Consider the following 44,905-nt stretch of genomic DNA (forward strand, 5'->3'; position numbering starts at 1 on the left):
TCCGGACAAGCCCGGCGGCATGTTCGCTTGGTCCTACCGCCCGGCCGGCCAGGCTGGCCAGCCAATCCTGCGCGTGCCCGGCCGCGGCCGCCAGTGCCGCGGCATACCCGTCGTCGCCGCCGTGTGCCATACCTGCATGCTACGCCGGGGCCGGTCCGGCCACGAGGCCGGTTTCCGGGGTGGATCAGCCGAAGTTTTCCTGCCACACGTCATAGCCAAGCTTGACGATCAGTGCCGCGACAACCACCAGGAAGACCACCCGGACAAACTTGCTTCCCTGCTGCACGGCGGTGCGGGCGCCAAGGTAGCCGCCGGCCATGTTTGCTCCCCCCAGCAGCAGGCCGATTCCCCACAGGATGGACCCGTGGGGAAGGAAGAACAGCAGCGCGCCGGCATTGGTGGCCATGTTCACGATCTTGGCTTTGGCGCTGGCCTCCAGGAAGGCGTAGCCCATGGCCGACACCAGCGCGATGACCAGGAAGGATCCGGTTCCGGGGCCGATCAGGCCGTCATAGAAGCCGATCACCGCGCCGATGAGGCACGCGACGACGTAATGCCTGTGCCCTGCGTGCCGCAGTTCCGTGAGCTCCCCGACGCTGGGCCTGAGGGCGGTGAAAAGCGCGACGGCGACCAGCGCCACCACGATGATGGGCTTGAAGACTCCTGCCGGCAGCGTGGCCGCCAGGCTTGCCCCGCCAAAACTGCCGGCCAGGGCGATGACCGCCATGGGAACGGCCGTCCTGAGATCGGGGCCCACCCTTCGGTAGTACGTTGCGGCGCTGGTGGCGGTGCCAAAGATGGAGCCCATCTTGTTTGTGGCCAGCGCCTGGACGGGCGAGATGCCGGGCACCAGGAGCAGCGCGGGGAGCTGAATGAGTCCCCCGCCGCCCACCACTGCGTCAACCCAGCCGGCTGCGAATCCAGCCACCACAATCAGGATGATGGTGGCGGGCTGGATCGATTCGAAGCCGGAAATCACTGGTTGCGGACGGCGTTGACCACGTAGTCGACGGCCTTGTCCACTGCAACGTTCTCGGCTTCGCCGCTGCGGCGGTCCTTGATCTCCACCACGCCGTCCACCAGGCCACGGCCCACAGCCAGGATGGTGGGAACGCCCACCAGCTCGGCGTCGCCGAACTTCACGCCGGGCGAAACCTTGGGGCGGTCGTCATAGATCACGGACAGGCCGGCTTCTTCCAGTTCCGTGGAGAGCTTCTCCGCGGCCTGGAAGATCTCGTCCCCGCGGCCCACGGCAACCACGTGCACGTCGGCGGGCGCCACGGAACGGGGCCAAACAAGACCACGGTCATCATGGTTTGCCTCCGCCAGGGCGGCCACCGCACGGGTAACGCCGACGCCGTAGGAGCCCATGGTGACCACCACCTGCTTGCCGTTCTGGTCCAGCACCTTGAGGTCCAGGGCTTCGGCATACTTGCGGCCGAGCTGGAAGATGTGGCCCATCTCGATGCCGCGGGCCGTCTCCAGCGGGCCGGAGCCGTCCGGGGAGGGATCACCCGCACGGACTTCGGTACACTCGATCACGCCGTCCCAGGTGAAGTCGCGGCCCGCCACCAGCCCGAAGACATGCTTGCCGGCCTCGTTGGCTCCGGTGATCCAGGCGGTTCCGCTGACCACGCGCGGATCCACCAGATACAGCAGCTTGGTGGCGCTTTCGGCTCCGAGGAGCGGTTCGTCCAAGGAGAGGCCGGGGCCAAGGTAGCCCTTGACGATCAGCGGCTGCTTCTTGAGGTCTTCCTCGCCGGCCTGTTCAAGCCCGATTTCGCCCGCAATCGGCAGGAAAGCGCCGATGTTTGCTTCGACGCGCTTGAGGTCCACGGCACGGTCGCCGGGAACGCCGATGACCACCAGCTGCCGCTCACCCGTGGGCAGCGTCACGGCGAGCACCACGTTCTTGAGCGTGTCAGCGGCAGCCCAGGGTCCGCCGTCGGCCTCTGCGCGCGGCGCAATCTGGTTGGCAGCGGCAACCAAAGTCTCGATGGTGGGGGTGTCCGGGGTGTCCAGGACCTCCGCCGCCGGGGCGTTGCTGAAGTCGATGTCTTCGGGGACCACAGAGGTGACGGCCTCGACGTTGGCTGCATACCCGCCGGCGGAGCGGACGAAGGTGTCCTCGCCGATCTCGGTGGGGAACAGGAATTCCTCACTCCTGGACCCGCCCATGGCACCTGCAGTGGCTGCCACCGGCACCACCTCCAGCCCCAGGCGCGCGAAGATCTTCAGGTAGGCGGCGCGGTGCGCGGCGTAGCTGGCGTCCAGGCCGGCGTCGTCCACATCAAAGGAGTAGGAGTCCTTCATGATGAATTCGCGGCCGCGGAGGAGCCCCGCGCGGGGGCGGGCCTCGTCGCGGTACTTGTTCTGGATCTGGTACAGGCTCAGCGGCAGGTCCTTGTAGGACGAGTACAGGTCCTTGACCAGGAGCGTGAACATTTCCTCATGCGTGGGGGCCAGCAGGTAGTCCGCGCCCTTGCGGTCCTGGAGCCGGAACAGGCCCTCGCCGTACTCGGTCCAGCGGTTGGTGGCCTCGTACGGTTCCCGGGGCAGCAGGGCCGGAAAATGGACTTCCTGCGCGCCGATGGCTGCCATTTCCTCGCGGATGATCTCCTCGACCTTGCGCAGGACGCTCAATCCCAACGGCAGCCAGGTGTAGATGCCCGGGGCGGCCCGGCGGATATAGCCGGCGCGGACCAGGAGTTTGTGGCTCGCAACCTCGGCGTCGACGGGGTCTTCGCGCAGGGTGCGCAGGAAAAGCTGGGACAGTCGTAGGACCACGGGTGTATCCGTTTCTGGGGAAGTGCTGGGTCAGCAGGCCGGGCAATTTCGTCTGGGTACTAATCTACCGGCACACAACCTTGGGCATGGACCTGCCCTGGCGCGCCTCCCGGCCCCGGGCCATCGGGCGGCCGGTCACCGACCCCGGACACAGTAGGGCCACGCCCGGAATATACAAAGCCCCTGGCCCCCCAGTGAGGCTGGTCATCGCATCCGGGCGTGGCCCAACGCCGTTATCGCCTGAGTACTGGTGAGGACTGGTGAGACCGCCCACGCCACTTCCAGCGCAGCTAGATCGAACTTATGTGATCGCGCACACGTTTGACAAGTGTTTTGACGTTGTAAACCTGTTGACCCCCTCCATGACGGCGCCTAGCTTTTAATTCATCAGGTGATGAATTCCGGGACAACCTTCCCGGGCCGCCTGGCAAAGCATCCGGAGGCAGCCGTGTCCCACCCTTCAGCACCCCCAACCGCCCAGCCCGGCCCCCATGCCGGTGGCGGGACAGATGCCATCGTGGCCACCGGACTGGCTGTCAGGCTTGCACGGCAGCCCGTGCTTCAGGGACTGGACTTCACGGTCCCCGCCGGACAGATCACCGGCCTGCTGGGGCCGTCCGGAAGCGGCAAAACCACCCTGATGCGGACCATCGTGGGGGCGCAGCGGGCTTCCGCCGGGACCGTCCAGGTGTTGGGGCTGCCCGCCGGAAGCGCCGCCCTGCGCCGGCAGGTGGGCTATGTGACCCAGTCCCCCAGCGTCTACCCCGACCTGACGGTGGAGGCAAACGTCCGCTACTTCGGAGCGATGCACCGCAAAGGCAAAGCCGACGTGGCGGAGGCAATCGCCGCCGTCGGGCTTGAACCCCTGGCCCGCCGGAAAGCCGCCGACCTGTCCGGCGGGCAGGTCAACCGGGTGTCCCTGGCTTGTGCCCTGGTGGCACATCCCCGGCTGCTGGTCCTTGACGAGCCGACCGTGGGCCTGGATCCCGTCCTGCGCGCCGACCTGTGGGAACGGTTCCGTGCCATGGCCGCGGCGGGCACAACACTCCTGGTCTCCAGCCATGTGATGGAGGAGGCCAGCCGCTGCGACACACTGCTGCTGTTGCGGAACGGGCGGCTCCTGGCCCACCTCACGCCGGAAGGGCTCAGCAGGAAGGGACACAGCAGCAACCTGGAGCAGGCCTTCCTGGCCATCATCAGGGAGCAGGAAGAGTACGACGGCGGGAGGCCGCCCGGGCAGGACGCCTCGCGGAGCGGCGGCGGTGCGGGGATGGAAGAGAACAGGAGCGTACGCTGATGGACGTCCGGATGATGCTGGCGACGGCGCGCAGGGTGCTCAGCCAGTTGCGCCACGACCACCGCAGCATCGCCATGATCCTGGTGGTGCCTGCACTGCTGCTGACGGCGGTGTACTTCCTCTACGAGAACGAAACCCTCCCGCCCGGCGTGCCGCGCACCTTCGACCGGGTGGGCCTAATGATGCTGGCAATCTTTCCGTTCGTGGTGATGTTCCTGGTCACCTCCATCACCATGCTGAGGGAACGCACGTCCGGGACGCTGGAGCGGCTGCTGACGACTCCCGTGCACAAGGCCGACCTGCTCTTCGGATACGGCCTGGCATTTTCCCTGATGGCCGCACTGCAGTCGCTGGTGGCCACCGCGGTGGCCTACTGGGTCTTCGGCCTGGATATCGCCGGAGCACCGGGCTATGTGGTGCTGATCGCAGTGATCAATGCGGTTTTGGGCGTGGCGCTCGGCCTGTTTTGTTCGGCCTTTGCCCGGACCGAGTTCCAGGCGGTCCAGTTCATGCCGGTCGTGGTGGTGCCGCAGATCCTCCTGTGCGGCCTGTTCGTGGCGCGGGAACGGATGAACGATGTCCTGGAGGCAGTGTCCAATGTGCTGCCCCTGACCTTCTCGGTGGATGCCCTCCAGGAGATAGCGGCCCATGCGGAGGCGACCAGCAGGCTGTGGCAGGACGCCTTCGCCATGGCGGCCATCGCGCTGGGCGTCCTGGTGCTCTCTGCCCTCACGCTGCGGCGGCGGACGTGAGGCTGGAGGATTCCGCCGGCAGCCCGGACCGGCCCGGCAGGGTCCGTTCCGCAACGGCCGATGGCGGACCAACTTCCACCCGCAGGGGACGCCGCGGCGGCAGCACGGAGTCCCGGGACCACATCCTGGACGCCGCCCGCAGACTCTTCGCCGAACATGGCTTCGAGGGCACCAGCCTGCGGCAGGTTGCCCGCAGTGCAGGAGTGGATCCGGCCATGATCCACCATTTCTTCACGGGCAAGGACGAGCTTTTCGCGCTCAGCGTGGAGCTGCCTGCCGACCCGGAGACGGTCCTGGCGGGCATGGCGGGCACGGAGCCCGACCGGCGGGCGGAACTGGTTGTCAGGACGGTCCTCCGGCTCTGGGAGAGCCCGGCCCAGGCCGGCCTGCTGGCTTTCCTCCGTGGCACGATCGGGTCCAAGGCCAAAACGGCCCTGCTGCGGGACATGGTGGCAAAACGGGTGATCAGCAGGATCATGGCGGGCGTTCCCGGGACACCCGAGGAAGTCGCGCTGCGTGGAAGCCTCGTGGCCACCCAGGTGGTGGGACTGATGATGGTCCGCTACGTTGTCCGGCTGGAGCCGCTGGCCTCCGCTGCGCCCGAGGACGTTGTGCGGCTCGTGGCCCCGAACGTGCAGCGGTACCTCACCGGCCCCCTCGCCTGACCTAGCGGGTTACAGCACGCCAAGGGGCTGGCCTGGGCGATCAGGGTAAAGGCCGGGCCGGCTGCCTGGTCACGGTCCTGCTATTTGATCAGGGCGGCAGCGGCGTCCATCAGGGCGCCCGCCCGTTGCACGGCGTCGGCCTCGCTTGCGCCGCCGGATGCGACGGAGGTAAGGACAACGCCCTGCCGGACCGCCTGGGCCGTGACGGTGGACTGTGTGCGGCCGTCAGGCAATGTGCTGTCCGTGCGGTACGCAACAGCACCGGGAACTGAACTGACCCCCGGCACCGCTTTCACGGTAACGGCGATCTCCATCCCCGAGGCAGTCATGGTCATGGAGGGGCACTTCGCCAACTGCTGCGGCGAGTCTGTGACTTTGGCCAGGAAGCTCTGGTCCAGGCCTGCCACCAGTGACAAAGCAGTGGCCGCACCGGTTCCGGTATCGGTGCTCATACCGACTGCCATGGCCGCGCCGTCAACCGAGGGCACCGTACTGGCGGCAGCGAGCTCCTTGCACTCGGCCGGCTTGACGTCGATGGAGGCGAGCATGGCCTTGGTTTGCTCCAGGGTGGTGGCGATGTCCCCGCTGGGCAGGACGGACAGCCTCCGGTCGGCCGCATCCCTGACCTGGCCCACGATGGCAGCCAGTTCTTCCGCCGTGTATGCCTTGGGGCTGGGTGTTGGGGTGGGCGTGGCTGTTGGGGTGGGGGCCGCCGTGGTTGCCTGGGGTACCGGGGAAGAGTCCGCGGCCTGTGGGGCAGCCGGTCCCCCGCAGGCGGATACGGAGATGGCCAACAGGGCCGAGGCCCCAAAAGTTCCCAGCACGGACGTCTTCAATTTTTCCCCCAATATGCAGCTGTGCGCCGGCGGCCGCCGGCTAAAAGAGAACTGTAGCGAATGTCCCCACCTGGCGGAAGCCGACGCGTTCGTACGTGGACCTGGCCCTGGTATTGAAGCCGTTCACGTAGAGGCTGGTGACGGGGGCGATCTTCTGCGCCTGCTCCACCACGGCGGACATGTACCCGGCGCTCAGCCCCTGGCCCCGGAAGACCGGATTCATCCACACGCCCTGGACCTGGGTGACGTCCTCGGTCACTGCTCCGAGCTCGGCTTTGAACACCACCTCGCGGGCTTCGTTGAGGTGGACCAGGGAATGGCCCTGCCTGATGAGGCCCTCCACGCGGCGGCTGTAGAACTCCCTGCCGCCCAAATAGGGCGAATAGCCGACTTCTTCCTCGAACATGGCGGCGCAGGCGGGAAGGATGCGGTCGAAGTCGGCGAGGTTTCCCTGGGCAAGTCCGGGATTGGCCTGCACGTGGGGGGCACCTTCGATGACCATCAAGGGCTGGTCCCCGCGGACTTCGTGGGCGTGGTGGCCCAGCTCCGCCAGCTCGGTGTTGAGGGCCAACACTGCTTCGGCGGGACCGAAGGCGGACGCATACCTGCGCCCGGAGCTGTTGGCGGCCTGCGCCACCAGGGGCGCCAGTACGGGATCGAGCTGGACGGGGACCAGGTTGGCTCCGGCCCAGCACGCGCCCGCCAGCACGCCGTCGTCGAATATTCCAATGACGCCGGCACCGCCGCTGGTGGGTGCCGCCGTCCCTGTGGCCCGGAGGTGGGCCAGGATGAACACGTTGGCCACCGGGTCCTGCAGGGCCAGCGATGTCAGCGCGGGGGTGTCCTGCCCGTCGAGGGTACGGACGGACAACCCCGCGGGATCGGCAACGTCCTTACGAGACGCTAACCACGGGGCTACCCTTGACAGCATCTTCGCCATCGGCCTCCCCCATCTCTTCCGCGATACGCATGGCCTCTTCGATCAGTGTCTCAACAATTGCGCTCTCCGGAACAGTCTTGATGACCTCGCCCTTAACGAAAATCTGTCCCTTGCCGTTGCCGGAAGCAACGCCAAGGTCAGCCTCGCGCGCCTCGCCGGGCCCGTTAACAACGCAGCCCATGACGGCGACGCGCAGCGGAATCTCCATTCCCTCAAGACCGGCAGTGACTTGTTCTGCCAGAGTGTACACGTCCACCTGGGCCCGGCCGCAGGAGGGGCAGGACACGATTTCCAGCTTGCGGGGCCGCAGGTTCAGCGACTGGAGGATCTGGTTGCCCACCTTGATCTCTTCCACCGGCGGGGCGGAGAGGGACACGCGGATAGTGTCGCCGATGCCGCGCGAGAGGAGCGCGCCGAACGCCGTGGCCGACTTGATGGTCCCCTGGAAAGCAGGGCCGGCTTCCGTAACACCGAGGTGCAGGGGCCAGTCACCCTTTTCGGCAAGCATTTCGTAGGCCGCGACCATGATGACGGGGTCGTTGTGCTTGACCGAAATCTTGAAGTCGTGGAAGCCGTGTTCTTCGAAGAGCGACGCTTCCCAGACCGCAGACTCCACAAGGGCTTCGGGAGTGGCCTTGCCGTACTTCTTGAGGATGCCGGGTTCCAGGGAGCCGGCGTTGACGCCGATCCGGATCGAGGTCCCGTGGTCCTTGGCGGCCGCCGCGATTTCCTTGACCTGGTCGTCGAACTTGCGGATATTGCCGGGGTTTACCCGCACGGCCGCGCAACCTGCTTCGATGGCTGCGAAGACGTACTTGGGCTGGAAGTGGATGTCCGCGATGACGGGGATCTGGGACTTCCTGGCGATGATGGGCAGTGCCTCGGCATCATCGGCGGATGGGCAGGCAACGCGGACGATGTCGCAGCCGGACGCCGTCAGTTCGGCGATCTGCTGCAGCGTGGCGTTGATGTCCGTGGTGGGCGTGGTGGTCATGGACTGCACGCTGATGGGGTAGTCGGATCCTACGCCTACCGAGCCGACTTTGATCTGGCGCGTCTTGCGGCGGGGGGCAAGGACGGGCGGTGGTGCGGACGGCATTCCCAGGCTGACCGAGGTCACGTGGACTCCTTGAGTTGAAAGGGTGAAAAGGCGGCTACGCGGCAATCCCGGCCAGGATGCCGGTTACCGGAGACCATTCGGTGATGCGGGTTCCGGCGATCACGCCGGCCGCGGCAAAAGGGTCCTGCTTGAGGATCGAGTTGAGGGCGGCTTCGTCCGATGCCTTGAAGATCAGCAGGGCACCTGCTCCGTCACCATAAGGGCCGCTTGCCACGATGACGTCATCCTCTGCCAGGCCGCCGGTCCATTCGCGGTGGGCGGGACGGACCTCGTTGCGGGTTTCGGTGGAGTCTGCGGCATAAACGTACTCAACGGCAAAAACTGTCATACCGCTACCCTATCGCCATGGCAGGCCTGCCAGCGCACCGATCCGGGTCCGGCAAGGGGTCCTGCACGCGAAATGGAGCGGCACCCGGCGCAGCTCACTGCAGGAAGAGGACCTTGGCTGCTGCGGCGGTTCCGGCCGCCCACAGCATGGAGGTGAGGGTGCCGATGATGAACCGTTCGGCGGCCACCGGCGTCTCCTTCAGCTCGGCAAACCTGCCGAGGCCCTTGATGGCGACGATGTAGGCGATGGCCACCGGCTGGCCCGCGAGGATGGCAAGGCATACTCCCAGCCGTTCGAGCACGCCGATGATGGCTCCCCCGCGCAGGATCCGCTGGGTTGGCTGGGCCGGAGCGGCGGCAGTTCCGTCCGACGCCGGGTGGCCGGGCGGGGCGCTCAACTCGCCGTCAACGGCCTGGCCCCCTGCGCCGCCCGGGCCGGTGGCGCCGCCTGCAGTGGCCTGGGATTCACCGGCTGGGGTGCGGGGAACGACTGTCCCGCCGGCGGGTGCGCGGGAGGGATCATCCACGGTGACATCGGCGGAAGGGTCCTGCTCCGCCCGGCGGGAATCCTCCGCAGCCTTGGCGGCGTCCGCCTTGTCATCGATGGTCCTGGCCAGCTTGAACACCAGTGCCGTGACGGGCCAGCCGGCAAAGCCAGCCACCACAAGGGCCAAAGCCACCCAAAGTGCGCTCACCTGTCTCCTTTGTTCCGCGGTCCGGCGGGGGTTCCGGACCGGCCTCCGCCAGGGCCAAACCCGTTCCGGGGCCAGGCCTCCTCACGTGGCCGGACCTCTTCCGGGGCGGTCCCCTCCCAGAGCTCCGATTCCTTCAGGCCCGGATTCCTTCAGGCCTGGATTCCTTCAGGCCTGGATTTCTTCAAGCCTGGGCCAGTTGCGAGTCGGCCAGGTCCAGAAGCATGGAAGCAGCCGGCCTGGCTGCCCATTCTTCCTGCCACCCGGCCCGCAACACGGTACGGCTCACCGACTGCTCCGAAATTCCAAGTTCCTGCGCCACGCGCTTTTGGCTTCCATGCCGGCCGGGCCCAGCGCTGCCCGGGCCCAGGCGGCGGAGTGCATCCACCACCCGCCACTGCGCCTCGGTGCGTTCCTGGACGAGCCGGCCGAGCAGCCGCAACACGGCTTCGGCATTGGCACACTCCTGGACCCCTTTCCCGTCTTGGCTTCCGCCGCCGCTTCCCCCTGCCATGATGCCCGGCACCACCGACAATGGAACCTGGGAGCCGGCACCCTTGGCGAGTTCCACGGCTTTCCGTGCCGCAACGAAAGCCGTTCCGGATCCTTCCCGGGGGCTGCCGCCGCGGGGCAACGAAACGGTTCCGACGCCGATCCCGACGTACCAGCGTCCTCCGCGGAGGGCGTGCAGGGCGATCTCCACCACCGCGGACGGGTCCCGCACCACGCCCTGGACTTCATCCCCGACGGAGCGGTCGAAGACGGGCGGCTCCGCATCCGCCAGGTCCAGCCGCGCAACCTCGGCAAGCAGGGCCGGAACCCGGTCCTTGTCTCCGGTGCTCCCGCGTTGGTCGATGGTCATGACGAACATGGCTCAACCATATACGGCTGATCACACATGATCAATCAAATTTGGCTGATTATCGGTAATCAACCGTTTTTGTCTGACGTAACAGGGATGGCTATCCTAAGAGGTTGACTGGCTTGACGATGTCCGCGTAGATCAGCAGCGCGCTCATTCCCATCAGGAGGGCCGCAACCACATAGGTGACGGGAAGCAGCTTGGCGATGTCGAAGGCGCCGGGATCGGGGCGGCCACGAAGCCTGGCAACCCAGCGCCGTGCGCCCTCGTACAACGCCCCGGCGACATGGCCGCCGTCCAGCGGCAGCAACGGGATCAGGTTGAACACAGCGAGGGCGAAGTTCAGGCCGGCGAGCAGGCCAACCAGCGTTGCCACCCGTGACTGCAGCGGCACGGCTTCCATGGCCGCCACCTCGCCGGCCACCCGGCCAACGCCCACCACGCTGATGGGGCCGTTGGGATCGCGTGGCTCTTCACTGAAGGCGGCCTTGGCGACGCCCACAACCCGGGCCGGCAGGTTGAAGACAACGCCGGCCACCTGGCGGATGTTCTCCCCGGCCATGGGCAGGACGGACGACGCCGGCTGGGGCACCAGCGCCGTTTGCGCACCGATGCCGAGGAATCCGACGTCCTGGTACTGCAGGTTGCCCGCAGCGTCCGTGGCCTGCCGCCCGTCCGCACCCATGACCGGCCGGGCCGACAGGACAGGGGTGACCGTGGTGGACACCTGGCTGCCGTCCCGCTCCACGGTGATGGCTACGTCCTTGCCGGCGGAGGCCCGGATCCATTCCGTCAACTGGTCCCAGCTGGTGACCTGCCGGCCGTCGAAGGAGGTAATGGTGTCATTGGGCTTCAGGCCGGCCGCCGCGGCGGGCGTCAGCTGGCAGTCGGCGGAATTGGGATCCACGGTCTGTCCCGCGGCCACTTGGCACTTGGAGACATCGGAAATGGTGGTGGTGGCCGTGGCGACACCGAAGCCCATCAGCAGCACGGCGGTGAGCAGCACGCCAAGGATCATGTTCATGGCCGGACCGCCGAGCATGATAATGACTTTTTTCCAGACCGGGAGGCGGTAGAACACGCGGTTTTCGTCTCCTGGGCCCACTTCCTCATGCGCCATGGAGCGGGCCTCGGTGGCAAGGGTCTGGAACATCCCCGTACTGGAGGGCCGGACGGAACCGTCCTCCTTGTTGGGCGGGTACATGCCGATCATGGAGACGTAGCCGCCGAGCGGGATCGCCTTGACGCCGTATTCGGTTTCGCCTTTGCGGCGCGACCACAGGGTGGGCCCGAAACCGATCATGTACTTGGTCACCCGCACCCTGAAGAGCTTGGCGGGCACCAGGTGCCCCACCTCGTGGAGCGCGATGGACGCGGCAATGCCAAGGGCGACGAAGACAACGCCGAGGATGAAAAGTAGGACAGGGGTCATGGAGGTGCTGCTGCTTCCTAGAGACTGCTGACTGCTAAACGTTCGTGGGCGCGGGCGCGTGCCCAGCTTTCAGCATCCAGCACCGATTCCACCGTCAGCCCGGAAGAACCTGGGTGTTCGCTGAGCACGGCTTCAACGGTGTCAACGATATCGGTGAACCGGATCCGGCCGGCGTGGAAGGCCGTGACGGCTTCCTCGTTGGCGGCATTGAACACAGCCGGGAACGTGCTGCCCTGCCGTGCTGCCTCCTTGGCCAGGCCGACGGCGGGGAAGGCTTCGGTGTCCAGCGGCTCGAACGTCCACGTGGCCGCCTGCGTCCAGTCGCAGGGGCCGGCGGCTCCAGGCACGCGGTCCGGCCAGCCCAGCCCAAGGGCGATGGGGAGCCGCATGTCCGGCGGTGATGCCTGGGCGATGGTGGAGCCGTCGATGAACTGGACCATGGAATGGACGATGGACTGCGGGTGCACCACCACGTCGATCCGGTCCAGCGGGATGTCGAACAGGAGGTGGGCCTCGATGAGTTCCAGGCCCTTGTTCACCAGGGTGGCTGAGTTGGTGGTGACCATGACTCCCATGTCCCAGGTGGGGTGGGCAAGGGCCTGCTGGGGGGTGACGCCGTGAAGCTCGTCCCGGCTCCGGCCGCGGAAGGGGCCGCCGGACGCGGTGAGGATGAGCTTGTCCACCTCTCCGGCGGAACCGGAGCGCAGGCACTGGGCAATTGCGGAGTGCTCGGAGTCCACCGGAACGATCTGGCCTTCGGTGGCTGCGGCCTTGACCAGGCTGCCGCCCACGATGAGCGACTCCTTGTTGGCAAGGGCCAGGGTGGCTCCGGACTTGAGGGCGGCGAGGGTAGGTGCCAGGCCGATGGATCCGGTGATGCCGTTCAGCACCACGTCCGCGTCCACGGCGGCGATCCGGGCGGAGGCGTCCGGGCCGGCCATGATCTCAGGCCGGTAGGACGGGCGGCCTGCCGCTGCGGCGGCGTCGCGGATCAGCGCTTCCAGCCGCCCTGGGTCTCCCCCGGCAATTCCCACGGCTGCCGCGCCGGTGTGGACGGCCTGCTGCGCCAGGAGCTCCAGGTTGCCGCCCCCGGCACTGAGTGCCACCACCTCGAACAGGTGCGGGGCGCCGTCGACGACGTCAATCGCCTGGGTGCCGATGGAACCGGTGGATCCGAGGAGGACGACTCTGCGTGGCTGCATTGCTTAAGTATCCCGCACCCTCCACGCGCCGCCGCGCCCCTGACCTGCTGCTGCGCCTTGACCCCCGTGCCGCCGGGCGTAACGTGGACTGCGTGGACTGGCTCTCGTGGTTCGATGCACCGGAGTACGAATTCGCGCGGCAGGTGCTGCAACGGGGTGTGGCAGCACTGTATTTCGTTGCGTTCCTGTCCACGCTGAACCAGTTTCCCGCCCTGCTCGGCGAGCGCGGACTTCTCCCCGTGCCGGAATTCCTCGCCGCCTTCACCCGCCTGCGCCGGCCCACGCTGTTCCGCTGGCGGTACTCCGACCGGCTGCTGCGCGGTGTATGCTCCGCCGGCTTGGTGGTGTCGGCGCTGCTCGTGGCCGGCTTGCCGCAGGCGGGACCGCCCTGGGTGCCGTTGGCCGCGTTCCTGGCGCTCTGGCTGCTCTACATGTCGATCGTGAACGTGGGCCAAACGTTCTATGGCTTCGGCTGGGAAATGCTGCTCCTTGAGGCAGGCTTCACGGTGGCGTTCCTGGGGTCGAACCAGACGGAGCCGCCCCGGACCATCCTGATCCTGGTCGTGTGGCTGGTGTTCCGGCTGGAGTTCGGCGCGGGCATGATCAAGATCCGCGGCGGCCGGGAGTGGCGCGACCTGACGGCGCTGTACTACCACCATGAGACACAGCCCATGCCCGGACCGCTCAGCCGGCAGGCGCACCTCCTGCCCAAGCCACTGCACCGGATCGAGGTGGTGGGCAACCACATCGCCCAGCTGGTGGTGCCGTTCCTGCTCTTCGCGCCGCAGCCCGTGGCCAGCGTCGCGGCGGCGGTGGTGGTGGTTACCCAGCTCTGGCTGGTGGCGAGCGGAAATTTCGCTTGGCTGAACTGGATGGCAATCGTGCTGGCGTTCGCGGCGGTCAGCGATCCCGTGGCACATGCCGTCATCCCGGCCATGCCCGCCGATTGGGATGCCGCCACGGGATGGCAGCGGCAAACGCCGCTGTGGTGGCTGGCCGTCACCCTCGCGGCGTCTGTGGTGCTGCTGGTCCTGAGCTACTGGCCGCTGCGGAATTTGTTCTCCCGCCGCCAGCTCATGAACGCCAGCTTTAACCGGTGGCAGCTGGTCAACGCCTACGGCGCGTTCGGCACGGTGACGAAGCAGCGCATCGAAATCGTCGTGGAGGGCACGCTGGACGAGGACCCCGGCGACGGCGCGGACTGGCGTGAGTACGGTTTCAAGGGCAAACCCGGTGACGTGCGCCGGATTCCCCGGCAGTGGGCCCCGTACCACCTGCGGCTGGACTGGCTGATGTGGTTCCTGCCCCTGCGGAGTGTGCATGAGGAGTGGTTCTACGCGTTCCTGGCCAAGCTCCTGGCGGCGGACCGGCAGGTGCTGCGGCTGCTGCGCCGTGATCCGTTCGACGGCGCCGCCCCGCGCTGGGTGCGGGTGCGCAGCTTCCACTACCGCTTCGCCACCCGGAAGGAGTTCCGGGAGACCGGCAACCGGTGGGTGCGGACGCTGCTCTACGAACCCATTCCACCAACCTCGCTGCGGCGGTCGCCCGGCCGGCAGCGGTAACGGGCATCCGGTGGAAAGTTCCTGCCCGCGCTAGGCCTTTTCCGCTGCGCGGCGCATGATCTCCTGGGCGTGCTTGAGGATGGGCCCGTCAATCATCTTCCCCTGGTACCGGAAGACTCCCGATCCGGCCGACGCCGCGGCATCCAGGAGGGCCTGCGCGGCAGCCACCTCCTCATCCGAGGGTGCGTAGGCCTTACGGACGACGGCGGCCTGGCTGGGGTGGATGCATGCCTTGGAGCTGAACCCGGAGGCCACAGCATCGGCGGCTTCGGCGGCCAGTCCATCGAGGTCCGGGATGTTCGTGTAAACGGCGTCTACCGCTTCCTTGCCATGGGCGCGCGCGGCCAAAAGCACCGAGGAGCGGGCGTGCAGCGCCACTGCCCGGTAGCCGCCGTCGTCATTCCTGCTGGACGTGCCGCCCAGCGTGGCAAGCAGGTCCTCCGCCCCCCACATAAGGCCCACCACGTTGGGGGCAGCGGCGATAGCCGCGGCGTTGAGCACGCCGAGGGCTGTTTCACACAGGGCGATCACCTGGTACCCCTCCAGCGCCTTGAGCTGTTCAGCCGATTCCGCTTTGGCCAGCATCACGGTCCGGTAGGGCGTGTGGGCGAGGCAGTGCAGGTCCTTTTCAAAGTCGTCGGTGCCAACGGGATTGACCCGGACGATGGTGCAGCTGGGTTCAAGCTCCGGCTCCACGCCGGTGGTGCCAAGCTGGGCGAGGATGGCGCCGCGGGCACGCTGCTTGTCCGCCGGCGCCACCGCGTCTTCAAGGTCCAGGATGACGGCATCGGCGCGGGCGGCCGCCTTCTGGTAGCGCTCCGGCCGGTCGGCGGGGCAGAAGAGCAGCGCAGGTCCCATCACAAAAGTCATACCGGCATTCTCTCCTGTCCGGTGCCCTGCGCCTTCACATGGGCGTCCCGGGTCCACATCAGGCAGCTGCGCGTGGCCCGGGCCACCACCGTTCCGTCCTGATTGCGTCCGGTGTGCTGCATGGTGGCGATCCCCTGTCCTGGGCGTGAAGCCGACAACCGCTTGCCGGTGATGACCGTCTCGGTGTAGAGCGTGTCCCCATGGTAGAGGGGATGCGGGAACGAAACGTCCGTCAGGCCCAGCTGGGCGATGATGGTCCCCTGGGTCAGCTGCGTCACCGACTGCCCCACCATGGTGGCCAGGGTGAACATGGAGTTCATCAGCCGCTGGCCGAAGGGCTGGCCCGCGCTCCAGGCGGCGTCCAGGTGCAGTGCCTGGGTGTTCATGGTGAGCGTGGTGAACAAGACGTTGTCCGTTTCCGTCACCGTGCGGCCCGGGCGGTGGGCATATACCACGCCCTCCTCCAGTTCATCGAAGTACAGCCCGCGCTGTTCGACCACCCGCCGGCCGCCGCCCTGGCCGGTGCCCGTCCCGGCGCCGGCCCCGTTGGAATTTGTCCCGTTGGAATCCGTGCCGCTCATACGGTGAGTTCCTGGTCTTCCTCGAAGAGGTCCGCGCCGGTAGCGGCCACGACGTCCTCGGCGGAGACGTTGGGGGCCAGTTCGCGCAGCACCAGGCGCGGGGAACCACCGTCCTTGACGACGTCGATCACGGCCAGGTCCGTGATGATCCGGTCCACGCAGCCCTTCCCGGTCAGCGGCAGCGAGCACTCCTGGACGATCTTGGGGTTGCCGCTGCGGTCCACGTGCTCCATCATGACGATCACCCGCTTGGCCCCGAACACCAGGTCCATGGCTCCGCCCATTCCCTTGACCATCTTTCCGGGGATCATCCAGTTGGCCAGGTCCCCGTTGGCGGCAACCTCCATGGCGCCCAGGACGGCGAGGTCCACGTGGCCACCGCGGATCATGCCGAAGGAGGTTGCCGAGTCGAAGAACGCCGCTCCCCTGTTGACCGTCACGGTTTCCTTGCCGGCATTGATCAGGTCCGGGTCCACCGCGTCTTCGGCGGGGTAGGGCCCGACGCCGAGGATCCCGTTCTCGGAGTGCAGCACCACTTCCACCCCGTCCGGGATGTAGTTGGGAATCAGGGTGGGCATTCCGATGCCCAGGTTCACGTACTGTCCGTTGCGGAGCTCCCGGGCAACCCGGGCGGCCAGTTCGTTGCGGGTCCAGCCTTTGCTGTCGGCGGCGGACGCCTGGTCGCCTGGTCCGGCATGGCGCTGGGAACCCGCCCGGCGGTACTCCGGGCGGACGGCTTCGGGCCGCGGCGCTTCGGGGCTGTTGGGATCCATGCTCATGCTCCTGCCTGCTGGATGCTGCCCGGTGTTCTGCCGCCGGACGCTGCGCCCCCGGCAGTCTGCGCCGTCAGGGCGACGGTGCGTTTCTCGATCCGCTTCTCGCCGTCCTTTGCCAGGACCACGCGCTGGACGAAGATCCCCGGCGTATGGATGTGTTCGGGATCAAGTTCACCGGGCTCCACGAGTTCCTCGACCTCGGCGATGGTGATCCTTCCGGCCATGGCACACAGCGGGTTGAAGTTCATCGCCGTGGCGTGGAAGACCAGGTTGCCGTGGCGGTCGCCCTTCCAGGCATGCACCAGCCCGAAGTCCGGGGTGAGGGACTCTTCCAGGACGTAGTCAACTCCCCCGAACGAGCGGACCTCCTTCGGGGCGGAGGCGACCGCTATGCCTCCGTTCGCGTCGTACTTCTGCGGCAGGCCGCCGTCGGACACCTGGGTGCCGACCCCAGCCTTGGTGTAGAAGGCCGGGATGCCGGCGCCGCCGGCGCGCAGCTTCTCCGCCAGGGTGCCCTGTGGGGTCAGCACCACTTCGAGTTCACCGGCGAGGTACTGGCGGGCGAACTCCTTGTTTTCGCCCACGTAGGAGCTGATGGTGCGGCGGATGCGCCCGTCGCGGAGCAGGATGCCAAGCCCCCAGTCGTCTACGCCGCAGTTGTTGCTGACGGTTTCCAGGTTCGAGGTTCCGGCCCGGTGCAGGGCATCGATCAGGGCCACCGGGATCCCGCAGAGTCCGAAGCCGCCCACGGCCAGGGAGGCGCCGTCGGGGATGTCCGCGACGGCTTCATCGGCACTGGCAACAACCTTGTCAATCATCATCGATCCTTTCAGGCCGGCTTCGTTGCCTGCCGCAGGTGCGGGGGCTACAGTCCCAGTTCGCGGGCGATCAGCATCAACTGGACCTCCGTGGTGCCCTCCCCCACTTCAAGGATCTTGGAGTCGCGGTAGTGGCGTGCCACGGTGAACTCGTTGATGAAGCCATAGCCGCCGAATACCTGGGTGGCATCCCGCGCATTGTCCATGGCCGCCTCGCCTGCGACCATCTTAGCGATGGCTGCCTGGGTCTTGAACGGCTTCCCGGCGAGCATCCTGGCGGCAGCGTCGTAGTACGCCAGGCGGGCGGTGTGTGCCCGCGCCTCCATCCTGGCGATCTTGAACGAGATGGCCTGGTACTTGCCGATTTCGCTGCCGAATGCGCGGCGCTCACGGGCGTACCGGACCGACAGGTCAACGCAGCCCTGCGCCGCGCCGGTGGCCAGGGCGGCGATGGCGATGCGTCCTTCGTCCAGGATGGAGAGGAAGTTCGCGTAGCCGCGCCCCTCCGTGCCCAGCAGGTTTTCCTCCGGCACGCGGACGTCCTTGAGGGTCAGCGGGTGAGTGTCGGAGGCATTCCAGCCCACTTTGTTGTACGGCTTTTCGGCCTTGAAGCCGGGCGTGTCCGTCGGCACCAGGATGGTGGAGATCTCCTTCTTGACGCTGCCGTCCGCGCGTTCCGTTTCCCCCGTGACGGCCGTGACGGTGACCAGCCGGGTGATGTCCGTCCCGGAGTTGGTGATGAACTCCTTATTGCCGTTGATCACCCAGTTGCCGTCCTCGCGGCGGGCGTGGGTCTTGGTTCCGCCGGCATCCGAGCCCGCCTCCGGCTCGGTCAGCCCGAACCCGGCGAGCGCCTGGCCGGAGGCCAGCATGGGCAGCCATTCCTCTTTTTGCGCATCGGTGCCGAAGCGGTAGACGGGCATGGCACCCAGGGACACGCCCGCCTCGAGGGTGATCGCCACGGACTGGTCCACGCGGCCGAGCTGCTCCAGGGCGAGGGCCAGGGCAAAGTAATCCCCGCCCATGCCGCCATATTCCTCCGGGAACGGCAGCCCGAACAGGCCCATCTCCGCCATCTGCTTCACCACTTCATACGGGAAGCTGTGCTCTTCGTCGTGCTTTGCCGAGACCGGGGCCACCACGTTGTCCGCGAAGTCCCGCACGGTGTCGCTGAGGTCCTGGTATTCCTCGTTGAGTTCAAAACCGGTCATGGTCAGGCTCCTTCGCCTTGCTGTGCAGCTGAATCTGTCTCTATGGCTTGCGCTGTGTCCGTCGCCGGCGACGTGTCACTGGCGTCCGGCGTAGCGTCGGGGTGGATGGTGGCCAACACCTGGTCGGCCTTGACCAGGTCGCCGGTGCGAGCGCCCAGGTGGACCGTCCCTGCCAGCGGGGCCACCAGATGGTGTTCCATCTTCATGGCCTCCACGGACACCAGGACATCCCCGGCCTTGACCGCCTCCCCGTCGCTGACGGGGACGGCCACGACGGTCCCGGGCATCGGCGAGCGCACTTCGGGGTCGGCCGCGCCGTCCTTCCGCTGGATGGCAGCCAGCACCCGTTCCAGCCGCGCCTCGCGGGTCAGGACGTCCAGCCGGCAGGACCAGCCGGTATTGCCCAGGTAGAGCTGTTCGGGTCCGGCGGGAACGGGGTTGTCCCGGGCCGGGGCCCCAGGCGGTGTGTAGGCCGGTGCCAGCCGGTAGGCGTGGTGCTGGCCCTCCAGGTCAAGGTCGAAGCTTCGCCGGCTGGACCACAGCAGTGACGCCCGCATCCCGGGGCCGCCGTTGACGGCGACCACGGCGGTCCCTCCCCCGTTGGGGGTGCCGGTGACCTGGACGGTGGCCACGCCGCCGTCGGGCGTTCCCAGGCTGACGCGGCGCGGCGCCGGCTTCCCAAGGCGCCAGCCGCTGCGGTCCCGCCAGGGACCGCTCCCCGGGGCAGGGTTGTCCTGGTCCTCCAAGGAGAGCGTGTACAGGGCGGCGGCCACCAGCTCCGCGTCGCCCACGCGCCGGAACTCCAGTCCTGGCAGTTTCCGCTCAATCAGCCCGGTATCCAGGCGGCCGGCCTGGACGTCGGGATCGCTGAGCAGCAGCCTCAGGTATTCGACATTGGTGTCGATGCCCAGCGCCGTGTAGCCGGACAGGGCCACGTCCAGGGTGGCGAGCGCGGCTGCACGGTCTTCACCCCAGGCAATGACCTTCGAGATCATGGGGTCATAGCTGGCCGAAAGCTCCAGCCCTTCCACCAGGGAGGAATCCACCCGGACCCGGCCGGCGGCCTGGTCCGCTTCCGCGGGGGCCGGAGCGGTGGGCCGCCCCTTGGGCCCGGGCAGTTCGTCCAGCGCGAGCACCGTACCGGTGGACGGGAGGAAGTTCTTCTCCGGCACCTCCGCGTACACCCGGGCCTCCACGGCATGCCCGCTAAGCGTGACGTCGTCCTGCCGGAGCGTCAGTTCGGCACCCGCGGCGATGCGCACCTGCCATTCCACCAGGTCGGTGTCCGTCACCATCTCGGTGAGCGGGTGTTCCACCTGCAGCCGGGTGTTCATCTCCATGAAGAAGAACTCGTCCGGCGCATCGTCGGAGACCAGGAACTCCACGGTCCCAGCACCTGTGTAGGCCACGCTGCGGGCGGCGTTGCAGGCGGCTTCGCCGATCCGGGCACGCACGTCGGCCCCGTTGGGAAGGCTTTCCAGCAGGGGTGAGGGGGCTTCCTCAATGACTTTCTGGTGCCGGCGCTGAAGGGAGCATTCGCGCTCGCCGAGGTGGATGACGTTGCCGTGGCCGTCCGCCAGCACCTGGACTTCGATGTGCCGCGGTGTGGTCACCAGGCGTTCGAGGAAGAGGGTGTCATCACCGAAGGCGGCGGCCGCCACCCTGCGTGCTGTCACCAGGGCTGCGGGGAGGTCCTCCGCCGTGGTGACGGCCTGCATGCCCTTGCCCCCGCCGCCCGCCGACGGCTTGATCAGGAGGGGAAAGCCGACGGCGGCAGCCGCCTCTACGAGTTCGGCGTCGGTCATGCCGGGCTTGGCGATGCCCGGAACGACCGGCACGCCGTACCCGGCCACATGGTTCTTTGCCCGGATCTTGTCGCCCATGACGTTGAGCGCTTCCACGCCGGGGCCGATGAACGTGATGCCGGCCTTCTCCAGGGCGCGGGCGAAGTCCACGTTCTCGCTCAGGAACCCGTAGCCGGGGTGGACGGCCTCGGCGCCGGACTCCCGGCAGGCCTGAATGATGGCGTCGGTATTCAGATAGCTCTCGCTTGCCGCGGCGGGGCCGATCCGGACGGAAAGGTCGGCTTCCCGCACGTGGCGCGCTCCGGCGTCGGCATCGCTGTAAACCGCAACGGAACGGATGCCGAGGCGGCGCAGGGTGCGGATGACGCGGCAGGCGATCTCGCCACGGTTGGCCACCAGCACCGTGCTGAACAAGGGTCCGCTGGCGGCTCCGTCAGGGGCAGCAGCGCCGGCGGTGGCTGGATTTGTGGTGGTCTGCATGGTCATTGCTGGCTCACATCCGGAAGAGGCCGAAGGAGGTCTCCGGCAAAGGGGTGCGGGAGACGACGTCGAGCGCCAGGCCCAGGATGGTGCGGGTATCGGCGGGATCGATGACGCCGTCATCCCAGAGCCGGGCCGTGGAGTAGTAGGGGCTGCCCTGTTCCTCGTACTGCCGCCGGATGGGGGCCTTGAACTCCTCTTCGTCCTGTTCCGGCCATTCATCGCCGGCGGCCTCGTACTGGTCCCGCTTCACGGTGGCCAGGACGCTGGCGGCCTGGTTTCCACCCATGACGGAAATCCGCGCCGCGGGCCACATCCACAGGAACCGCGGGGAGTAGGCCCGGCCGCACATGGAGTAGTTGCCGGCGCCAAAGGAGCCGCCGATGACCACGGTCAGTTTGGGGACCCGGGCGGTGGCAACGGCGGTGACCATCTTGGCGCCGTTCTTGGCGATGCCACCCTGCTCGGCGTCCCTGCCCACCATGAACCCGGAGATGTTCTGCAGGAACACCAGGGGGATGCCGCGCTGGTCGCACAGCTCGATGAAATGGGCGCCCTTAAGGGACGATTCGCTGAACAGCACCCCGTTGTTGGCCACGATTCCCACCGGGTGCCCCTCGATCCGGGCGAACCCCGTGACCAGGGTGGTGCCGTAGTCCTTCTTGAATTCGTGGAACCTGCTGCCGTCGACCAGCCGATTGATGACCTCGTGGACGTCGTAGGGGGCGTTGACGTCCGTGGGCACGGCGCCATAGAGCCCGTCCGGGTCCACGGCCGGTTCGACGGCGGGTTCCACCTGCCAGGCAGGGGCGGCGGGGGGCGGCAGGGTGGCCACGATGTCGCGGATGATCTGCAGGGCATGTTCGTCGTTTTCGGCCAGGTGGTCCGTGACCCCGGAAACCCGGGAGTGCACGTCGCCGCCGCCCAGCTCCTCCGCCGTGACGATCTCGCCGATTGCGGCCTTCACCAGCGGCGGCCCGCCGAGGAAGATGGTGCCCTGGTTGCGGACGATGACGGTCTCGTCGCTCATGGCCGGGACGTAGGCTCCGCCGGCCGTGCAGGACCCCATGACGGCCGCGATCTGCGGGATCTTGGCGGCGGAGAGGCGGGCCTGGTTGTAGAAGATGCGGCCAAAGTGGTCCTTGTCCGGGAATACTTCATCCTGCTTGGGCAGGAAGGCGCCGCCGGAGTCCACCAGGTAGATGCACGGCAGCCTGTTCTCCAAGGCGATCTCCTGGGCGCGGAGGTGCTTCTTCACCGTCATCGGGTAATAGGTGCCGCCCTTGACGGTTGCGTCATTCGAGATCACCAGGACCTGCCTGCCGTGGACCAGGCCAATGCCGGCGATGACCCCGGCGCCGGGCGCTTCGTCGTCGTACATTCCGTTGGCCGCCAGCGGCGCAATCTCCAGGAAGGGGCTTCCGTCGTCCAGCAGCTGGTCGATCCGGTCGCGCGGCAGGAGTTTGCCGCGGGCCATATGGCGCTCGCGCGACTTCTGCGGGCCGCCCAGTGCAGCGTCCGCCAGCCTTTTCCTCAGGTCCCCGGCGAGTGAGAGCTGCGCTTCCCGGTTGGTTCGGAAGGACTCGCTTGCTGCATCAAGCCGGGTGGCAAGGGTCTCCATTGACGGTCCGTTCTTGTATCGACCGGGTGGCCTCGACGCCAACTCGGTTAGTGTTTAATAACTGAAATTCAGGTTAGCCGCGATTAACTGTGATGTCCAACACACCACCGGCTTGCTAGACTCTGCGTCGGTCCTAGGAGGAAAAGTGGCCAGCACGGAAACACAACCCAGCAACGCCCGGCAGCCGACCGCCGCGCAGCCCGCCCCGACCACCCAGCGCGGCAGGGCCAAGGAAAACCGGCGGCAGGCGTTGCTGGCAGCTGCCGCCTCACTGTTCGCCCTGAACGGTTTCAACCGTGTCTCGCTGGAGGACCTGGGGGCTGCTGCAGGAGTCAGCGGGCCGGCCGTGTACCGCCACTTTTCCGGAAAGCAGGCTGTCCTCGCCGACCTGCTGGTCACCGTGAGCCAGGAACTGCTGGACGGCGGGCGCCAGGTGGCGGAAAACACCGCCGATCCTTTGGCTGCGCTGCGCCGCCTGGTGGAGTTCCAGGTGGACTTCGCCCTCGGCAAGCCGGATGTGATCCGGGTGCAGGACCGCGACTTCAGCAACTTGTCGGAACGCGACCAGTTGGCGGTGCGCACCCTGCAACGCAGCTATGTGGAGGTATGGGTCGACGTCCTGGCCAAGGTGCATCCAGGAATTGATCCTGCGGAACTGCGCATGCGGGCGCACGCCACCTTTGGCCTCATCAATTCCACTCCGCATTCCGTCCGCACGCACGGCAGGCGGATGGCCGTCGGGGTGGCCCGGCCCCTGCTGGAACGCATGGCACTGGCCGCGCTGACGGTGCCCTCGGCCTGACCCGCCCGGCACGGGGCACCACACGAACGGCCTCGGCCCGCACAACCGGCCCCGGGCAGCGCCGCTTATGCGGGTTGGGGCCGGTGATGTGCAGGTCAGGACGCGTTAGACCATCGTGAGCACCATCCCGGGCTCGGCCAGGATGGCTCCGACGTCGGCCAGGAACCGCGAACCCTGCTCCCCGTCCACCAGGCGGTGGTCGAAGGACAGGCTCAGCGTGAGCACCTGGCGCAGCGCCACCTCGCCGCGGTATTCCCACGGCAGGGTCCGGACTGCACCCAGGCCCAGGATGGCGGCCTCGCCGGGATTGAGGATGGGGGTGCCGGCGTCGATGCCGAAGACGCCGATGTTGGTGATGGAGATGGTGCCGCCGGACAGATCTGCGGGGGCCGTCTTTCCGGCCCGCGCGGTTTCCGCGAGCGCCGTCAGGGCCTGGGCCAGCTCAGGGAGCGCCAGCGCGTCAGCGTCCTTGACATTGGGAACGGTGAGTCCCCTCGGCGTGGCCGCCGCAATCCCCAGGTTCACGTAGTTGAAGGTGATGATTTCCTGGTTCTCCTCGTCCCAGCGGGAATTCAGCGACGGGTTGCGGCGCAGGGCGATGAGGACTGCCTTGGCCGCGAGCGTCAACGGGGTGAGTTTGATGCCCGCGAACGCCCTGCTGTTCTTGAGTTTGGCCAGCAGCTCGAGGCTCGGTGTGACGTCCACGGTGAGGAACTCGGTGGCGTGCGGCGCGGTGAACGCGCTGTGCACCATCGCCGCGGCGGTGTGTTTGCGCACGCCCTTGATGGGGGTCCGCGTCTCCCGCGCACCGGGGCGGGTTGCAACGTCTTTCGGCGCCGGTCCGGCCGCGGGCGCCGGTTCTTCCGGGTGTCCGGCGAACCCCTGGACGTCATCGCGGGTGATGAGGCCGCCCGGACCGGTGCCGCGGACCTGGGTCAGGTCCAGGCCGAGGTCCTTGGCCAGCTTGCGGACCGGAGGCGTGGACCGCGGACGTTCCACGGGCGTGGTGTCGACAGGCTCAGCCACCGGGGAGCTGGTTACCGCGGGCTTGGTGCCGGCGGGCTCGACCGCCGGGGAACTGGTTCCGGCAGGTGCGGCCGCCGGCGCAAAATTCCTGGGCCGGCGGGCCGGCCGGCCGGCCGCTTCAACGACCGCGCCGTACCCCACCAGGTTCGGTTCCCTCTTCGGCGTTACCGCAGTGGACTCCCCTTCCCCGGCCGCCAAGCCGGCGGACGACTGCGACGGTGGCGGCCCGGCGTCGTCCGGAACTTCGAAGGAGACGATCGGCTTGCCCACCTCCACCACGGATCCGGGCTGTTCGTGGAGCTCCTTGATGACCCCGGCGAACGGTGACGGCAGTTCTACCACGGCTTTGGCGGTTTCAACTTCGGCGATGACCTGGTTCAGGCTGACGGTGTCGCCAACGTCCACTTTCCAGCTGAGGATTTCTGACTCGGTGAGTCCCTCGCCCAGGTCCGGGAGGCGGAATTCCTTGATCATGGTGGCACTCATCCTTCCAGCCCGCTCAGGGAATTGGGGCGGCCCAGGGCACGGTCCACGCCGTCAAGGATGCGGTCCAGGCCCGGCAGGTGGTGCATTTCCAGCTTTGAGTAGGGGTAGGGGATGTCGAAGCCGGTCACCCGGACGGGGGCGGCCTCGAGGTGGTAGAAGCACCGCTCGGTAATGCTTGCCGCGACTTCCGCGCCCAGGCCGCCGGACTGTCCGGCCTCGTGCGTCACCACCAGGCGCCCGGTCTTCCGGACGGAGGCCACCACGGGTTCGTAGTCCACGGGGGCCAGCGAGCGCAGGTCGATGACTTCGATGGAAATGCCCTCGTCCGCCGCCGCGGAGGCAGCATCCAGCGCGGTCTTGACCAGGGGCCCATAAGCCACAAGCGTGACGTCGCGGCCGGTGGTCAACACCCGGGCCTTGTCCATGGGCAGGGCAGCATGTAGGTCAACGGACTCGTCCACGTCACCCTTGTCGTGGTACCGGCGCTTGGGCTCGAAGTACAGGACGGGGTCGTCGCAGGCAATGGCCTGCTGGATCACGGTGTAGGCATCCTGGGGGTTCGCCACGGTCACCACGCGCAGCCCGGAGGTGTGGGTGAAATACGCTTCCGGGGATTCGGAGTGGTGTTCGGGCGAGCCAATGCCGCCACCGAACGGGACCCTGATGGTGATGGGCATCTTCACGGCGCCGCGGGTGCGGTAGTGCAGCTTTGCCACCTGGCTGACGATCTGGTCGAACGCCGGATAGATGAACCCATCGAACTGGATTTCCACCACGGGCCGGTATCCCCGGTAGGCCAGGCCAACGGCCGTGCCCACAATGGCGGACTCCGCCAGCGGCGTGTCCACCACCCGGTGCGTTCCAAAGTCCTTTTGCAGGCCATCCGTCACCCGGAAGACACCACCCAGGGCACCGATGTCCTCACCCAGGAGCACCACCTTGGAGTCGTTCTCCAGCGACTTGCGCAGCCCGGCGTTGATGGCGCGGGCAAAGGTCAACTGGGTCATCAGCGTGCACCTTCCTCGGAAACGGCTCCTGCGGGATCGCCGAAGGAGGCCAGGTAGCGGGCGTAGTGGTCCTGCTGGCGTTCCAGCCAGGAATGGGGGGTGCTGTAGACATGTTTGAAGATGTCCATGGGCTGCGGATCCGGCATGGTGGTGCATCCGCGGCGCATCTGCGCCGCAACGGTGTCGGCCTTGTCCTTGACCTGCTGCTGCAGCCCGTCGGTCAGGAGGCCCTTGCGCTCCAGGAGGGCGGCCAGCCTGGCGATGGGGTCCTTGGCGGCCCAGTCCTCGAGTTCGTTGGGATCGCGGTACCTCGTGGGGTCATCCGCCGTGGTGTGCGGGCCCATGCGGTAGCTGACGGCCTCGATGAACGTGGGTCCGCCGCCCCGACGGGCCCGGTCCAGCGCGAGCCGGGTGGCAGCCATGACTGCCAGGACGTCATTGCCGTCCACCCGCAGGCTGGGGATGCCGAAGCCGGCGGCCCGGTCTGCGAGGTGGATGTGGGACTGGAGCCGCACAGGCTCGGAAATCGCCCAGTGGTTGTTGGTGCAGAAGAACACCACCGGGGCCTGGTAGCTGGCGGCGAACACCATGGCCTCGTTCACGTCGCCCTCGCTGGTGGCGCCGTCGCCGAAGTAGGTGACAGCCACGGCGTCGGCTCCGTCATTCTGGATACCCATGGCATAGCCGGTGGCGTGCAGAGTCTGGGCGCCGATGATGATCTGCGGCGTGGCCATATTGATGCTGTAGGGGTCCCAGCCGCCGGAGGCGTTGCCTCGCCATACCCGCAGGAGGTCGGTCAGGTCCACGCCCCGGCAGTAGGCCACGCCGTTCTCGCGGTAGCTGGAGAACACAAAATCGTCCGCCCGCAGGGCCCGTCCGGAGCCGATCTGGGCTGCCTCCTGGCCCAGGAGCGGTGGCCACAGGGCGAGCTCCCCCTGGCGCTGGAGGGCAGTGGCTTCCACGTCGATCCTGCGGATGACGGTCATGTCCTCATAGAGGGAACACAACTGTTCGTCGGTAATGTCCTTCACCCAGAGGTCGAACTCCGGATGGCTGATGCGTTCACCCGAAGGGGTGAGCAACTGGAGAAGTTCCTGTCCCGGAGCGGAATCTCCCCCGCTGTGCGGGGTTTTTGCACCGCCATGGCCCGTTTCGTCTGTAGACACGATTGCCGCAACCTTCGTACGTCGTTGACCGTGGTTTTGCGGGCTTTTGGCCCCTGCCGCCACCGGCCTTCCGGGCGTCATTGCCCCAGATACTGTGACCCTACTCACAACACCCAGGGGGTACAACCACTCCGGGAATTTTTGAGCAGAGTGCCCTGTCGGGTGTCCCCGCACCGTGCTAGCGTTGCGCATTATGCGAGCTTTGGATGGCACTGACACCCGCCTGCTGTCGGCGATGGCGCAGGATCCGCGGCGTACGGTGGTGGCTCTCGCGCAGAAGCTTGGCCTGTCCCGCAACACGGTCCAGGCACGCATGGCGCAGCTGGAGAAGAAGCATGTCTTCCTGTCCTTTGAACGGCGTATTAACCCGGCTGCGCTGGGATATCCGCTGATGGCGTTCATTTCCGTCCATGTCCAGCAGCAGAAGCTTGGGCGGCTGGCGGAGGAGATCGCGGCAATCCCCGAAGTGCTGGAGGGATACGGGCTCACGGGTTCGGCGGATTTGCTGCTGCGCGTGGTGGCCCGGGACGCGGAGGACCTGTTCCGGATCAACGGCAAGATCCTGGCCTGCGACGGAGTGGAGCGGGCTGACACCGCGCTGGCGATGGGCGAACTGATCCCCTTCCGGGTGCAGCCCCTGTTGGAGCGGGGCTCCGAAGCCGGGTAGGAAGGGAGCACGCCGGGTGCGGCTGGCACGACGGCGGCGGGCAGGGTTATAGGCTGGTGCAGTCATGCGCCGGTCCGGAAGGCCCGGGTTGGTCCGCGGCGCCGAAGCGCCAGTTCGTTGAAAGGTCCCCCTTGAGCAGTCCCCAGGATCCGTACCAGCGCAGTCCCCAGGATCCCTACCTGCAGGGCCGGGCGGGCTACGGGCCGCAGCAGATTCCCCCCATGCAGGAGCAGCCGGCCCCGTTCGGACTTCCGGGGGAACCGCCGCAACAGCGCAGCCGGCGGAAGCTCTGGATCATTCTTGGCAGCATTGGCGGGGTTCTGCTGCTGGTGATTATCGGCGTCGTCATCCTGGTGAACGTGGTGGGCAGCGCCACCAACCAGGCCCGGGGACTCGCGGACGACTTCACCAAGAAGGTGATCGCCGGCGATACATCCAGCGCCTACGACGAATACCTCGACCCCGCCCTGCAGAAGCAGCTTTCCCGGGAAGCGTTTGTTTCCGGGGTGCGGAGCCTGGAAATGGACAGCTCCTGCAAGCCTGCCTACAACGACCTCAAGGTTGCCACGGAGAACGGGACGAAGTCGGCGGAAGTGGTGGGCCAGATCAGCTGCACGGGCAAGAAGGTTGACCTGGCGTACCGGTTCGAGGGCAACGACCGGCTCATGATGACGAGCATCAAACTGCGGCCTGCCTCATAAGGCGCACCGGACGGCTCCGGCCACAATTGCAAAGGGTACTGACCTTTTTACCCATCCGCCGCGTCCAATGGTCCGAATCGCTTCCGAGGGTCCCATCCGGGGACCCCGCAGCCGGCGGGAACAATCCTCCCGCCCTTTCGGAAGGATCCGGTCCATGCGCAACTCACCCAACCGCCTCGTCGCCACCATCTTCGGAGCCGTCTACCTGCTGGTGGGACTCCTGGGCTTCGCCGTCACGTCAGGCGTCGGCTTCGTTGCCACCGAAGGCGCGAACCTCATCATCTTCGAAGTCAATCCCCTGCACAACGTCATCCACCTGGCCATCGGGGCAGCCCTGCTCTTCGCCGGCCTCCGCGGTACGGACACCGCCCGCACGGTCAATGCCAGCGTGGGCGCCGTCTACCTCCTGGTGGGCATCGTCGGCCTGTTCCTGCTGAATTCGCCGCTGAACATCATCGCCCTCAACGGTGCCGACAACGTCCTCCACCTTGCCAGCGCGGTGCTCCTCCTGGGCGTGGGCCTGTCCCTGGACAAGTCCCCGGCCACGGCCCGGGCCTAAGCATGGCGACCCCCGGCACGGCAGTACCCGGGACAACCGCAGCACCGGCGACGGCTGCCGCCGGGGCCGCGGCAGCACCGGACAGGACCCCGGCCAGCGCCCTTGACGTGTCCCCGGCGGCAGCCCCGGTACGGCTGCTCGCTGGCTTCGCGGGCTTTGGTGCCGGATCGGTAAACCTTGCGATCTCCTCCAGCATGTTCGCCGCGCCTGGCGCCATGGAACCCGCGCGGCTCCTGGCCGGAGTGCTGGCGGGGTTGTGGGGCGCGGCCCTGCTCGCCGGCGCCGTAGTGTTCCTGGTCAGGGAGCGGCCGGCGGGGGGCCACTGGACCCGGTACGCCCTGTCCGGCGCGGCTGTGGTGCATCTCGCCGCCATCGCTTTCGGAGCCTCCGGCCTGAGCCTGACGCAGCTCTCCGCGCTGCTGCTCACCCTGATGGCCATCGCCTCCATCGGCTGGCTCCGGCGGTCCGGGGAACGGCGGCAGCACAGGGACACTGCCCCGCAGCCCGTCGGAATGCGGCCGGGCCGGCTCCTGCTTGCAGCGTTCGCCGGCGCCGTGCTGGTGGCCGGCATAGCGACGCCGGGACTCGCCGCATCAACGGCCGGCCAGTACGCAGTACCGCACGGTGGCCACGGCACCCCGGCACCGGGCGGCCACCACCAGCGGTAAACCCGCGCCGGGGACCGGGCAGCGACCCCGGTCCCGGCACCGAAAGAGCCTCCATGCCGCAGTTTGGACTGGTCGAGTGCAGCGGCAGGAGGCTCTTCACGTTGTTGCCGGTCCATCACGGCCGGCGTCAGTAGGCCGGGGTCAATAGGCCGGGTCAGTAGGCCGGTGTCAGTGGTTCACGGCTTTTTCGGCCCCGATCCCCGTCAGTGACCGGACTTCCATCTCGGCCTGCTTGGCGGCGTCCTCCCGCTTCCGGTCCAGGGTGGTGCCCAGCCAGCCCAGGAAGAAGGCCAGCGGGATGGACACGATACCCGGGTTGCTGAGCGGGAAGAGGGCGAAGTTGGCGCCCGGGATCATCGAGGTCTTTGCCCCCGAGACCACCGGGGAGAACACGATGAGCAGGATGGCTGCGGCCAGGCCGCCGTACATGCTCCATACCGCGCCCTGGGTGGTGAACTTCCGCCAGAACAGCGAGTAGATGATGGTGGGCAGGTTGGCGGAGGCAGCGACGGCGAAAGCCAGTGCCACCAGGAACGCGACATTCTGGCCGTTGGCGAAGATGCCGCCCAGGATGGCCAGGATGCCGATGACCACCACGGTGCGGCGCGCCACCCGGACCTCGGTGGCGGCGTCCGCCTTGCCCTTGGCGATGACGTTGGCGTAAATGTCATGCGCAAAGGAGGCGGCGGCCGTGATGGTCAGGCCTGCCACCACGGCGAGGATGGTGGCGAACGCCACGGCCGAGATGAAGCCCAGCAGCAGCGGACCGCCAAGGTGGAACGCCAGCAGCGGGGCGGCAGCGTTGACACCGCCGGGTGCCGATTTGATGGTGTCCGCTCCCACCAGTGCGGCAGCGCCGTAGCCCAGCACCAGGGTGAAGAGGTAGAACAGCCCGATCAGCCAGATGGACCAGACCACCGACTTGCGTGCTTCCTTGGCGGTGGGCACCGTGTAGAAGCGCATCAGCACGTGCGGCAGGGCTGCGGTGCCCAGGACCAGGGCAAGGCCCAGGGACATGAAGTCCAGCTTGGAGGTCTCGGTCTTGCCGTACTGCAGGCCGGGGTTGAGGACGGCCGGGTTGTTGGCGGTCTCCACGGCGCCGCCCAGCAGTGCCGAGAGGTTGAAGCCGTAAATGGCCAGCACCCAAAGGGTCATGACCGCGGCGCCGGCGATCAGCAGCATGGCCTTGATGATCTGGACCCAGGTGGTGCCCTTCATTCCGCCGATGAGGACATACATGATCATCAGGGCGCCGACGACGATGATCACCAACGCCTGGCCGCCCCAGTCGCTGATGCCCAGCAGGAGGGAGATCAGGCTGCCTGCGCCGGCCATTTGGGCCAGCAGGTAGAAGAAGCAGACGGCGAGGGTGGAAATGGCGGCGGCGATCCGGACGGGGCGCTGCCTCAGCCGGAAGGAGAGCACGTCCGCCATGGTGAACTTGCCGGTGTTGCGCAGCAGTTCGGCCACGAGCAGCAGTGCCACCAGCCAGGCCACCAGAAAGCCGATCGAGTACATGAACCCGTCGTAGCCGTTGATGGCAATGGCGCCGGTAATGCCCAGGAAGGAGGCCGCGGACAGGTAGTCGCCGGCGATGGCGGTGCCGTTCTGCGAGCCGGTGAAGGAGCGGCCCGCTGCATAGTAGTCGGCGGCGGTCTTGTTGTTGCGGCTGGCGCGGAACACGATCACCATGGTCACGGCCACGAACAGGCCGAAGATGCCCATGTTGAGCAGGGTGGTGTCCTTGAGCGCGGCGACGTCCACCGCAGCAGGAATTGAGATCATTTGTTGGCTCCGCCCACTCGGTTTCCGTGCTTATCGAATTCGTGCCCCTCGATCTCCTGCCGGATCTCCGAGGCGATGGGGTCCAGTTTCCGGTTGGAGTAGTGGACGTACCAGCCGGTGATGGCGAAGGTCGAAACGAACTGGAGCAGGCCCAGGATCAGGCCGATGTTGATGTTGCCCCAGACCTTGGTGGACATGAATCCCACCGCATAGTCGGCGAGCAGCACGTAGGCGAAGTACCACAGCAGGAAGGCCACTGCCATGGGGAAAACAAAACTGCGGTGCCGCCTGCGCAATTCCTGGAACTGCCCGGTCGACTGGACTTGTTCGAAGTCCACGGACGCCGCTGCGTCCGGAGTATGGGCATCATTACCCATCGTTCCTCCTCATTGAGTTGCCGGTACACACCGGGCGGCAGGCCCGGGTGGACACCGCAGATGTGACACCAATCACTCTGCCGCCCACCGGCCCGTCCCTTCCAGAACTTCGCCGCCCACGGTCGCTCAACGGTTGCGATGCTGCGGCAAACGGCACCCCCCGCTACGCTGGGCACCATGCCGGACTCCCCCCTCCTCACCGCCGCGGCCGTGGCAGTGATCGCCATGGCGATTGCCGTCGTCGTCGGCGTGGGCCTGAAGGTGCTGCGATCCTTCCGGGAGCTGGGCACCGACGCCGAACGCGCCACCTACCACACCCTGCATGCCGCGTCCCAGGCCGGGCAGCACCTGCGGCGCGGCCTGAACCCTGCCGGGGCAGCGAAAGCCAGCCGCCAGCTGCGCACCCTGCTGGCCTGCGAGGCCCTGACCATCATGGACACCTCAGGCGTCCTGGCCTGGGACGGGGGTGCCGAGGACATCAGGCCGCGCCTCATGGACCTCGCCGCGGACGTGCTGGGCTCGGGCCGGACCGCCGTCCTGCCCGCAGGGGCGGACGGAACGGGCGGCCGGCTTGCCGCCGTGATCGCTCCGGTGCGGGCCGGCACCCGCGTGGTGGGTGCCGTGGCCGCCTTCGCCCCGTCCGCCGGGGCCGGCCTGGTCCGGGCCACCGGCGAGGTTGCCGACTGGGTGGCCGTGCAGGTGGAACTCGCCGAGCTGGATGCCTCCCGGACACTGCTGATGGAAGCGGAGGTCCGGGCGCTGCGGGCCCAGATCAGTCCGCACTTTATCTACAACTCGCTCAACGCCATCGCGTCCTTCATCAACACCGATCCGCAGCGGGCCAGGGATCTGGTGGTGGAGTTTGCGGACTTTACCCGCTACTCGTTCCGGCGGCACGGCGATTTCACCACCCTCGCGGAGGAGCTGCGCTGCATTGACCGCTACCTGCTGCTGGAGCGGGCCCGGTTCGGCGAGCGAGTCCAGGTCAGCCTGCGCGTCGCCCCCGAGGTGCTCAGCACCGTCATCCCGTTCCTCAGCCTGCAGCCGTTGGTCGAAAATGCCGTCCGGCATGGGCTGGAGGCCAAGGAAGGCCCCGGGCACATCAGCATCACGGCGGAGGACGCCGGTTCCTTCGCCGAGGTCACCATCGAGGACGACGGCGTGGGGATGGACCCGGAGCACCTCCGGTCGGTGCTGGCCGGCCACACGGACGGGGACCACGTGGGGCTGCGGAACGTCGATGCCCGGCTCCGCCAGGTGTACGGCAACGACCATGGGCTGGTGGTGGAAACGGCGCCGGGTGAGGGCACCCTAATCACCATGCGGGTGCCGAAGTCACAGCCCGGCCACGACGCGTGAGGCAGGACCTGCAGCTGGAAGTACCCTAGGAGCATGATAAACGTCCTCGTCGTTGATGATGAGCTGCCCGCCGTGGAGGAACTTGCTTTCCTGCTGGGCAGGGACGACCGCATCGGCAAGGTGCTGCGGGCGACGTCCGGCGCTGAAGCCCTCACGGCCCTGTCCGCGGGCAGCATCGATGCCGTATTCCTGGATATCCATATGCCCGCCGTCTCCGGGCTGGACATCGCCGCCGCCATTGCCCGCAGCAGCAGCCCGCCGGCCGTCGTCTTTGTCACCGCTGACGAGGACCATGCCCTGGCGGCCTTCGAACTCGCGGCCGTGGACTACCTGCTCAAACCCGTGCGCGCCGAGCGGCTGGCCCGTTCCGTGGGGCGGATCAGTGAACTGCGCGACGGCGGGACGGCACCGGAGATGATCACCGTCGACCAGGGCGGGACCACCAGGATGATCCGCCGCGACGACGTCACCTATGTCCAGGCCCAGGGCGACTACGCCCGGCTGCACACCGCCGACGCCAGCTACCTCATCCGGGTGCCGCTGGCCGACCTTGAGCAGCAGTGGGCGGACGCCGGCTTCATCCGCACCCACCGGTCCTACCTGGTGGCACTGAAGCATGTGTCCTCGATGAAGCTGGCCGCGGACGGGCCCCGCGTGACGGTGGCCGGCGCCGGCCTGCCCATCAGCCGCCGGCACCTGCCGATCGTGCGGGAGAAGCTGGAGGCCACCCGCATCAGGCCGCACGCATGACCCGCGTCCGGGTCACGGCCCCGCACGCGGCCGCCCGTCCTGCGGTGCGCGCCGGGCAGCGCAGCGGCGAATCGCGGGAAGCCGCGCAGGACTCCGAGGTGGGACAGGTGTTCGTCCGGTCCCTGATCAGGTCGCAGCTGCGGCTGGCCCTTGTCGTGGCCGGCGGCTTCCTGCTGATCCTGGCCGCGTTCCCCCTGGTCCTGCTGGCAGTGCCCGGCCTGGCCGATGCCCCCGTTGCCGGGATTCCGTTCGGCTGGCTCCTGCTGGGCGCGGGAATCTACCCGGTCATCGGCCTGAGCGCCTGGCTGTATGTGCGGACCGCCGCCCGCAACGAGGCGCGCTACCGCGACCTCGCCGGCGAGCAATGAGGCCCGCATGAACGCCGGGGCCGCCATCGCAGCCGTGGCGGTCGTGTCCCTCGCCACCGCCATCATCGGCTTTTACGGACTGCGGATCTCGCGCACCACGGGCGACTTCTACGTTGCCTCCCGCACCGTCCGGCCCTGGTGGAATGCCTCGGCGATCGGCGGCGAGTACCTGTCCGCGGCCAGCTTCCTGGGGGTGGCCGGACTCATCCTGCTCTCGGGGACGGACGCAGTCTGGTTCCCGGTGGGGTACACCGCCGGCTACCTGATGCTGCTGCTCTTCGTCGCCGCCCCGCTGCGCCGTTCGGGGGCCTACACCATTCCGGACTTCACCGAGTCCCGGCTGGCATCCCGGGCCGTCCGGCGGGTGACCAGCCTCGTGGTGGTGATGGTCGGCTGGCTGTACATCGTGCCGCAGCTGCACGGTGCTGCCCTGACCATCCAGATCGCCACCGGCCTGCCGTCCTGGGTGGGTTCGGTGGCCGTCGTCGTGGTGGTCTGCCTGACGGTGGTGGCGGGCGGCATGCGGTCCATCACGTTCGTCCAGGCCTTCCAGTACTGGCTGAAGCTGACCGCCCTCGCCGTGCCCATCCTGTTCATCATCTTCGTGCTGGCCGGACAGGGCACCGGACCGCAGTCCGCTCCGGCAGTCAACCCCACGGGACTGGCACCGGCGGGGCCCTACCAGAACGTTTCCCTGCTGGTGGCGCTGCTGTTCGGCACCCTCGGCCTGCCGCACGTGCTGGTACGCTTCTACACCAATCCGGACGGGCACTCCGCCCGCCGCACCACGCTGATCGTCCTGGGCCTGTTGTCCGTGTTCTACCTCTTCCCCACCGCCTACGGGCTGGTGGCCCGTACGTACGCGCCGGACCTGGCCCGCTCGGGACAGCCGGACGCCATGGTCCTGCGGTTGCCCGGCGAGCTCGTGGGCGGCGTGGCGGGGGACCTGCTCTCGGCCCTGGTGGTGGCCGGGGCGTTCGCCGCGTTCCTCTCCACCACCTCCGGCCTGGTGGTGTCCCTGGCCGGTGTGATCAGCCAGGATGTGCTGGGCGGCAGCGTCCGCGGCTTCCGGCTGGCGGCCGTCGTCTCCGCGCTTGTCCCCCTTGGTTTTGCCTTCATGACCGGTTCCTCTGCCTTGGCCGGCAGCGTGGGCCTGGTGTTCGCGTTCACCGCCTCCACGGTGTGCCCGGTCCTGCTGCTGGGCATCTGGTGGCGCGGTCTCACAGACACGGGAGCCATCGCCGGGATGGTGACCGGCGGCCTGCTCTGCGGCGGGGCGATGATCGCCGGCGCCGTGGCCGGTCCGGGAACAGTGCCGGCGTGGCTGGCGCAGCCGGCGGCCTGGAGTGTACCTGCCGCCTTCGCCGTCATGGTGATCGTGTCCAGGGCCACCGCCCACCGCATTCCCGCCACCATGCCGCGGATCATGACCAGACTGCATACCCCGGAACGGCCGCTGGCGACGGAGCGGTGGTCGGGAGGACAATAGCGCCATGTCCAGCGAGGAGGGCGCGCAGTCCCGGCAGCCAGGCGGGGTCCCGGCCTCCGTGCGTGCCCAGCTGCTCGCCACGGAACACTGGGGCCTGCTGGCATCGCGCAGCACGGCCCAAGGCGAGGTGCTGACGCGGATCAGCATGTTCCTGACCTTCACGTCGGCAAGCGTGGTCAGCATGGCGCTGGTGGGCCAGGCCACGGGGTTTTCCGCGGCCTTCGTGCTGCTCGCCGTGGTGGTCCTGTTCATCGACACGGCGATCGGGCTCCTGACCCAGCTGCGGGTGATGAACGTGGCGCATGAGGACCTCATGTACGTCACCGCCATGAACCGGCTGCGGGCGGCCTACGTTGACCTCGACCCGGGTGTGGCGCCGTACCTGATGGCGGCGCACCATGACGATGAGGCAGGTTCGAAGCGGACCTACTACTTTTTCGGGAACCGCGGCAGCTTCAGCCATGTGGCGGGCAGCAGCATGATCTTCATGACGACGGCGAACGCTGCCTTGATTGCCATTCTGGCCGGGCTGCTGGTGACGCTGGCGGGGGCGGGCACGGCGGCCCGCTCGTGGCGGGCGCGGTGTGCGGAGCCGCATTCCTGGTGGCCTCGGCCGTCCGCGGCTTCCGCGGCTACCGCAGCGTGTGGCGCGGCTTCACGCCGCTTTCCCCTACTCCTCCTGCCGGGGAATAGCGGGACCCGGCCTGCTAGTCGATGGCCGCCATCAGCTCGACGACGCGGTCCAGGAAGGCATCAACCTGCGATTCCTCGTAGCCGTCGGCGCCCACCGCGGGGCGGAAGACGGCACGGCGCACGCTGTCAACGCTGAGCGGTTTGTCCTGTTCAAGGTAGGCGACGAGTTCGCGGCACAGCCGGTCGACGTCGTCGGTGTTGTAGCTGCGGGCCTTCTTCCTGCTGGGCCGCCGGAAGCGGTCGCCGTCGGGCCGGTGCAGCCGGCCGCGGAGGATGCCGGAGAGGTTTCCGATTTCGCGGAGCCAGGCTTCCTCCCCGTGGGCCGCGATCAGTTCATCGCGCTCCCGGCGGGCGAAGGCGTCTTCGAGCCGGTCCAGGGCCGCATCCACGACGGCGGCGGAGTAGCCGCCCTTGACGGGATCGAAGGACACCGCCCGCACGTCGGCGCTGTTCACGGGGTCCGTGGCGGAGCCAGGCGTTTCCAGGGAGATCCGCGCGCGCTGCAGGAACTGGTCCACCTGCTTGGCGTTGTACCCGTACTCGCCGCGCTGCACGCGCTCAAAGGACGCAGGGATCTGCCGATGAATGTCCAATGCCACTTCGATTCCTTCAGTGCTCTTCAGCCTTAGTGCTTCCGCACCAGTTTAGGGTGCCGCAGCCAGGGTGGGCGCCCGGGTCGTGTTTGTGTCAGCCGCCCGTGCGTGCCGCCGTGGAGGCGGTTAGGCGCCGGCCACCAGGCCGTACATGATGAACGCCACCGGTGAGGCGAAGACGATCGAATCCAGCCGGTCCATTACTCCCCCGTGGCCGGGCAGGATGCTGCTCATGTCCTTGACGCCGAGTTCGCGCTTGACCATGGACTCGGCAAGGTCCCCGGCGGTGGCCGCAGCGACGGTCCCGACGGCCAGCACCACGCCGACCCACCAGGGCTTGTCCAGCACGAAGAGTGCCGCCAGGACACCGATCAGGGTGGCCCCGGCCACCGATCCCGCGAAGCCCTCCCAGGACTTCTTGGGGCTGATCTTCGGTGCCATGGGGTGCTTTCCGAGTGACGCGCCCACCAGGTAGCCGAACGTATCGTTGGAGACCACCAGCAGCAGCATGACCGCGATCTCCCAGGCCCCGATGGGCGCAACGCCCCCGGGCCACAGGCCCAGCGGAGTGGTGCCGGCGGCATGCAGCGGCAGGGCCGCGAAGCTGATGAAGAACGGCACCCAGCCCAGGGTGAAGACTCCGGCGAAGATGCTGTTGGCCGATCCGGCGGCGCTTTCGATCGAGCGCCACAGCAGGACCGCGACGGCGCTGAGCAGGAGGGCAAACAGCTGGCTCTCAATGCCGCCGAAGTAGGCGGCAAAGGGCATGGCCAGTGTGCCCGTCATCACCGGCACGATGGGCATCCTGGTGCCGTTGGCTTCCAGCGCGCGGTAGATCTCCCAGACGCCGAACACCGCAAAGGCGGTGACGATGGCGACGAAGGCCAACGGCAGGAACAGCAGCCCGCCCAGGACACCGAGCAGCATGGCCAGGCCCACCACGACGGCGGCGGGCAGGTTCCTGCCGGCCTTTGGTGTCGGATTGCTCCTGGGCTGCTTCCCCCGCGCGCCGGCCCGTGAAGCCGGGGCCTGATCTGCCTGGCCCATCAGACTTCGAGCAGCTCTGCTTCCTTGCGCTTGAGCAGCTCATCAATGCCGTCGACGTGGGCCTTGGTCAGGCTGTCCAGTTCCTTCTCGGCGCGGTTGCCTTCGTCTTCGCCGGCTTCGCCGTCCTTGACCAGTCGGTCAAGGGTTTCCTTGGCCTTCCGGCGGATGTTGCGGATGGAGATCTTGGCGTCCTCGCCCTTGGTCTTGACGATCTTGACGTATTCCTTGCGGCGTTCCTTGGTCAGTTCAGGAATGGTGATCCTGATGACGTTGCCGTCGTTGGACGGGTTCGCGCCGACTTCGGAGTCACTCAGGGCACGTTCGATGTCGCGCATCGCCGACTTGTCGAAGGGGGTGATCAGGATGGTCCGGGCGTCCGGGATGGCGAAGGATGCCAGCTGCTGCAGGGGCGTGGGCGAGCCGTAGTAGTCCACCAGGACCTTGTTGTACAGGCCCGGGTTGGCGCGGCCGGTGCGGACGGAGGCGAAGTCTTCCTTGGCTACCTCGACGGCCTTGTCCATCTTTTCTTCGGCTTCGAGCAAGGTTTCTTCGATCACGGCTTCTCCTGACGGTTCTGGTGCGGTCCGGCGCGCCGGGCCCGTGCACTCACGTGGTTCTTTGTTGCTGTTTCCGTCCCCGCCGGAAAGGGCGGGGACGGAACTGTCCTGGAATCATCCTAGCCGGAGCTAGGCGGTGACCAGCGTGCCCAGCTTCTCGCCGAGGATGGCGCGGGTGACGTTGCCTTCACCCTCCATGCCGAACACCACCATGGACAGGTTGTTGTCCTTGCACATGGTCATGGCCGTCTGGTCCATCACCCGGATGTCACGGCGCAGCGCGTCGTCGTAGCTGAGGGTTTCGAGCCGCTCCGCGGTGGGGTCCTTCTTGGGGTCCGCGGTGTACACGGCATCGACGCCGCTCTTGGCCATCAGGACCACGTCGGCATGGACTTCCAGGGCCCGCTGGGCGGCAACGGTGTCGGTGGAGAAGTACGGCAGGCCGGCGCCGGCACCGAAGATGACCACGCGGCCCTTTTCCATGTGGCGGATGGCGCGGCGCGGGATGTAGGCCTCGGCCACCTGGCCCATGGTGATGGCGCTCTGGACACGGGTTTCCACGCCTGCCTGCTCAAGGAAGTCCTGCAGGGCCAGGCAGTTCATGACCGTTCCCAGCATTCCCATGTAGTCGGCGCGGGAGCGGTCCATGCCGCTTTGGGACAGTTCGGCGCCGCGGAAGAAGTTGCCTCCGCCCACCACGATGGCGACCTCCACCTGCGGGACGGCGGCGGCGATCTGCTTGGCAACGTCGCGGACGGTTTCGGGATCGACACCCAGTTTCCCGCCGCCGAAGACCTCGCCGGAGAGCTTCAGGAGGACCCGCCGCCGGCTCTTCTCTGAATGCGTGACAGTGTTGACGGCTTCCATGATGCCTTCCCGTTGGTGACTCTGAAAAAAGGGTATCCTGCCGGCTCCGGTGGTCGGAACCGGCCGCGCTCCGTGTGGACTGCGCGTGGGGTGGATTGTGAGCATGCAAAAGGGGCGGCCACCGAAGTGGCCACCCCTTGCAGTTCGACTAGGAGCCGACGCGGAAACGCGTGAACGCGGTTCCCTTGACACCGGCCTCTTCGAGGACCTGTGCCACTGACTTCTTGGCGTCCTTGGCAAATGCCTGGTCGACCAGGACCTCACCCTTGTAGAAGCCGGTCACGCGGCCTTCCACGATCTTGGTGAGGGCGGCTTCGGGCTTGCCCTCGGCCTTGGCGGTCTCTTCGGCGATGCGGCGCTCGGACTCGACGAGCTCGGCCGGAACGTCCTCACGGGTGAGGTAGTTCGGAGCCATGGCGGCGATGTGGACGGCGACGTCGTGGGCGGCGGTTGCGGCTGCTTCGCCTTCACCGTCGACAGCGAACAGCACGCCAACCTGGGCCGGGAGGTCCTTGGAGGTCTTGTGCAGGTAAGCGTCAACGGTTGCACCCTCGATGCGGGAGATCCGGCGGACAACAACCTTTTCGCCCAGGATGGCGCCCTCTTCGACGACGACCTCGGACAGCGGCTTGCCGTCGACATCGGTGGCGAGCAGGGTCTCGAGGTCGGCAGCGCCGGACTCGACGGCGACGGCCAGGACCTTGTCGGCCAGCTGGATGAACTTGTCAGCCTTGGCCACGAAGTCGGTCTCGCAGTTGACCTCGATCATGACGCCAACGCCGTTGCTGACCTTGGCAGCCACGAGGCCTTCGGCGGTGGAACGGCCTTCGCGCTTGGTGGCGCCCTTGAGGCCCTTGATGCGGATGATCTCGATGGCCTTCTCGGCGTCACCGTTGGCTTCGTCAAGAGCCTTCTTGACGTCCATCATGCCGGCGCCGGTGCGCTCACGCAGGGCCTTGATGTCCGCGGCAGTGTAGTTCGCCATGTGAACCCCTCTGTCTAGAAATGTGTGGTGGTGTGTACGGACCGACAGGACGGCAGCCCACGGGGGTGGGCTGCCATCCTGTCAGCAGCTCCGGCTGCGGACAGCGCGGAGAATCCGGTTATTTGACTTACTTGGCGTCTTCGGCGGGAGCCTCGGCGGCGGCCGGAGCTTCAGCGTTCTCTGCCGGAGCTTCAGCGGCTTCTGCCTTGCTGCCTTCGAGGAGCTCGCGCTCCCACTCGGCGAGCGGCTCTTCCGGAGCTTCGGTGGCGCCGGTGCCGCGGTTGTTGCGGGCGATCAGGCCCTCGGCAACGGCGTCGGCGACAACGCGGGTCAGGAGGTTCACGGAGCGGATGGCGTCGTCGTTGCCCGGGATCGGGAAGTCAACTTCGTCGGGATCGCAGTTGGTGTCCAGGATGGCAACAACCGGGATGTTCAGCTTCTTGGCCTCGTCAACGGCGAGGTGTTCCTTCTTGGTGTCGACAACCCAGAGCAGGGACGGAGCCTTGGTCAGGTTGCGGATACCGCCGAGGTTGGACTCGAGCTTGGTGAGTTCACGCTTGAGGAGCAGCAGCTCCTTCTTGGTGTACGCGGAACCGGCGACGTCGTCGAAGTCGATCTCTTCGAGTTCCTTCATGCGCTGGATGCGCTTGGCGACCGTCTGGAAGTTGGTCAGCATACCGCCGAGCCAGCGCTGGTTGACGTAGGGCTGGCCCACGCGGGTTGCCTGCTCGGCAATTGCTTCCTGGGCCTGCTTCTTGGTGCCGACGAAGAGCACGGTGCCGCCGTGGGCAACAGTGGCCTTGACGAACTCGTAGGCGCGGTCGATGTAGGACAGCGACTGCTGCAGGTCGATGATGTAGATGCCGTTGCGCTCGGTGAAGATGAAGCGCTTCATCTTCGGGTTCCAACGACGGGTCTGGTGTCCAAAGTGGACGCCGCTGTCAAGCAGCTGGCGCATGGTTACGACGGGCATTCCGACGCTCCTTATTTTCCGGCAGGTCATTCATGAGAGAACCCGGAGGCTTCTTACCCTGCCAATAGTTGACGGTTGATCAGCGTGGCCCGGATGGGCCGTGCTCCTGGCATCCACCGCTCTTCCCATCAGGACCAAAGCCTGACCGCAGGAAGCGCGGTCCTCCATGGGCGACGCCGAAGCGTTGCCTGCCGAAGGGCTGGATGCGCGTAGTCAGCCGCCGCTCCCCCACACTCCTGAATGAGATGTGCCGACGCAATCCGGACAGGGTCATGCACCGCGGGGGTGGACTACTGGGCGGGAAGCGTTTGAGGGCGCAGCAAACTGCTCCATCAAGTGTACTACAGCCGTCCCCGCCTTCAGGACAGTGCAGGCCCGGCGGTGGCAGTTGTCCACATGGCCGGAATCGGCCCTCCCGGCCCGGGCCGGGGCCGGGCAGGGTGGTGCCATGAAACCGCCAATCCTGCTTGCCGCACTCCTGCTGTTGCCGGCCACGGTGGCGTCGCCGGGCACCGCCTTCCACTACAGGGCGCTGCCCTACGGCGCCGCCCCGGGCGCCGGCCCAGCCACCCCGGCCGCCGTCCAGCCGCCCTTGCACGTCAAGCCTGTGCAACCGCCGGCTGCGCAGGTCCAGCCTGGTCCGGCCAGGGTTGCCGGCGGTGAACTGGGCCATACGGTGTCCGGGGGCCGGCCGGCCGCCCGGCCTTCCTGGCAGTGGCCGCTGGCACCGCGGCCGCCGGTGCTGCGCGGTTTCGATCCCCCGCCCAAGCCGTGGCTCAGCGGGCACCGCGGGGTGGATCTGGGCTTTGCCGGCGCCGGAGCCCAGGTTTTGTCCCCCGCCGCCGGAACAGTGAGCTTTTCGGGCGTGGTGGTGGACCGCCCGGTGATCACCATCGACCACGGCGGCGGGCTGCGGAGCAGTTTCGAACCGGTGGAAAGCACCCTAGCCGCCGGCGATGCCGTTGCGGCGGGGCAGGTCATCGGAACCGTCGTGCCGGGTCACTGCCCGCCGGCCCAGTGCCTCCACTGGGGCGTCAGGGACGGTGAACAGTACGTCAATCCCCTGCAGTTCGTCCTGGACCTGCGCCCGTCCATCCTGCTTCCCCTGCCGGCACCATGAATCGACCCGCAGGGTGGCGGCTGAGATTAGGGTGGCGGCTGAGGTCAGGGTGCGGCTAGACGATGGCCGAGATGCCGGTGATGGCCCGGCCGGTGACCAGGGTGTTGATTTCGGCGGTGCCCTCATAGGAGTAGATGGCCTCGGCGTCGGCGAAGATCTTGGCCATCTCATAGTCGGTCACGATGCCGTTGCCGCCCAGGATGCCGCGGCCGAGCGCCACGCTCTCGCGCATGCGTGCCGTGGCGAAGGCCTTCGCCAGTGCCGACTGTTCATCCTTGGCGGCGTCCCCGTCCTCCAGCTGGGAAAGCCTGACCATCATGCCCATGGAGCTGACGGTGTTGCCGAGGATCCGGACCAGCTGGTCCTGGATGAGCTGGAAGGAAGCGAGCGGGCGGCCGAACTGCAGGCGCTCCACGGCGTAGCGGCGGGCAACGTCGAACGCGGCCAGCTGGAGTCCAACGGCCTGCCAGGCGACGGCGAGCCGGGTGACCTTGAGGACCTTGTTGACGTCGCGGAAGCTGTTGGCGTTTGCGAGCTTGAAGTGGTCCGGGACCGCCACGTCCGCCAGGACAATGTCTGCGTTCTGGACGGTCCGCAGCGAGATCTTGTTTTCGATCTTTGCGGCGCTGAACCCGGGCAGCGAGGTGTCCACCATGAAGCCCTTGACCTGGTTGTCGGCCACATCCCGGGCGTACACCACCACCCAGTCAGCGAAGGTCGCGTTGCCGATCCAGCGCTTGGCCCCGTTGAGGATCCAGGTATCGCCTTCTTTGCGGGCGGTGGTGCGCGTTCCGCCGGCAACATCGCTGCCGCCCAGCGGCTCGGTCAGGCCGAACGCACCGATCTTTTTCAGCGCATAGATATCGGGGAGCCACTCGTCCTTCTGCTCCTGCGACGCCAGCAGTTCGATGGACCCTGTGAAGAGCCCGTCGTGCACACCCAGGAACGTGGCGATCGAAGCGTCTGCCCGCGTCACTTCTGCATGCAGCATGCCGGCGAAGAGGTTGGAGTACCCCTGGCGGCGCACGGGGCTGACCAGGTCCAGGCCGGCGAGCTTCGGCACCAGGTCCATGGGGAATTCGCCGCGGTTCCAGCAGTCGACCGCCAGCGGCCTGACCTCGCGCGCCAGGAAGTCGCGGACCTCGGCCAGGCGGTCCTGCTCTTTTCCGGACAGAAGCTGCTCGAAGGCGAAGAAGTCGCCGTCGGCGTAGGGAAGCTGGTGGGGTCCGGATGCAGAGGGAGCCATGGGTACCTTCTTCGATGATCAGCGCTGACCATGCCGCCAAGCGGAGCACGGTATGTTACTGACCAGTAACATACCGCAGGGCGGGGGTTAAACCAAGGCAACCGCGGCCAACGTGGATCGTTGGCCGCGGTTGTCGGATGGCGGTAGGGCTACTCGGACTTGAACCGAGGACCTTAGGATTATGAGTCCCGCGCTCTAACCAGCTGAGCTATAGCCCCCAAGCCCCGGGAGCCTGTGGTCAATCGACACGCTCCGGCAGGGCAGAAACACTCTAGCAAACCCGGGAACGGGATCAGACCACCTTGTCGTCGTAGGTGGCGCCCCGGTACAGGTCCTCGAAGGTCTGGAGCGTTCCCTGGATGCTGTGGGGCTCCACCATTTGCCGGCTGGCACGGCCCATGGCGCGCAGCTCTTCCTTGGGCAGCTCCAGAACCTGGGTGATCTTCTTGGCCAGGTCGTCGCTGTCGTTGGGCGTGAAGAGGTACCCGTTCTCACCGTCGCGCACCAGGTGCGGCAGCGCCATGGCATCCGCCAGGACCACCGGAGTGGAGGCGGACATCGCCTCCAGGGTCACCAGGGACTGAAGTTCGGCCGTTCCCGGCATGCAGAACAGGTCGGCGCGGATGTACGCCTTGCGCAGGTCTTCGTCGCTGGCGAGGCCCAGGAACTTCACCCGGCTACCCAGGCCGAGCCGCCGCACCAGGTCCTCCAGGGCGGGGCGCACCTCGCCGCCGCCAACCACCTCCAGGTGCACGTTCAGCTCCGGCGGGGTCTTGCCGATGGCCTCGATGAGCACATCGACGTGCTTTTCCTCGGCGAGGCGTCCGGCGAACAGGACGGTGGGGTGCGCGTGGGGCTCGATGTGCTCACCGGGCTTGGGTTCGTACGCGGCGGAGTCGATGCCGTTGGACAGGGGCAGGACCTTGCGCAGGAAGGCGTGCTCGTGCATGGCACGGGCGGCAAGCGGGGTGGGGGTGG

General features: G+C 67.4%; 44 protein-coding genes, 1 tRNA gene and 1 pseudogene. 15 read left to right on the forward strand and 31 right to left on the reverse strand.

Annotated features, from left to right (window positions below; translation table 11 throughout):
- Positions 1–184 precede the first annotated feature (184 nt).
- The gene (locus tag PUN71_RS20550) at positions 185–979 is read right to left on the reverse strand and encodes a sulfite exporter TauE/SafE family protein (protein WP_277799888.1); all 795 of its coding nucleotides are present in this window, start codon (positions 977–979) and stop codon (positions 185–187) included.
- The gene (locus PUN71_RS20555) at positions 976–2,787 is read right to left on the reverse strand and encodes a proline--tRNA ligase (RefSeq protein WP_277799889.1); all 1,812 of its coding nucleotides are present in this window, start codon (positions 2,785–2,787) and stop codon (positions 976–978) included. Before PUN71_RS20555 ends, PUN71_RS20550 begins: the two co-directional genes overlap by 4 nt.
- 448 nt (positions 2,788–3,235) lie before the next feature.
- Here PUN71_RS20555 and PUN71_RS20560 point away from each other — a divergent pair, with 448 nt between their 5' ends.
- The 3 genes from PUN71_RS20560 (at position 3,236) to PUN71_RS20570 (ending at position 5,501) form a co-directional block, all read left to right on the forward strand.
- Entirely contained in the window at positions 3,236–4,084 is an 849-nt protein-coding gene (locus PUN71_RS20560; protein WP_502861183.1) for an ABC transporter ATP-binding protein, read from the forward strand.
- Complete coding sequence (locus PUN71_RS20565) at positions 4,084–4,836, forward strand: ABC transporter permease (protein WP_277799890.1); 753 nt, start codon at positions 4,084–4,086, stop codon at positions 4,834–4,836. Before PUN71_RS20560 ends, PUN71_RS20565 begins: the two co-directional genes overlap by 1 nt.
- Positions 4,837–4,958: 122 nt before the next feature.
- Positions 4,959–5,501: a TetR/AcrR family transcriptional regulator gene (locus PUN71_RS20570; RefSeq protein ID WP_277799915.1), complete on the forward strand. Its 543-nt coding sequence runs from the start codon at positions 4,959–4,961 to the stop codon at positions 5,499–5,501.
- Between the two features lie 80 nt (positions 5,502–5,581).
- On the opposite strand, the gene PUN71_RS20575 is transcribed toward PUN71_RS20570, so the two are convergent.
- The 8 genes from PUN71_RS20575 to dxr all read right to left on the reverse strand — a co-directional run bounded on the left by PUN71_RS20575 (position 5,582) and on the right by dxr (position 12,912).
- Positions 5,582–6,325 (reverse strand): hypothetical protein, encoded by a 744-nt coding sequence (locus PUN71_RS20575; RefSeq protein WP_283532420.1) that lies wholly within the window; start codon positions 6,323–6,325, stop codon positions 5,582–5,584.
- A 52-nt stretch (positions 6,326–6,377) separates the two neighbouring features.
- Positions 6,378–7,268, reverse strand: a complete 891-nt coding sequence (locus PUN71_RS20580) for a GNAT family N-acetyltransferase (RefSeq protein ID WP_277799916.1) — start codon at positions 7,266–7,268, stop codon at positions 6,378–6,380.
- Positions 7,231–8,397: a flavodoxin-dependent (E)-4-hydroxy-3-methylbut-2-enyl-diphosphate synthase gene (ispG, locus tag PUN71_RS20585; protein ID WP_043452822.1), complete on the reverse strand. Its 1,167-nt coding sequence runs from the start codon at positions 8,395–8,397 to the stop codon at positions 7,231–7,233. The genes PUN71_RS20580 and ispG overlap by 38 nt, the downstream gene beginning before the upstream one ends.
- A gap of 34 nt (positions 8,398–8,431) precedes the next feature.
- Positions 8,432–8,725, reverse strand: a complete 294-nt coding sequence (locus tag PUN71_RS20590) for a YciI family protein (RefSeq protein WP_043452823.1) — start codon at positions 8,723–8,725, stop codon at positions 8,432–8,434.
- Positions 8,726–8,819: 94 nt separating this feature from the next.
- Entirely contained in the window at positions 8,820–9,419 is a 600-nt protein-coding gene (locus tag PUN71_RS20595; protein WP_277799892.1) for a hypothetical protein, read from the reverse strand.
- 181 nt (positions 9,420–9,600) lie between these two features.
- Positions 9,601–10,287, reverse strand: a complete 687-nt coding sequence (locus tag PUN71_RS20600) for a MarR family transcriptional regulator (RefSeq protein ID WP_277799893.1) — start codon at positions 10,285–10,287, stop codon at positions 9,601–9,603.
- 91 nt (positions 10,288–10,378) lie between these two features.
- Positions 10,379–11,710 carry a M50 family metallopeptidase gene (locus PUN71_RS20605; RefSeq protein WP_277799894.1) on the reverse strand — a complete coding sequence of 444 codons (1,332 nt, stop codon included), beginning with the start codon at positions 11,708–11,710 and terminating at the stop codon, positions 10,379–10,381.
- Positions 11,711–11,727: 17 nt separating this feature from the next.
- Complete coding sequence (gene dxr, locus PUN71_RS20610; RefSeq protein ID WP_043452832.1) at positions 11,728–12,912, reverse strand: 1-deoxy-D-xylulose-5-phosphate reductoisomerase; 1,185 nt, start codon at positions 12,910–12,912, stop codon at positions 11,728–11,730.
- A 92-nt stretch (positions 12,913–13,004) separates the two neighbouring features.
- Here dxr and PUN71_RS20615 point away from each other — a divergent pair, with 92 nt between their 5' ends.
- Positions 13,005–14,474, forward strand: coding sequence for a lipase maturation factor family protein (locus tag PUN71_RS20615; protein WP_277799917.1), 1,470 nt, complete (start codon positions 13,005–13,007; stop codon positions 14,472–14,474).
- A 30-nt stretch (positions 14,475–14,504) separates the two neighbouring features.
- Here the strand turns inward: PUN71_RS20615 and PUN71_RS20620 are convergent, their stop codons facing one another.
- From PUN71_RS20620 to PUN71_RS20650, 7 genes are read right to left on the reverse strand one after another with little or no spacing between them, the layout of a single operon-like run.
- A complete protein-coding gene (locus PUN71_RS20620; protein ID WP_277799895.1) occupies positions 14,505–15,344 on the reverse strand; it encodes an HpcH/HpaI aldolase/citrate lyase family protein in 840 nt (279 codons plus the stop codon).
- The gene (locus tag PUN71_RS20625; RefSeq protein ID WP_277799896.1) at positions 15,341–15,925 is read right to left on the reverse strand and encodes a MaoC family dehydratase; all 585 of its coding nucleotides are present in this window, start codon (positions 15,923–15,925) and stop codon (positions 15,341–15,343) included. The genes PUN71_RS20620 and PUN71_RS20625 overlap by 4 nt, the downstream gene beginning before the upstream one ends.
- A complete protein-coding gene (locus PUN71_RS20630; protein ID WP_043452835.1) occupies positions 15,922–16,704 on the reverse strand; it encodes a CoA transferase subunit B in 783 nt (260 codons plus the stop codon). Before PUN71_RS20630 ends, PUN71_RS20625 begins: the two co-directional genes overlap by 4 nt.
- A complete protein-coding gene (locus PUN71_RS20635; protein ID WP_277799918.1) occupies positions 16,701–17,519 on the reverse strand; it encodes a CoA transferase subunit A in 819 nt (272 codons plus the stop codon). The genes PUN71_RS20630 and PUN71_RS20635 overlap by 4 nt, the downstream gene beginning before the upstream one ends.
- Before the next feature lie 47 nt (positions 17,520–17,566).
- Positions 17,567–18,730, reverse strand: a complete 1,164-nt coding sequence (locus tag PUN71_RS20640; RefSeq protein ID WP_043452837.1) for an acyl-CoA dehydrogenase family protein — start codon at positions 18,728–18,730, stop codon at positions 17,567–17,569.
- Positions 18,731–18,732: 2 nt separating this feature from the next.
- A complete protein-coding gene (locus tag PUN71_RS20645) occupies positions 18,733–21,021 on the reverse strand; it encodes an ATP-binding protein (RefSeq protein WP_277799897.1) in 2,289 nt (762 codons plus the stop codon).
- A gap of 7 nt (positions 21,022–21,028) precedes the next feature.
- The gene (locus PUN71_RS20650; protein WP_277799898.1) at positions 21,029–22,636 is read right to left on the reverse strand and encodes a carboxyl transferase domain-containing protein; all 1,608 of its coding nucleotides are present in this window, start codon (positions 22,634–22,636) and stop codon (positions 21,029–21,031) included.
- A 145-nt stretch (positions 22,637–22,781) separates the two neighbouring features.
- On the opposite strand from PUN71_RS20650, the gene PUN71_RS20655 reads away from it, so the two are divergent.
- A complete protein-coding gene (locus tag PUN71_RS20655; protein ID WP_277799899.1) occupies positions 22,782–23,438 on the forward strand; it encodes an SACE_7040 family transcriptional regulator in 657 nt (218 codons plus the stop codon).
- A 105-nt stretch (positions 23,439–23,543) separates the two neighbouring features.
- Here the strand turns inward: PUN71_RS20655 and PUN71_RS20660 are convergent, their stop codons facing one another.
- The 3 genes from PUN71_RS20660 to pdhA are packed head-to-tail and all read right to left on the reverse strand — an operon-like array spanning position 23,544 to position 27,123.
- A complete protein-coding gene (locus PUN71_RS20660; RefSeq protein WP_277799900.1) occupies positions 23,544–24,938 on the reverse strand; it encodes a dihydrolipoamide acetyltransferase family protein in 1,395 nt (464 codons plus the stop codon).
- A gap of 8 nt (positions 24,939–24,946) precedes the next feature.
- Positions 24,947–25,957, reverse strand: a complete 1,011-nt coding sequence (locus PUN71_RS20665; protein ID WP_277799901.1) for an alpha-ketoacid dehydrogenase subunit beta — start codon at positions 25,955–25,957, stop codon at positions 24,947–24,949.
- Positions 25,957–27,123 carry a pyruvate dehydrogenase (acetyl-transferring) E1 component subunit alpha gene (gene pdhA / locus PUN71_RS20670; protein ID WP_277799902.1) on the reverse strand — a complete coding sequence of 389 codons (1,167 nt, stop codon included), beginning with the start codon at positions 27,121–27,123 and terminating at the stop codon, positions 25,957–25,959. Before pdhA ends, PUN71_RS20665 begins: the two co-directional genes overlap by 1 nt.
- A gap of 193 nt (positions 27,124–27,316) precedes the next feature.
- Here pdhA and PUN71_RS20675 point away from each other — a divergent pair, with 193 nt between their 5' ends.
- From PUN71_RS20675 to PUN71_RS20690, 4 genes are all read left to right on the forward strand, one after another.
- Positions 27,317–27,790 carry an Lrp/AsnC family transcriptional regulator gene (locus tag PUN71_RS20675; RefSeq protein ID WP_277799903.1) on the forward strand — a complete coding sequence of 158 codons (474 nt, stop codon included), beginning with the start codon at positions 27,317–27,319 and terminating at the stop codon, positions 27,788–27,790.
- A gap of 131 nt (positions 27,791–27,921) precedes the next feature.
- Entirely contained in the window at positions 27,922–28,491 is a 570-nt protein-coding gene (locus PUN71_RS20680; RefSeq protein ID WP_277799904.1) for a hypothetical protein, read from the forward strand.
- Positions 28,492–28,645: 154 nt separating this feature from the next.
- Complete coding sequence (locus tag PUN71_RS20685; protein ID WP_043452850.1) at positions 28,646–29,050, forward strand: DUF4383 domain-containing protein; 405 nt, start codon at positions 28,646–28,648, stop codon at positions 29,048–29,050.
- A gap of 2 nt (positions 29,051–29,052) precedes the next feature.
- On the forward strand, positions 29,053–29,718 hold the full coding sequence (locus tag PUN71_RS20690) for a hypothetical protein (protein WP_277799905.1): 666 nt from the start codon (positions 29,053–29,055) through the stop codon (positions 29,716–29,718).
- Between the two features lie 168 nt (positions 29,719–29,886).
- On the opposite strand, the gene PUN71_RS20695 is transcribed toward PUN71_RS20690, so the two are convergent.
- Positions 29,887–31,503, reverse strand: a complete 1,617-nt coding sequence (locus PUN71_RS20695) for a monocarboxylic acid transporter (RefSeq protein WP_277799906.1) — start codon at positions 31,501–31,503, stop codon at positions 29,887–29,889.
- Positions 31,500–31,880: a DUF485 domain-containing protein gene (locus PUN71_RS20700; protein ID WP_043452855.1), complete on the reverse strand. Its 381-nt coding sequence runs from the start codon at positions 31,878–31,880 to the stop codon at positions 31,500–31,502. The genes PUN71_RS20695 and PUN71_RS20700 overlap by 4 nt, the downstream gene beginning before the upstream one ends.
- A 177-nt stretch (positions 31,881–32,057) precedes the next feature.
- On the opposite strand from PUN71_RS20700, the gene PUN71_RS20705 reads away from it, so the two are divergent.
- The 5 genes and pseudogenes from PUN71_RS20705 to PUN71_RS20725 all read left to right on the forward strand — a co-directional run bounded on the left by PUN71_RS20705 (position 32,058) and on the right by PUN71_RS20725 (position 36,539).
- Positions 32,058–33,239 (forward strand): sensor histidine kinase, encoded by a 1,182-nt coding sequence (locus PUN71_RS20705; protein WP_277799907.1) that lies wholly within the window; start codon positions 32,058–32,060, stop codon positions 33,237–33,239.
- A gap of 33 nt (positions 33,240–33,272) precedes the next feature.
- Positions 33,273–33,989, forward strand: coding sequence for a LytR/AlgR family response regulator transcription factor (locus PUN71_RS20710; RefSeq protein ID WP_043452856.1), 717 nt, complete (start codon positions 33,273–33,275; stop codon positions 33,987–33,989).
- A complete protein-coding gene (locus PUN71_RS20715) occupies positions 33,986–34,357 on the forward strand; it encodes a DUF485 domain-containing protein (protein ID WP_043452857.1) in 372 nt (123 codons plus the stop codon). The genes PUN71_RS20710 and PUN71_RS20715 overlap by 4 nt, the downstream gene beginning before the upstream one ends.
- A 7-nt stretch (positions 34,358–34,364) precedes the next feature.
- Positions 34,365–35,846: a sodium/solute symporter gene (locus PUN71_RS20720; RefSeq protein WP_277799908.1), complete on the forward strand. Its 1,482-nt coding sequence runs from the start codon at positions 34,365–34,367 to the stop codon at positions 35,844–35,846.
- Positions 35,847–35,850: 4 nt separating this feature from the next.
- Positions 35,851–36,539 (forward strand): annotated as a pseudogene (locus PUN71_RS20725) (hypothetical protein).
- 14 nt (positions 36,540–36,553) lie between these two features.
- On the opposite strand, the gene PUN71_RS20730 reads toward PUN71_RS20725, so the two are convergent.
- The 6 genes from PUN71_RS20730 to rpsB form a co-directional block, all read right to left on the reverse strand.
- Complete coding sequence (locus tag PUN71_RS20730; RefSeq protein ID WP_277799909.1) at positions 36,554–37,138, reverse strand: DivIVA domain-containing protein; 585 nt, start codon at positions 37,136–37,138, stop codon at positions 36,554–36,556.
- A 120-nt stretch (positions 37,139–37,258) separates the two neighbouring features.
- Positions 37,259–38,179 carry a phosphatidate cytidylyltransferase gene (locus tag PUN71_RS20735; RefSeq protein WP_277799910.1) on the reverse strand — a complete coding sequence of 307 codons (921 nt, stop codon included), beginning with the start codon at positions 38,177–38,179 and terminating at the stop codon, positions 37,259–37,261.
- Positions 38,179–38,736 (reverse strand): ribosome recycling factor, encoded by a 558-nt coding sequence (frr, locus tag PUN71_RS20740; RefSeq protein ID WP_043452867.1) that lies wholly within the window; start codon positions 38,734–38,736, stop codon positions 38,179–38,181. Before frr ends, PUN71_RS20735 begins: the two co-directional genes overlap by 1 nt.
- Positions 38,737–38,865: 129 nt before the next feature.
- Positions 38,866–39,603 (reverse strand): UMP kinase, encoded by a 738-nt coding sequence (gene pyrH / locus PUN71_RS20745; RefSeq protein ID WP_043452869.1) that lies wholly within the window; start codon positions 39,601–39,603, stop codon positions 38,866–38,868.
- Positions 39,604–39,751: 148 nt separating this feature from the next.
- Positions 39,752–40,588 (reverse strand): translation elongation factor Ts, encoded by an 837-nt coding sequence (gene tsf, locus PUN71_RS20750; RefSeq protein WP_043452871.1) that lies wholly within the window; start codon positions 40,586–40,588, stop codon positions 39,752–39,754.
- Positions 40,589–40,715: 127 nt separating this feature from the next.
- The gene (gene rpsB, locus PUN71_RS20755) at positions 40,716–41,561 is read right to left on the reverse strand and encodes a 30S ribosomal protein S2 (protein ID WP_043452873.1); all 846 of its coding nucleotides are present in this window, start codon (positions 41,559–41,561) and stop codon (positions 40,716–40,718) included.
- A 448-nt stretch (positions 41,562–42,009) separates the two neighbouring features.
- Between rpsB and PUN71_RS20760 the strand changes: the two genes are divergently transcribed.
- Positions 42,010–42,681: a murein hydrolase activator EnvC family protein gene (locus PUN71_RS20760; protein WP_277799911.1), complete on the forward strand. Its 672-nt coding sequence runs from the start codon at positions 42,010–42,012 to the stop codon at positions 42,679–42,681.
- 55 nt (positions 42,682–42,736) lie between these two features.
- Here PUN71_RS20760 and PUN71_RS20765 read toward each other — a convergent pair whose 3' ends face one another.
- The 3 genes from PUN71_RS20765 to PUN71_RS20775 form a co-directional block, all read right to left on the reverse strand.
- A complete protein-coding gene (locus PUN71_RS20765) occupies positions 42,737–43,927 on the reverse strand; it encodes an acyl-CoA dehydrogenase family protein (protein WP_277799912.1) in 1,191 nt (396 codons plus the stop codon).
- Between the two features lie 144 nt (positions 43,928–44,071).
- Positions 44,072–44,145: transfer RNA gene (locus tag PUN71_RS20770), tRNA-Ile, on the reverse strand.
- Positions 44,146–44,219: 74 nt separating this feature from the next.
- A partial coding sequence (locus PUN71_RS20775) for a glycosyltransferase (RefSeq protein ID WP_277799913.1) occupies positions 44,220–44,905 on the reverse strand: 686 nt, incomplete at its 5' end.

Source organism: Arthrobacter sp. NQ7 (genome assembly GCF_029581595.2).
Classification (GTDB): domain Bacteria; phylum Actinomycetota; class Actinomycetes; order Actinomycetales; family Micrococcaceae; genus Arthrobacter; species Arthrobacter phenanthrenivorans_B.

What these genes read in the sequence shown, in the direction of transcription:
- PUN71_RS20565 (WP_277799890.1), top strand. Translation starts at nt 4,084, where the DNA reads ATGGACGTCCGGATGATGCTGGCGACGGCGCGCAGGGTGCTCAGCCAG.
- PUN71_RS20580 (WP_277799916.1), bottom strand. Translation starts at nt 7,268, where the DNA reads ATGCTGTCAAGGGTAGCCCCGTGGTTAGCGTCTCGTAAGGACGTTGCC.
- PUN71_RS20590 (WP_043452823.1), bottom strand. Translation starts at nt 8,725, where the DNA reads ATGACAGTTTTTGCCGTTGAGTACGTTTATGCCGCAGACTCCACCGAA.
- PUN71_RS20600 (WP_277799893.1), bottom strand. Translation starts at nt 10,287, where the DNA reads ATGTTCGTCATGACCATCGACCAACGCGGGAGCACCGGAGACAAGGAC.
- PUN71_RS20605 (WP_277799894.1), bottom strand. Translation starts at nt 11,710, where the DNA reads ATGACCCCTGTCCTACTTTTCATCCTCGGCGTTGTCTTCGTCGCCCTT.
- dxr (WP_043452832.1), bottom strand. Translation starts at nt 12,912, where the DNA reads ATGCAGCCACGCAGAGTCGTCCTCCTCGGATCCACCGGTTCCATCGGC.
- PUN71_RS20620 (WP_277799895.1), bottom strand. Translation starts at nt 15,344, where the DNA reads ATGACTTTTGTGATGGGACCTGCGCTGCTCTTCTGCCCCGCCGACCGG.
- PUN71_RS20625 (WP_277799896.1), bottom strand. Translation starts at nt 15,925, where the DNA reads ATGAGCGGCACGGATTCCAACGGGACAAATTCCAACGGGGCCGGCGCC.
- PUN71_RS20630 (WP_043452835.1), bottom strand. Translation starts at nt 16,704, where the DNA reads ATGAGCATGGATCCCAACAGCCCCGAAGCGCCGCGGCCCGAAGCCGTC.
- PUN71_RS20635 (WP_277799918.1), bottom strand. Translation starts at nt 17,519, where the DNA reads ATGATTGACAAGGTTGTTGCCAGTGCCGATGAAGCCGTCGCGGACATC.
- PUN71_RS20640 (WP_043452837.1), bottom strand. Translation starts at nt 18,730, where the DNA reads ATGACCGGTTTTGAACTCAACGAGGAATACCAGGACCTCAGCGACACC.
- PUN71_RS20645 (WP_277799897.1), bottom strand. Translation starts at nt 21,021, where the DNA reads ATGACCATGCAGACCACCACAAATCCAGCCACCGCCGGCGCTGCTGCC.
- PUN71_RS20650 (WP_277799898.1), bottom strand. Translation starts at nt 22,636, where the DNA reads ATGGAGACCCTTGCCACCCGGCTTGATGCAGCAAGCGAGTCCTTCCGA.
- PUN71_RS20660 (WP_277799900.1), bottom strand. Translation starts at nt 24,938, where the DNA reads ATGATCAAGGAATTCCGCCTCCCGGACCTGGGCGAGGGACTCACCGAG.
- PUN71_RS20665 (WP_277799901.1), bottom strand. Translation starts at nt 25,957, where the DNA reads ATGACCCAGTTGACCTTTGCCCGCGCCATCAACGCCGGGCTGCGCAAG.
- PUN71_RS20675 (WP_277799903.1), top strand. Translation starts at nt 27,317, where the DNA reads ATGCGAGCTTTGGATGGCACTGACACCCGCCTGCTGTCGGCGATGGCG.
- PUN71_RS20685 (WP_043452850.1), top strand. Translation starts at nt 28,646, where the DNA reads ATGCGCAACTCACCCAACCGCCTCGTCGCCACCATCTTCGGAGCCGTC.
- PUN71_RS20690 (WP_277799905.1), top strand. Translation starts at nt 29,053, where the DNA reads ATGGCGACCCCCGGCACGGCAGTACCCGGGACAACCGCAGCACCGGCG.
- PUN71_RS20695 (WP_277799906.1), bottom strand. Translation starts at nt 31,503, where the DNA reads ATGATCTCAATTCCTGCTGCGGTGGACGTCGCCGCGCTCAAGGACACC.
- PUN71_RS20700 (WP_043452855.1), bottom strand. Translation starts at nt 31,880, where the DNA reads ATGGGTAATGATGCCCATACTCCGGACGCAGCGGCGTCCGTGGACTTC.
- PUN71_RS20705 (WP_277799907.1), top strand. Translation starts at nt 32,058, where the DNA reads ATGCCGGACTCCCCCCTCCTCACCGCCGCGGCCGTGGCAGTGATCGCC.
- PUN71_RS20710 (WP_043452856.1), top strand. Translation starts at nt 33,273, where the DNA reads ATGATAAACGTCCTCGTCGTTGATGATGAGCTGCCCGCCGTGGAGGAA.
- PUN71_RS20715 (WP_043452857.1), top strand. Translation starts at nt 33,986, where the DNA reads ATGACCCGCGTCCGGGTCACGGCCCCGCACGCGGCCGCCCGTCCTGCG.
- PUN71_RS20720 (WP_277799908.1), top strand. Translation starts at nt 34,365, where the DNA reads ATGAACGCCGGGGCCGCCATCGCAGCCGTGGCGGTCGTGTCCCTCGCC.
- PUN71_RS20735 (WP_277799910.1), bottom strand. Translation starts at nt 38,179, where the DNA reads ATGGGCCAGGCAGATCAGGCCCCGGCTTCACGGGCCGGCGCGCGGGGG.
- pyrH (WP_043452869.1), bottom strand. Translation starts at nt 39,603, where the DNA reads ATGGAAGCCGTCAACACTGTCACGCATTCAGAGAAGAGCCGGCGGCGG.
- tsf (WP_043452871.1), bottom strand. Translation starts at nt 40,588, where the DNA reads ATGGCGAACTACACTGCCGCGGACATCAAGGCCCTGCGTGAGCGCACC.
- rpsB (WP_043452873.1), bottom strand. Translation starts at nt 41,561, where the DNA reads ATGCCCGTCGTAACCATGCGCCAGCTGCTTGACAGCGGCGTCCACTTT.
- PUN71_RS20760 (WP_277799911.1), top strand. Translation starts at nt 42,010, where the DNA reads ATGAAACCGCCAATCCTGCTTGCCGCACTCCTGCTGTTGCCGGCCACG.
- PUN71_RS20765 (WP_277799912.1), bottom strand. Translation starts at nt 43,927, where the DNA reads ATGGCTCCCTCTGCATCCGGACCCCACCAGCTTCCCTACGCCGACGGC.